54 protein-coding genes, 1 other RNA gene and 5 pseudogenes (2 of these 60 cut by a window edge) are annotated in these 57,671 nt (G+C 35.0%); 31 read left to right on the top strand and 29 right to left on the bottom strand.

Annotation, left to right across the window (positions count from 1 at the left end; translation table 11 throughout):
* Together lepA and AAGD79_RS04855 are read left to right on the top strand one after the other, a co-directional pair.
* Window positions 1-1,008 carry the 3' portion of a translation elongation factor 4 gene (gene lepA / locus AAGD79_RS04860; RefSeq protein WP_265030206.1) on the top strand. The gene continues 789 nt to the left of window position 1, outside the view, so only the last 1,008 of its 1,797 coding nucleotides appear in the window; the start codon falls outside the window, past its left edge; it ends in the stop codon at window positions 1,006-1,008.
* Window positions 1,009-1,707: 699 nt separating this feature from the next.
* The gene (locus AAGD79_RS04855) at window positions 1,708-2,082 is read left to right on the top strand and encodes a TrbC/VirB2 family protein (protein ID WP_006279664.1); all 375 of its coding nucleotides are present in this window, start codon (window positions 1,708-1,710) and stop codon (window positions 2,080-2,082) included.
* Here the strand turns inward: AAGD79_RS04855 and AAGD79_RS04850 are convergent.
* Window positions 2,058-3,056: a pyruvate dehydrogenase complex E1 component subunit beta gene (locus tag AAGD79_RS04850; protein ID WP_341811211.1), complete on the bottom strand. Its 999-nt coding sequence runs from the start codon at window positions 3,054-3,056 to the stop codon at window positions 2,058-2,060. The genes AAGD79_RS04855 and AAGD79_RS04850 overlap by 25 nt on opposite strands.
* A gap of 546 nt (window positions 3,057-3,602) precedes the next feature.
* Complete coding sequence (locus AAGD79_RS04845) at window positions 3,603-4,703, bottom strand: ATP-binding protein (protein ID WP_341811210.1); 1,101 nt, start codon at window positions 4,701-4,703, stop codon at window positions 3,603-3,605.
* A 718-nt stretch (window positions 4,704-5,421) separates the two neighbouring features.
* On the opposite strand from AAGD79_RS04845, the gene AAGD79_RS04840 reads away from it, so the two are divergent.
* The 3 genes and pseudogenes from AAGD79_RS04840 to AAGD79_RS04830 all read left to right on the top strand — a co-directional run bounded on the left by AAGD79_RS04840 (window position 5,422) and on the right by AAGD79_RS04830 (window position 8,043).
* Window positions 5,422-5,598 carry a hypothetical protein gene (locus AAGD79_RS04840; RefSeq protein WP_174930852.1) on the top strand — a complete coding sequence of 59 codons (177 nt, stop codon included), beginning with the start codon at window positions 5,422-5,424 and terminating at the stop codon, window positions 5,596-5,598.
* A gap of 266 nt (window positions 5,599-5,864) precedes the next feature.
* Window positions 5,865-7,070: an MFS transporter gene (locus tag AAGD79_RS04835; RefSeq protein ID WP_244663081.1), complete on the top strand. Its 1,206-nt coding sequence runs from the start codon at window positions 5,865-5,867 to the stop codon at window positions 7,068-7,070.
* A gap of 108 nt (window positions 7,071-7,178) precedes the next feature.
* Window positions 7,179-8,043 (top strand): annotated as a pseudogene (locus AAGD79_RS04830) (IS982 family transposase).
* 12 nt (window positions 8,044-8,055) lie between these two features.
* Here the strand turns inward: AAGD79_RS04830 and AAGD79_RS04825 are convergent.
* The 3 genes and pseudogenes from AAGD79_RS04825 to mutL all read right to left on the bottom strand — a co-directional run.
* Window positions 8,056-8,157: pseudogene (locus AAGD79_RS04825) on the bottom strand (DNA repair protein RadC); the annotation flags it as partial.
* Between the two features lie 171 nt (window positions 8,158-8,328).
* Window positions 8,329-9,267, bottom strand: coding sequence for a helix-turn-helix transcriptional regulator (locus AAGD79_RS04820; RefSeq protein ID WP_341811209.1), 939 nt, complete (start codon window positions 9,265-9,267; stop codon window positions 8,329-8,331).
* 67 nt (window positions 9,268-9,334) lie between these two features.
* Complete coding sequence (mutL, locus tag AAGD79_RS04815; RefSeq protein ID WP_341811208.1) at window positions 9,335-11,134, bottom strand: DNA mismatch repair endonuclease MutL; 1,800 nt, start codon at window positions 11,132-11,134, stop codon at window positions 9,335-9,337.
* A 428-nt stretch (window positions 11,135-11,562) separates the two neighbouring features.
* On the opposite strand from mutL, the gene AAGD79_RS04810 reads away from it, so the two are divergent.
* Window positions 11,563-12,759: an ankyrin repeat domain-containing protein gene (locus tag AAGD79_RS04810; protein ID WP_341811207.1), complete on the top strand. Its 1,197-nt coding sequence runs from the start codon at window positions 11,563-11,565 to the stop codon at window positions 12,757-12,759.
* 482 nt (window positions 12,760-13,241) lie between these two features.
* On the opposite strand, the gene AAGD79_RS04805 is transcribed toward AAGD79_RS04810, so the two are convergent.
* Window positions 13,242-13,439, bottom strand: a complete 198-nt coding sequence (locus AAGD79_RS04805; RefSeq protein ID WP_155968442.1) for a hypothetical protein — start codon at window positions 13,437-13,439, stop codon at window positions 13,242-13,244.
* Window positions 13,440-13,922: 483 nt separating this feature from the next.
* On the opposite strand from AAGD79_RS04805, the gene AAGD79_RS04800 reads away from it, so the two are divergent.
* On the top strand, window positions 13,923-14,543 hold the full coding sequence (locus AAGD79_RS04800; protein WP_010082437.1) for a superoxide dismutase: 621 nt from the start codon (window positions 13,923-13,925) through the stop codon (window positions 14,541-14,543).
* Window positions 14,540-15,811, top strand: a complete 1,272-nt coding sequence (locus tag AAGD79_RS04795) for a pitrilysin family protein (protein WP_341811206.1) — start codon at window positions 14,540-14,542, stop codon at window positions 15,809-15,811. The genes AAGD79_RS04800 and AAGD79_RS04795 overlap by 4 nt, the downstream gene beginning before the upstream one ends.
* Before the next feature lie 6 nt (window positions 15,812-15,817).
* Here the strand turns inward: AAGD79_RS04795 and AAGD79_RS04790 are convergent, their stop codons facing one another.
* From AAGD79_RS04790 to nuoE, 3 genes are all read right to left on the bottom strand, one after another.
* Entirely contained in the window at window positions 15,818-16,135 is a 318-nt protein-coding gene (locus AAGD79_RS04790) for a hypothetical protein (protein WP_010082444.1), read from the bottom strand.
* A 191-nt stretch (window positions 16,136-16,326) separates the two neighbouring features.
* A complete protein-coding gene (tgt, locus tag AAGD79_RS04785) occupies window positions 16,327-17,541 on the bottom strand; it encodes a tRNA guanosine(34) transglycosylase Tgt (protein WP_151807958.1) in 1,215 nt (404 codons plus the stop codon).
* On the bottom strand, window positions 17,542-18,042 hold the full coding sequence (gene nuoE / locus AAGD79_RS04780; protein WP_341811205.1) for an NADH-quinone oxidoreductase subunit NuoE: 501 nt from the start codon (window positions 18,040-18,042) through the stop codon (window positions 17,542-17,544).
* 673 nt (window positions 18,043-18,715) lie between these two features.
* Between nuoE and AAGD79_RS04775 the strand changes: the two genes are divergently transcribed.
* Window positions 18,716-20,368 (top strand): hypothetical protein, encoded by a 1,653-nt coding sequence (locus AAGD79_RS04775; protein WP_341811204.1) that lies wholly within the window; start codon window positions 18,716-18,718, stop codon window positions 20,366-20,368.
* A gap of 157 nt (window positions 20,369-20,525) precedes the next feature.
* Window positions 20,526-20,875, top strand: an RNA gene (gene rnpB, locus AAGD79_RS04770) — RNase P RNA component class A.
* Between the two features lie 51 nt (window positions 20,876-20,926).
* Here rnpB and AAGD79_RS04765 read toward each other — a convergent pair.
* Window positions 20,927-21,694, bottom strand: a complete 768-nt coding sequence (locus AAGD79_RS04765; RefSeq protein ID WP_182282637.1) for a response regulator transcription factor — start codon at window positions 21,692-21,694, stop codon at window positions 20,927-20,929.
* Window positions 21,695-22,019: 325 nt separating this feature from the next.
* Between AAGD79_RS04765 and AAGD79_RS04760 the strand changes: the two genes are divergently transcribed.
* From AAGD79_RS04760 to AAGD79_RS04745, 4 genes are read left to right on the top strand one after another with little or no spacing between them, the layout of a single operon-like run.
* Window positions 22,020-23,003 (top strand): NAD(P)H-dependent glycerol-3-phosphate dehydrogenase, encoded by a 984-nt coding sequence (locus AAGD79_RS04760; RefSeq protein WP_010962796.1) that lies wholly within the window; start codon window positions 22,020-22,022, stop codon window positions 23,001-23,003.
* A gap of 19 nt (window positions 23,004-23,022) precedes the next feature.
* The gene (locus AAGD79_RS04755) at window positions 23,023-23,505 is read left to right on the top strand and encodes a phosphatidylglycerophosphatase A (RefSeq protein ID WP_006279290.1); all 483 of its coding nucleotides are present in this window, start codon (window positions 23,023-23,025) and stop codon (window positions 23,503-23,505) included.
* Entirely contained in the window at window positions 23,495-24,274 is a 780-nt protein-coding gene (locus tag AAGD79_RS04750; protein WP_341811203.1) for a GNAT family N-acetyltransferase, read from the top strand. The genes AAGD79_RS04755 and AAGD79_RS04750 overlap by 11 nt, the downstream gene beginning before the upstream one ends.
* 42 nt (window positions 24,275-24,316) lie before the next feature.
* On the top strand, window positions 24,317-25,453 hold the full coding sequence (locus AAGD79_RS04745) for a hypothetical protein (RefSeq protein WP_010962793.1): 1,137 nt from the start codon (window positions 24,317-24,319) through the stop codon (window positions 25,451-25,453).
* Window positions 25,454-25,456: 3 nt separating this feature from the next.
* Here the strand turns inward: AAGD79_RS04745 and AAGD79_RS04740 are convergent, their stop codons facing one another.
* Window positions 25,457-26,245 carry a succinate dehydrogenase iron-sulfur subunit gene (locus AAGD79_RS04740; protein WP_010082472.1) on the bottom strand — a complete coding sequence of 263 codons (789 nt, stop codon included), beginning with the start codon at window positions 26,243-26,245 and terminating at the stop codon, window positions 25,457-25,459.
* Between the two features lie 86 nt (window positions 26,246-26,331).
* Window positions 26,332-26,784: an rRNA maturation RNase YbeY gene (ybeY, locus tag AAGD79_RS04735; RefSeq protein ID WP_010082473.1), complete on the bottom strand. Its 453-nt coding sequence runs from the start codon at window positions 26,782-26,784 to the stop codon at window positions 26,332-26,334.
* A 24-nt stretch (window positions 26,785-26,808) separates the two neighbouring features.
* On the opposite strand from ybeY, the gene AAGD79_RS04730 reads away from it, so the two are divergent.
* Window positions 26,809-26,940: a hypothetical protein gene (locus AAGD79_RS04730; protein WP_255322244.1), complete on the top strand. Its 132-nt coding sequence runs from the start codon at window positions 26,809-26,811 to the stop codon at window positions 26,938-26,940.
* A 228-nt stretch (window positions 26,941-27,168) separates the two neighbouring features.
* On the opposite strand, the gene AAGD79_RS04725 is transcribed toward AAGD79_RS04730, so the two are convergent.
* From AAGD79_RS04725 to AAGD79_RS04705, 5 genes are all read right to left on the bottom strand, one after another.
* Window positions 27,169-27,567 carry an EVE domain-containing protein gene (locus AAGD79_RS04725; RefSeq protein WP_007549395.1) on the bottom strand — a complete coding sequence of 133 codons (399 nt, stop codon included), beginning with the start codon at window positions 27,565-27,567 and terminating at the stop codon, window positions 27,169-27,171.
* Window positions 27,567-28,763 carry a cell division protein FtsZ gene (gene ftsZ / locus AAGD79_RS04720; RefSeq protein ID WP_010962790.1) on the bottom strand — a complete coding sequence of 399 codons (1,197 nt, stop codon included), beginning with the start codon at window positions 28,761-28,763 and terminating at the stop codon, window positions 27,567-27,569. Before ftsZ ends, AAGD79_RS04725 begins: the two co-directional genes overlap by 1 nt.
* Before the next feature lie 248 nt (window positions 28,764-29,011).
* On the bottom strand, window positions 29,012-29,461 hold the full coding sequence (locus AAGD79_RS04715) for a hypothetical protein (RefSeq protein WP_341811202.1): 450 nt from the start codon (window positions 29,459-29,461) through the stop codon (window positions 29,012-29,014).
* An 83-nt stretch (window positions 29,462-29,544) separates the two neighbouring features.
* Window positions 29,545-31,008, bottom strand: coding sequence for a YifB family Mg chelatase-like AAA ATPase (locus AAGD79_RS04710; protein WP_341811201.1), 1,464 nt, complete (start codon window positions 31,006-31,008; stop codon window positions 29,545-29,547).
* Window positions 30,938-32,569: a recombinase family protein gene (locus AAGD79_RS04705; RefSeq protein ID WP_341811200.1), complete on the bottom strand. Its 1,632-nt coding sequence runs from the start codon at window positions 32,567-32,569 to the stop codon at window positions 30,938-30,940. The genes AAGD79_RS04710 and AAGD79_RS04705 overlap by 71 nt, the downstream gene beginning before the upstream one ends.
* A 313-nt stretch (window positions 32,570-32,882) precedes the next feature.
* Between AAGD79_RS04705 and AAGD79_RS04700 the strand changes: the two genes are divergently transcribed.
* Both AAGD79_RS04700 and AAGD79_RS04695 read left to right on the top strand, forming a co-directional pair.
* The gene (locus tag AAGD79_RS04700; RefSeq protein WP_264376327.1) at window positions 32,883-34,079 is read left to right on the top strand and encodes a hypothetical protein; all 1,197 of its coding nucleotides are present in this window, start codon (window positions 32,883-32,885) and stop codon (window positions 34,077-34,079) included.
* Window positions 34,045-35,154 carry a hypothetical protein gene (locus tag AAGD79_RS04695; protein ID WP_264376326.1) on the top strand — a complete coding sequence of 370 codons (1,110 nt, stop codon included), beginning with the start codon at window positions 34,045-34,047 and terminating at the stop codon, window positions 35,152-35,154. The genes AAGD79_RS04700 and AAGD79_RS04695 overlap by 35 nt, the downstream gene beginning before the upstream one ends.
* Before the next feature lie 12 nt (window positions 35,155-35,166).
* On the opposite strand, the gene AAGD79_RS04690 is transcribed toward AAGD79_RS04695, so the two are convergent.
* Genes AAGD79_RS04690 through AAGD79_RS04670 form a run of 5 tightly spaced genes read right to left on the bottom strand, consistent with a single transcriptional unit; the run spans window position 35,167 to window position 40,279 of the window.
* Window positions 35,167-37,182, bottom strand: a complete 2,016-nt coding sequence (locus AAGD79_RS04690; RefSeq protein ID WP_341811199.1) for an AAA family ATPase — start codon at window positions 37,180-37,182, stop codon at window positions 35,167-35,169.
* A gap of 23 nt (window positions 37,183-37,205) precedes the next feature.
* The gene (locus AAGD79_RS04685; protein WP_341811198.1) at window positions 37,206-38,432 is read right to left on the bottom strand and encodes an AAA family ATPase; all 1,227 of its coding nucleotides are present in this window, start codon (window positions 38,430-38,432) and stop codon (window positions 37,206-37,208) included.
* Window positions 38,429-38,917 carry a hypothetical protein gene (locus AAGD79_RS04680; RefSeq protein ID WP_006012339.1) on the bottom strand — a complete coding sequence of 163 codons (489 nt, stop codon included), beginning with the start codon at window positions 38,915-38,917 and terminating at the stop codon, window positions 38,429-38,431. Before AAGD79_RS04680 ends, AAGD79_RS04685 begins: the two co-directional genes overlap by 4 nt.
* A 23-nt stretch (window positions 38,918-38,940) precedes the next feature.
* Window positions 38,941-39,738 carry an ATP-binding protein gene (locus AAGD79_RS04675; RefSeq protein ID WP_174516721.1) on the bottom strand — a complete coding sequence of 266 codons (798 nt, stop codon included), beginning with the start codon at window positions 39,736-39,738 and terminating at the stop codon, window positions 38,941-38,943.
* A gap of 49 nt (window positions 39,739-39,787) precedes the next feature.
* Window positions 39,788-40,279, bottom strand: coding sequence for a sigma-70 family RNA polymerase sigma factor (locus AAGD79_RS04670; RefSeq protein ID WP_264376794.1), 492 nt, complete (start codon window positions 40,277-40,279; stop codon window positions 39,788-39,790).
* Window positions 40,280-41,183: 904 nt separating this feature from the next.
* On the opposite strand from AAGD79_RS04670, the gene AAGD79_RS04665 reads away from it, so the two are divergent.
* The 7 genes and pseudogenes from AAGD79_RS04665 (at window position 41,184) to AAGD79_RS04635 (ending at window position 47,346) form a co-directional block, all read left to right on the top strand.
* A complete protein-coding gene (locus AAGD79_RS04665; RefSeq protein ID WP_264376320.1) occupies window positions 41,184-41,654 on the top strand; it encodes a Holliday junction resolvase in 471 nt (156 codons plus the stop codon).
* A gap of 132 nt (window positions 41,655-41,786) precedes the next feature.
* Entirely contained in the window at window positions 41,787-42,257 is a 471-nt protein-coding gene (locus AAGD79_RS04660; protein WP_007549853.1) for a hypothetical protein, read from the top strand.
* Between the two features lie 19 nt (window positions 42,258-42,276).
* A pseudogene (locus AAGD79_RS04655) lies at window positions 42,277-42,795 on the top strand (ankyrin repeat domain-containing protein); the annotation flags it as partial.
* A 104-nt stretch (window positions 42,796-42,899) separates the two neighbouring features.
* A pseudogene (locus AAGD79_RS04650) lies at window positions 42,900-43,868 on the top strand (ankyrin repeat domain-containing protein); the annotation flags it as partial.
* Window positions 43,868-45,691: a phage terminase large subunit family protein gene (locus AAGD79_RS04645; RefSeq protein ID WP_341811642.1), complete on the top strand. Its 1,824-nt coding sequence runs from the start codon at window positions 43,868-43,870 to the stop codon at window positions 45,689-45,691. The pseudogene AAGD79_RS04650 and the gene AAGD79_RS04645, both read left to right, overlap by 1 nt.
* Window positions 45,692-45,694: 3 nt before the next feature.
* Window positions 45,695-45,919, top strand: a complete 225-nt coding sequence (locus AAGD79_RS04640; protein ID WP_187297528.1) for a gpW family head-tail joining protein — start codon at window positions 45,695-45,697, stop codon at window positions 45,917-45,919.
* Window positions 45,919-47,346 carry a phage portal protein gene (locus AAGD79_RS04635; RefSeq protein ID WP_341811197.1) on the top strand — a complete coding sequence of 476 codons (1,428 nt, stop codon included), beginning with the start codon at window positions 45,919-45,921 and terminating at the stop codon, window positions 47,344-47,346. Before AAGD79_RS04640 ends, AAGD79_RS04635 begins: the two co-directional genes overlap by 1 nt.
* 110 nt (window positions 47,347-47,456) lie before the next feature.
* On the opposite strand, the pseudogene AAGD79_RS04630 reads toward AAGD79_RS04635, so the two are convergent.
* Window positions 47,457-48,321: pseudogene (locus AAGD79_RS04630) on the bottom strand (IS982 family transposase).
* Between the two features lie 288 nt (window positions 48,322-48,609).
* Here AAGD79_RS04630 and AAGD79_RS04625 point away from each other — a divergent pair.
* Window positions 48,610-48,768, top strand: coding sequence for a hypothetical protein (locus AAGD79_RS04625; protein ID WP_338481659.1), 159 nt, complete (start codon window positions 48,610-48,612; stop codon window positions 48,766-48,768).
* A 74-nt stretch (window positions 48,769-48,842) separates the two neighbouring features.
* Complete coding sequence (locus AAGD79_RS07005) at window positions 48,843-49,067, top strand: methylated-DNA--[protein]-cysteine S-methyltransferase (protein WP_410541827.1); 225 nt, start codon at window positions 48,843-48,845, stop codon at window positions 49,065-49,067.
* Window positions 49,068-49,108: 41 nt separating this feature from the next.
* On the opposite strand, the gene AAGD79_RS04620 is transcribed toward AAGD79_RS07005, so the two are convergent.
* The 4 genes from AAGD79_RS04620 to AAGD79_RS04605 all read right to left on the bottom strand — a co-directional run bounded on the left by AAGD79_RS04620 (window position 49,109) and on the right by AAGD79_RS04605 (window position 50,788).
* Window positions 49,109-49,465: a helix-turn-helix transcriptional regulator gene (locus tag AAGD79_RS04620; protein ID WP_341811196.1), complete on the bottom strand. Its 357-nt coding sequence runs from the start codon at window positions 49,463-49,465 to the stop codon at window positions 49,109-49,111.
* A 20-nt stretch (window positions 49,466-49,485) separates the two neighbouring features.
* Window positions 49,486-49,818, bottom strand: a complete 333-nt coding sequence (locus AAGD79_RS04615; RefSeq protein ID WP_182309485.1) for a helix-turn-helix domain-containing protein — start codon at window positions 49,816-49,818, stop codon at window positions 49,486-49,488.
* A gap of 103 nt (window positions 49,819-49,921) precedes the next feature.
* Window positions 49,922-50,581, bottom strand: a complete 660-nt coding sequence (locus AAGD79_RS04610; protein ID WP_341811195.1) for a RadC family protein — start codon at window positions 50,579-50,581, stop codon at window positions 49,922-49,924.
* Between the two features lie 84 nt (window positions 50,582-50,665).
* Entirely contained in the window at window positions 50,666-50,788 is a 123-nt protein-coding gene (locus tag AAGD79_RS04605; RefSeq protein ID WP_341811194.1) for a hypothetical protein, read from the bottom strand.
* A gap of 122 nt (window positions 50,789-50,910) precedes the next feature.
* Between AAGD79_RS04605 and AAGD79_RS04600 the strand changes: the two genes are divergently transcribed.
* The 3 genes from AAGD79_RS04600 to terL all read left to right on the top strand — a co-directional run bounded on the left by AAGD79_RS04600 (window position 50,911) and on the right by terL (window position 55,311).
* Window positions 50,911-51,750, top strand: a complete 840-nt coding sequence (locus AAGD79_RS04600; protein WP_010962787.1) for a polysaccharide deacetylase family protein — start codon at window positions 50,911-50,913, stop codon at window positions 51,748-51,750.
* Entirely contained in the window at window positions 51,705-53,279 is a 1,575-nt protein-coding gene (locus AAGD79_RS04595) for a penicillin-binding transpeptidase domain-containing protein (protein WP_006280388.1), read from the top strand. The genes AAGD79_RS04600 and AAGD79_RS04595 overlap by 46 nt, the downstream gene beginning before the upstream one ends.
* A 580-nt stretch (window positions 53,280-53,859) precedes the next feature.
* Window positions 53,860-55,311: a phage terminase large subunit gene (terL, locus tag AAGD79_RS04590; protein WP_341811193.1), complete on the top strand. Its 1,452-nt coding sequence runs from the start codon at window positions 53,860-53,862 to the stop codon at window positions 55,309-55,311.
* Window positions 55,312-55,760: 449 nt separating this feature from the next.
* Here terL and AAGD79_RS04585 read toward each other — a convergent pair whose 3' ends face one another.
* Complete coding sequence (locus tag AAGD79_RS04585; RefSeq protein WP_182320464.1) at window positions 55,761-56,810, bottom strand: class I SAM-dependent methyltransferase; 1,050 nt, start codon at window positions 56,808-56,810, stop codon at window positions 55,761-55,763.
* A 99-nt stretch (window positions 56,811-56,909) separates the two neighbouring features.
* On the opposite strand from AAGD79_RS04585, the gene AAGD79_RS04580 reads away from it, so the two are divergent.
* On the top strand, window positions 56,910-57,281 hold the full coding sequence (locus tag AAGD79_RS04580; RefSeq protein ID WP_077188297.1) for a hypothetical protein: 372 nt from the start codon (window positions 56,910-56,912) through the stop codon (window positions 57,279-57,281).
* Window positions 57,282-57,566 carry a DUF2610 domain-containing protein gene (locus tag AAGD79_RS04575; RefSeq protein WP_010962783.1) on the top strand — a complete coding sequence of 95 codons (285 nt, stop codon included), beginning with the start codon at window positions 57,282-57,284 and terminating at the stop codon, window positions 57,564-57,566. It begins immediately after the preceding gene.
* Window positions 57,567-57,572: 6 nt separating this feature from the next.
* On the opposite strand, the gene dapD is transcribed toward AAGD79_RS04575, so the two are convergent.
* Window positions 57,573-57,671 carry the end of a 2,3,4,5-tetrahydropyridine-2,6-dicarboxylate N-succinyltransferase gene (gene dapD, locus AAGD79_RS04570; RefSeq protein WP_265043120.1) on the bottom strand. Its footprint extends 732 nt past the window's final position, so only the last 99 of its 831 coding nucleotides appear in the window; its start codon lies off the right edge, out of view — the gene reads right to left on this strand; its stop codon occupies window positions 57,573-57,575.

Below are 57,671 nucleotides of genomic sequence, written 5' to 3'. Positions count from 1 at the left end.
GAAGTAGCAGACTGCAAGGTAGGAGACACTATCACTGAGGAAAAGAGACCTTGTAGTGAAGCACTTCCTGGATTTAAAGAAGTGCATCCTGTGGTATTTTGTAGCATTTTTCCTCATAAAACGGATGATTTTAAATATCTAAGAGAAGCTCTAGAAAAGTTACATTTAAATGATGCAAGTTTTACCTTCGAAGCTGAAACTTCAAATGCACTAGGCTATGGATTTCGTTGTGGTTTTTTGGGAATGTTGCATCTTGAAGTTATTCAAGAAAGGCTCGAGAGAGAATTTGATTTAGACCTAACAGCAACTGCACCGAGTGTTATATATAGGGTTACAACACGAAGTGGTGAAGTTTTGAATATTCATAACCCAAGTGATATGCCAGATCCAACGAAAATTGAAATTGTGGAAGAACCATGGATTACCGCAACCATAATGGTCCCTGACCAATACTTGGGAGAGATTCTATCTCTATGTGAAGAAAGGAGGGGAGAACAGGAGGATTTATCTTACATTGGTAACACAACAACAGCATTGTTAAGATATAAATTACCACTGTCTGAAGTTGTTTTTGACTTTTATGATCGATTAAAATCAATTTCCAAAGGATATGCAAGTTTGGATTGGGAAATTTCCAGCTATCTGGTAAGCCAAATAGATAAATTAAGCTTTTTAATTAATGGAGAGCCCGTAGATGCACTGGCTTGTATCGTTCACAAAAGTAGGGCAGAAAAAAGGGGGCGTGAAATATGTGCACGCTTGAAGGATTTAATACCACGTCAGCAATATAAAATCGCGATTCAAGCGGCAGTGGGCGGAAAAATTATTGCCAGAGAAACGATTAACCCATACAGAAAAGATGTAACAGCTAAACTCTATGGTGGGGATGTAACGCGAAGAATGAAACTACTTGAAAAGCAAAAGAAGGGTAAAAAAAGGTTACATTCTATAGGGAACGTAAATATTCCACAGAATGCTTTTATTCAAGCCTTGAAGATAAGTGATTGATCTTAAAAGACTTCTTGTATAGTTTTTGGCAACAACCGTTAGAAACGAAAAAACTTACTTGACAAACTCTGCCAGCCCCCTTATCATGAAAGTGAAGCTATTTATTTATCTTCTCTGTACAGATTAAATGACAAAAAAACTCACGTATCTGGCGTCTCATGTTTAATTTTTTGCACTATGTGCACCTTATGTCTTTATCAAACTTCTACCTACATAAGCTGAAACGCGCTTATAAAGCGTTTAAAACATAAAAAAACGCCAACTTAAAAAATGGATAGTGAATAACTAGCTACCCTAGGGTTTCTTTTGCCTTTTTTTTTATTTGGTAAATTTCTTAATGTTTATGGCTAAACGACAACCGTCATCCCGCTACTTGTTAGCGGCTGAGATACCGCGGCGGTATGACGTAGGACTGCTGTCATCCCAGTGCTTGACACTGGGATCCAGTTGAGCTATTTCAACAAAAATACTGCATTTGAGATGAACGTTCCAGACTTATTTATAAATATAACAATTAAAGTCTGGATTCCAGCGTCAAGCACTGGAATAATATCGTTTACTATGTCTATATTACAATATTTGTGCAGTTGTGTGTCAACTACTTTTGTGGCACCGTTTGTTATTCAATCTTTATGCTAGTTTTACTAAAAATTATAGTATTTTAGGTATAATTGCAATATCTAAATTTAAGGTATAGAGATGAACCCTAGGAAAGTTTTTAATATTCTTTTTATAGTATTATTTATTTCTTTTTCTCATGTTGGGAGTGCTGCCGCTGACACTAATACTGATACAACTGCTCAAGTAATATGTAACATTATTGGCTACGTTTGGGGAATAGGCGGACCGCTTATGACCGTAGTGATAATAGGTGCAGCTTTGCTTGCGATATTTGGTAGAATGCCATGGCCAGCTCTTTTTGCACTCGGTATATTTTGTGCTGTATTTTTCGGTGCTAAAACTATCGTCATAAAAGTAATGGGTGGTATAGGCGGCACTGGAAATACTTCTTTGATGGACCAATGCGGAACAGGAGACACAAAAAAGAACTATTTTTTTCTAAAACAGACCTGATGCACGGCTTCAACTATATCTTCCACTTGCGGTAATGCTTTTTTTTCTAGATTTGCAGCGTAAGGTAAGGGGATGTCCTTGCCAGTTACACGTACAACTGGAGCATCAAGGTAGTCAAATCCTTGTTCCATAACAACGGCTGACAGCTCTGCTCCTATTCCTGCAAATGGCCATCCTTCTTCTACACTAACTAACCTATTAGTCTTCTGAATAGAGTTAATAACAGTTTGAGTGTCAAGTGGTCTTAAGGTTCTGAGGTCAATAACTTCAGCTTCTATACCTTTACTCGAAAGTAAATCTGCTGCATTTAAGGCATCCATTAATTTTAATGAAAAAGCAGTGATAGTTACATCCTTTCCTTCCCGTATAACAGCAGCTTTGCCTATCTCAAGTAGATAATCTTTGTTTGATAGCTCAGAGTCAGAAACTTCATGCTCATGTCCATAAGCTATTTCGTTTTCTAGAAATATTACCGGATTAGGGTCACGAATTGCAGCTTTAAGCAGACCTCTGCAATCGGAGGCAAAATAGGGTGCTATTACTTTTAACCCCGGTATATGCGAATACCAAGCTGCAAAGCATTGAGAATGTTGTGCAGCAACTCTTGCTGCAGCGCCATTTGGTCCACGAAATACTATAGGGCATCCAAGTTGTCCGCCTGAAATATAATTTGTTTTTGCTGCGGAATTCACAATTTGGTCAATAGCTTGCATAGAAAAATTAAAAGTCATAAACTCGACTATTGGCTTTAATCCAGCAAATGCCGCTCCAACAGCAAGGCCAGCAAATCCATGTTCGGTAATAGGCGTATCAACTACTCTGTTTTCTCCAAACTCTTTCAGTAATCCTTTCGTTACTTTATAAGCACCATCATACTCTGCAACTTCTTCACCCATGATAAGCACATCAGAGTCGTTTTGCATTTCTTCTCTAATTGCTGTGCATAAAGCTTCTCTTACACTTAAGGTTGCCATTTATAAACTTTTATAGACTTTAACTAAAGTAACTATATCAGAATTACTGGGGGTAAGTAAAGTGTACAAATTAAGTTTTACAAACATCATGACCAACTCATTCCAAAAAAAATCTTCTCACGCTTGCTGGTTTTGGTTGCTAAAAATGATTGTATTGCTTGTGTTTTTAATAATATATACTGCTAAGTTAATAATAATTCACTTGGGAATAACAGAAAAATACATGATAATTTTATATTTCAAATAGAATAAAATCCTTTTTATTGATACTGTCTTTTTTTGTAAAAAACATTCCTAACTTTTCCACCACTTTTTCTGGCTAAGGTCAGTATAACTTTTGCTTGAAATAACTGTTTATATGGTGCAATTTACAGCTTTTAGTTGCTAAAATTATAACTCTTAATTTAATAATTTTAATCCAATAAGCTTTCAGGTTAATAAAATTAAATTATTTGAGTAAATGCAATACCATGTCTTTATTTGTGGGTAATAATAAGAATAACGAAGGTTGGCTCAGCTACACTTCTATAATTTCAATTTTTATGTTTACCGTATAAAAGAAGTTTCTTCTGTCTGTGTCTCCCTGTTTGAAACCAACCTTATTCTCTCTCTTTCTTGTTCTGAACTTAACCCGCGAAGCGCGTGATCGAAATCTTTCTCACTAATCTTAGACCGTCTTTCCTCAACAGCACACATTTTTGCCTCATTTACTAATTGCTCTAACTTAGCCCCAGAATAGTCTTCAGTCTTTTCTGCAATGTTTCTAAGGTTTAACTCTTTATCGGCTTTTGTACCTCGCATATAAAGTTCCAATATCTTTTGTCTCGCTTTCATGCTTGGATTAGGGATAAGAACCTTCTGACCTAAACGTCCAGGTCTAATAAGTGCTGGATCTATATCATCGATACGGTTAGTTGCACCAATTACTATTATATCTTTTCTGCTCTTAAATCCATCTATTTCAGTTAATAACTGTGTTAAACTCTCTCGACAATGGTCAGCTGAGGTATTAGCGGTACTTCTTTTTTGAGCAACTACATCTATTTCATCTATAAAGACTATACAAGGAGCATGTTTTTTTGCTACTTTAAAAAGCTCGCGTACAGCATGTGCACCATGACCAACATATACTCCAATAAGATCAGGGCCTGAGATGCTTATGAAATTCATATTTGATTCACCTGCAATTGCACGAGCGATAAGTGTTTTACCATTTCCAGGAGGGCCATGTAATATGTAACCTCTTAGTGAATTAATACTTTTATTTCCAAACAGCTTGTGCATTTCTTCTGTCATTTGGTCACGGCAAATCATCTGCAACCTTTGTTTTAAGGGGTCATCAATTATAGCATCAGCAAATGTTGTTCTTTTATCATCTGAATTAGCTAATTCTATTGATATAGGCAGCTCTACTTCCTTTAGTTTGCTGAATATTTGATCATATATAAACCAAGCAATAAAAAAGAAAACGACAAGTAACACACAAGGCATAGCTTCACTAACATAATGTGCAGCTAACTCATACCCTTTACTGAGCAACATTGTATGCATATAGGCAAACAAAAAAGCGATAGAGACAATAGTTGCCACGCATAGTAAACAGATTGCAATTCTTTTTAGTAATTCTGAAATTTCAATTTTTTTCATCTTAATACCCTATACCAACTTCAAACTAAGAATAATTTTATCTAGCTTACCTATTTTAGCTTGATTAGAGCGTTCAGAAAAATTATCAAGTACGTACTTTAACTTATTAAATACTAAAAACAATATATCCCCATATTTTCACATACATCTTTAAAGTTTACCAAATTCATTTTCAAAAAACAAGATTTTATTATTAACCCGAATTCTGGATTAGATTTTAGGTAAATTATTGAAAGTCTTGAATTTTACTAAATTAGTAACTAATCTTAAAATGCTTACTGCTTTATCGTAAATGCTAAAACAATAAGCTATTGATATTCTTGTTTTTTTAATCTCCAATCCAGAATTCGGGTTAAAAACGCTAACTTGTATCTTCAAGAAGTAAGACATAATAGCTCTAAAATGTCTTGCAAGGAAAGGTAAAGCTGAATGCTAACTTATGCCAGAAAGATACCGTCTTGTTTGCCTTTTTGAGTAGTATCATCTTATTTTTCCTGTAAATTTTGTTTATAACGCCTAAGATTTACGATATTTTAATCCCGGTAGAATATCTTATAAAATCAGATTATATGTTATACCTATGGAAATAGATAACTTTCAGCAATATTACAACCAAGAAGAAATGAAGACAGTAACATTAGCTCAAATTTATAAAGACTTGGTAATAAAGATATTCGATATAGCCACAAGCAAAATGTAAGCTACTATTAATGGTATTATGGAAATAGCACCAACGATACCACCTACTATACCTACTACCAGAGGTGACGGAGTAGTAAGGCTTAATATAATAAGTGGGAGAGATATAATTGATAGTATTATAGAAATTACACCTACTGTTTTCAGAAGAGATAGAAATCCTTTTGAATCTAAGTGTTCTTTTTCCCTTAAATAATATAAAGAAAATGCTTATACACATTATAGCACAAAGTATTACTGCTGCTATTTTTATTATAGCTGCTGCTATAAGTGCTGCTAAATAAGCTATATTCATTGCAATTATCACACACCATAATAAAAAAGTCAACTCCATATGTTTAGGTTGTAAAATCCCAAAAAGCAGCCAGAATAGAATAAGCAAACATTTACGAATTGAATTTAGTGCAAACAAGGGTGTTGATATCAACCATACTCTGCAGAATCGCAATATGGTATGACTACATGCTTTTTATTGATTTGATTAACATAATCAGCAGAGAGTTTTGTTTTGCAAAAGATGTCTACAGTAACATACTGCAATTATTTGGAATTGTAGGGCTAGGTGCAATTGTAAGGCCACTTGGTGCATTCATATTTGGTCACGTTGGTGACAGGTATGGAAGGAGGATAGCATTAATAATTACTATCTTGCTAATATCGATACCATCAAGTCTCATTGCATTTATTCCAAGTCACAATCAAGTAGGTATAATTTCTACTATATTGCTTCTTGCAATCCATATAACACAAGGAATTGCACTTGGTGGTGAACAAGGAAGTTCTGTTTATCTTATAGAGCATTTATCCAGTAGGAAAGAGAACTTAGGGATGTATTTTGGAATGATGGGTTTTGGTCGCTCCATTGGCGTCTTGCTTTCTGCGGTGATAGTGATTATCTGCAAAAAAACTACTGATTTTTGTACCTGGGGTTGGAGATTGCCATTTATTTTCTCAGCTATTTTAGGATTAATTAGCGCGTATAGCATATACACATTGGGAGAAACTCCAGCATATGAAAAAAATCGAAAACAAAGAAATTTACCTGATTTGCCAATAATAGAGCTTATAAAACGCCACAAGAGAGCTCTTATACTTGCTATTTTAATATCTGTACCTGTTAATGTTGCTGTTGGATTTACCATATTTCTTCGAACTCTCGCAAAGGAAATAGCATCAGTGGATGTTTATGTAACAACATATATCAACGAAATTGTATTGATTATAACCAGTGTATTAATGCCGATATCTTCAATAGCGTTTGGAATGTTGGCTGATAAAGTTGGAAAAGAGCGCACTGCAATCTTATTTATAGCAATTACAATGGCACTGTGTTGTCCTGCGTTATCTATTGCATATTACTATAAAAATTATCTTGTGATTGCGTTGAGCGTAATGGTTCTCTCTATAATAGAAAGGGGTATAGTTCCCATAGGAATAGTTGCATCTGAACTCTTTCCTACCAATGTTAGATTTAGTGGTGTGAGCTTATCACGCAATATCTCTTATGCGTTACATGGAGGATTTACTCCTATGGTTTGTATTTGGTTGACTGTAACATTTCCTCAAACAAACCTTGCTGCTGGGCTTTATATAGTCTTCTGCTTGTTGATCAGTGTGGTAGCAATATTGCAAATAAAACCGCAAGATAAGAAATTTGATTGGTCTTAGTTTTCTCTTAAACCCCAGTTATGGATTAGAAAACAGATAAAAGTAGAATTAATAAAGAGGGAAATAGGGTAAACTCAAGTATTTTAACAATAATTTAAGAGGTTACCCATGAAGAAAGATATTACAGAACTTTACTGCTGCGTCGAGGATTTTTGTCGTGTAGTAGATGAAAATTTTGCAAATAAGTTCTTATCAAATGGCAAAAAACCAACCAGAGTACCAGAAATAGCGCACTCAGAAATGCTAACCATAATCCTGTTATACCACCAATCGCCATGTAAAAACTTCAAGGCTTTTTATCTTTGTTACCTTAAGTTACTCTATAGATCAGAATTTTCAAAGATGCCTTCATATCACAGATTTATTGCCTTAAAGCCGAGAGTTTTACGGTATTTAGCATTACTTCTTCAATGGTTCTGCGAACAAGCGAAAATGACAGGTACTTCCTACATTGACACTTCTACGATTGCCATTTGCCACAAGAAAAGGATCTCTAGGAACAAAGTTTTTGATGGTTTAGCAGAAATTGGTAAGAGCACGTATGGTTGGTTTTTTGGCTTTAAATTGCACTTGGTGATTAACGAAATTGGAGAAATTCAATCACTTACTCTAACCAAAGGTAACGTTGATACCTGTGCCAACTATAACTAAAAGACTGACAGGACTTTTGTTCGGAGATAAAGGCTATATCAAGAAGGAGCTCTTTGAGGAACTCTTCGATAGAGGTTTAAAGCTTGTCACTAAAGTGAAAAAAGGCATGAAAAACGCACTAATCTCACTAAAAGAGAAGGCTTTATTGAGAAAAAGGTCGATTATTGAGACAGTCTTTTGTTGTTTAAAAAATAAATTTGAGCTTGAACATACACGGCACAGATCGCCAATAAATTTTCTGGTACATATTTTTTCTACATTAATTTCATATTCCATGCAGTCAAAAAAGCCTTCTATTTCTAAGCCTTACTGTGTTGGTTAATCCATAACTGGGGTTTAGAAACGTTTCTATTACTTCACGATCAAGTAGAGCTTTACCGTTGCTTTCTAATGCTCTGAATTCTATTTCTTCTCTACGATCTTTCTTATTATTCATAAAAATTACCCTTCACTAATAACAAAATGTTTTTATATATTTACTGCTGTTTTTTTGTCAGCATTGGCATAAGGCCATAGCTTTTGAGTGAAGTCAAATCAATTTTTAAATCTTTTTTGCTTATTTTTTTATGAATAGGTAAAGATATTAATATATGGCGATTTCTTTATTTTAAACTTGTTGAATTTCGTCCAAAGAGATGTCTACTGTTTTTAAAATAATATTGATAGAAATTCCTTCCTTAACTAAATTCTTTGTAATTTTCATCTTTTCTACTCTCTTCACTTTCTCTTTGCAAACTTGTATGCTTTCAAACAGAGATTTTATTAGTACATTACGTAGTTCTTGGCTTTTAATCTTTTTGTATTCTTCTATTAACCTTGATAGTTCCACTTCACTATTCTCATTTTCTGTTGTTTCTGGAAGTAGGTCTGTAATACTAATTAATAGTACCTTTGCTATTTCATCTAACATTTCAAGTGAAACACCAGCTCGTCCTTGTTCATATTCATATATTCTTTGATTTATTATACCCACTTTACTTGCTAAATCTTCTTGAGTGTATCCTCTTCTCAACCTCCATTCTTTTATTCTTTGACCTACTTTATACGGAATGGAAATTTTTTTCTCATCATTATCATATTCATCAATAGATAAACTGGTCGTTTGAGAGATAACATGAGCAGAAACTCCTTCCTTAACCAAACCCTTTGCTACTTCTATTTTTACCGCCTTTCCACTTTCTTCCTCACTAATACGGATGAATTTAGTTAATAAATAAAACGTTTCACGTAATTCTTGATCCTTAATCTCTCTATGTCTTCTTACTAGATTTAATACCTCTTCTCCCTCATACCTTCCCTCATTTGATACTTCTTGTACGCAAGCTAGATCTCTAGCAGTTGTTGATAATGCTTCTGCTAATTCATATAACTTCTTAATTGAAATTCTGCGTGTTCCTTTTTCATATTGCAGTATTACCTGATATGTTGTATCGATTTTTTTTGCTAAATCTTTTTGAGTATATCCCTTTGCTAACCTACGATTTCTTACTTCCTGTCCTATTACTTTGTAATCTAAAAAATTAGAGCATTTATTCTCTTTTTTCACATTTTATACTCATAATCAGAAGAGCCGTTACGTATACTTAATTGGGAACCTTTTTGACAAACTGAACTCATCTCCTTTCAAACAATTTTTCTATATCACTTAGTTTCATTTCTATATACGTTGGTCTTCCGTGATTGCATTGCCCAGCATACGGTGTTTCCTCCATTTGTCTCATCAACTCATTCATCTCCTCCAACTTCATTTCCCTTCCAGCTCCATGGCACGCAATGGTAGCTAACACTTTTTCTTCTATAGGTAGCGTATCTCCTATCTCCATTAATCTATCAACTATATTCATCACCATCTCTTTCACATTTATTGTTCCTAAAATTGCAGGTATTTCTTTCACCCTTACTTTATCTTCTGATTCTATTTCAATACCAAAACCCATTTCAAAAAGCTTATCTTTATAAGTTTCAACCATCTCCATCCCTGCTTGGTTTTTAATCTCAACTATTTCAGGAAGAAGAAGTTTTTGTCTTTTTATGCTTGATTTTTGCTTTAAGCACTCGTATATCAATCTCTCATAAGCTGCGTGCTGATCTACTATAATTAATTTGCCTTTAGCCTCAGCAATAATGTAAGTATTGTAGACCTGACAGCGTGCATATCCCAGAGGATAATCCTCTATTAAATCAATTTGCTTCCTTTCTAAAACCATCGTTCCCTTTTGGGGTGGAGATTCTCCATATTTAAACGTTTCTGGTAAGCTTTGCCTTCTTTCATCTGGTGCATTGAATTCTTTCATTAGACGATTTTCTAAAAGACTTGGTCTCTTTTCATAAAACTCTTTTTGATCTTTTTTCTCTTGACTATCAACCTGCTCTTGGCTTTTACTATCATTAAAAATTAGCTCCTCTTCAATACCTTGATCACCCGCTGCAAATCTCGTTGATAGTGTTTTTATTATCCCTCTTCTCACTATTTCATATATTAGCCTTTTATTCTGAAATCTTACTTCCGATTTATTTGGATGCACATTTACATCTACTTGGTCATATGGTACTTCTAAATGCAACACTGCAAAAGGATACCTATTGTTTGGAATAAAATCGTGATACGCATATCTAATTGCACCAACAAGTAGATTGTCTTTTATTGGCCTTCCATTAACAAACGTATAAATCTGAGTTGAGTTGCCACGATTGACATTAGGTTTACAGATGTGTCCCTTAAGTTTGATGCCTTCTTCTTCCTCTTTAACTTCCAGTGAATTGCTTTGAAATTCTTCTTCTATTTCACATAATCTGTTGAACAGCGAAGTTTGCTTAACATATTTTAAGAGCTTTTTATTACCAGAAGTGAGAGTAAACCCAATACTATAATTAATCATCGCTAAGTTATTCACAATATCAACAATACTTTGTGTTTCTGCCCTTTCGGTTTTTAGAAACTTTAGTCTATTTGGTGTAGCAAAAAATAAGTCACGAACTTCAATATATGTACCTTGCAACAAAGAACAAGGGGTAATCTCTCTTATTTTTTCTCCTCCCTCATACCTTATAGACCATGATTCCTTTGCTCCACTTGCCTTAGACGATAATTTCATTCTGCTTACTGCTGCAATTGAAGGTAAAGCTTCTCCCCTAAACCCAAGGTGCTTGATTTCTATTAACTCACTATCGCTTAATTTTGAAGTGGCATGCCTCATAAATGCTAGTTCTAAGTCGTCCTTTTCTATTCCATTTCCATCATCTGTCACAGTTATAAGGTTACGTCCACCACTTTCTATTTTGATCTCTATCTCTGAACTTCCAGCATCTATTGCATTTTCTACTAATTCCTTTACTACACTCGCTGGCCTTTCTATTACCTCTCCCGCTGCTATACGATTTATAGTTTTTGTGTCTAAAAGAATTATTGCCATATTTTCAACTCTCAGTCTGATCAGTTTAATATCAATTAAAATCAGATTGTCTATTAAATTCTATTCTAAGCCCTTTCATGAAGATCATTAGAATTATGTATAATTATTAATGCTTTTTAAGTGGATTTCCTATTGTTCTTTCTAAGTTCCTTGGTGCACGTAACGATTATTCTTTAAAAAGAATATTGGCTACTGAGAAGAATGAAGACATCTTCATCAGAAAAAAAGGGGCAAAAACAGAGAAAATTGACGTAGCTACTTAAGGCAGGTGTCTCTATTGCAGCTGAGACAACTGATCTACTCATGATCAAATGAAAAAGTTATAAGCATACAGATTGGATTACAGTATCTTTTTTAAGAAGAAGATTTATCTTGCTTAAAAACTTGTAGATACTATATTTTACATAAATTCTTCATGCGAGGCCTTTATGTTTACTAATAGAATATCTAATAATCTGGATCAGCTGCAATTTTTTGTAGAGTTTTTAAATGAAAATTATGAAATTCAGAAACATCTTAGTCTTACACCACTACATTTAGCAGCAGGAAATGGTCAGTTGGATTTAGTCAACACTTTATTAGGAGAAGGTTTAGATATTAATTCAGAGATTAAGTACGATGGCTTTACGCCACTGTATTTTTCAATTGCAAAAAATCGCTTAGAGATGGTTAACTTTCTTATTGCTCATGGAGCAGATGTAAACCATAAGACCATTCTAGGCTTTACACCTTTAAGTTTTGCATCCCAGCAAGGATATTTAGATATAGTCAACACCTTGATTGCAAATGGAGCAGATCTTAGTACTAAAACAGATAAACTTAATACACCTTTACACCTAGCAGCAGAGAATGGTCATCTAGATATAGTAAATGTTTTTATTGAAAAGGGATTAGATGTTAATGCTGTAAATAATGATCGAGCAAGACCTTTGCATTCTGCAGTACAAAATGGTAACCTCGAAGTAGTTAAAGCTCTTATTTCACAAGGGTCTAATATTAACGCTGGATCTTCAGGCATAGGTAATCATAAAGTTGATGCAAACATTACACCCTTACATCTGGGAACACAAACTGGTAGGTTAGATATAGTTAAAGTTCTGCTTGAAGCGGGAGCAAACGTTAATGCAAAAACAGATGATAAGATTACACCTCTACATTTAGCGTCTCAAAATGGCTTTTTAGAGTTAGTAGACATTTTACTAAAAGCAAAATCTAATGTTAATGCTAAGGATTATGAGAATCTTACACCTCTACATTTAGCAGCAGAACGTAATCACTTTGGAGTAGTTAAGTCTCTTCTTCTCGTAAGGGGAATTGATGTTAATGCTAAGGACCACGATAATTCCACAGCTTTACATATAGGATCTCAGAATGGTCACTTAGAAGTAGTGAAGCTACTAATAGAGAAAAAAGCCAATGTTAATGCTAAAAAAAACGAAGGTTTTACACCTTTGCATCTAGCAATTCAGCAAAGTCATTTCGAGGTGAGTGATTTTTTAATTAAAAATGGAGCAAACATTAACACCGTGGATGATCAGAATTGGACTCCTTTACATAATGCAGCATATAATGGTTTTTCTTTAAAAATAGTAGAGAGCTTAATTGCAAAAGGAGCAAATATATAGCCTTTCTTATAATAGTCCGAATGCGATAAGATATGTGTTTATGGCTATAGCAGGCCAGTAGCATATTACGGTCTGTTCGGATTATTGTAAAAAGAGCTATATCATTAGCTACACTACTAAGTAAGCTAAGTATAAACCAGATAACCCCAAACAAATAAGCTCTCAATCTGTAATCCATAAAGCTTCTGATTTAATAGATACGATGTACTCATATAATTTTACTACAAAACTAATAATATAAAAGTTTTCTGATGTACGTCCCCAGAATGTGATCGTAAGGGTCCATTATAAATAATTCGGGAAATTTCGTCTCTGTAGACATATTAAGAGCTATGTAACGAACGTTTGTATTTGTGAGTAATAGTAAGGCTCAAGGTAAGGAAAATGCTAGTGAGGTAAAGTAGAATAACGTTGATTTGATAATTTAAGCTCATTCCCTCTTGCTACATCTCTCTTTAAATATCTCCTCTTTTGCAGCAGGTCTATAGAATTATACAGAGTATTTTATCTTCCAATACAGGCAATCTTGACGTTCTTCCATGGCATTTCTTCTGTTCTTGAACTTTTTCCCACTCTGGGCGCACTTTTTCTACAACCTTTTCGAATTCTTCTATTTTCAAACCTGTTACATCTCGAAAATTTCTCGGATGTTCTTTTAGATTATGGTAGTTTAAGCTCATCTTCCCTCTCTATTCTCTTGCTATACCTCCCTATTTTATAACCATTCCTACTCTTTTGCAGCAGGTTTAAAGAAATACTAAAGGCAAAAGATACGCTTGCGTAGTTCGAAAGCTTTCTATAGGATAAGTCTCACCTGATTTACAAATAGAATTGTTATGTTAGATGTTTGCTATTTATTCTTAAGCTCATTTTAACAGCATTTTGCTTTTTTTAGTATGTAGGGGTTTTCTAGGAATTATCCTATTGAATTCTATGATATTATTTTTTGTAACATTGTTATACATATCATGATAAGGGGGTTGGCGAAGGGTGTCAAGTAACTTTTGCATTTAATCCATTTCTATGGCTTATATAATAATCGTTATTGTAGTATAATTTAGAATAATGCAATAGATACCTAAATGTTTTAGCTATTAATTATATGTTGCACAAAAGCATATATTGCCCTACCATCCAAGTAGGTTAGAAATAAAGAGGTTTTTATGAGTTTTACTTTACCTGAATTACCATACGATAAAACAGCTTTGGAGCCTTATATATCTGCAAAAACCTTAGATTTTCATTATGATAAGCACCATAAAGGATATTTAAATAAACTCAACGAGCTAGTTGAAAATACGGATTATCAACATGTAAAAATTGAGGAATTAATAACAAAAGTGCATGGTAATAGCGGCAACTTGCCTATATTTAATAATGCAGCACAAGTTTGGAACCATACTTTTTATTGGAATTCAATGAAAAAAAATGGTGGTGGTAAGCCTAAAGATGGTAGTCTTCTAGCAAAAAAAATTCAAGACGATATCGGTGGCTTTGATAAATTTTATGAAGAATTTTCGAGTCATGGAGTAAGCCAGTTTGGCAGTGGATGGGTATGGTTAGTGCTCGAAAAAGGTAGGTTAGGAAAGCTCAAAATCACCAAGACTCCAAATGCAGATTTGCCAATAATTTATGGCCAAGTGCCACTACTCACTATGGATGTGTGGGAGCACGCCTATTATTTAGATTGTCAAAACCGTAGAATTGACTACATAAAAGTTTTCCTTGATCATTTGATTAATTGGGATTTTGCAGAAGAGAACTTAGAAGAATATATGAGATGAATATACCCCGGGTAACAAAATTAGATAATGGTCTGCGCATAATAACTGAGCAGGTGCGTGGTATTGATTCCGTAGCTTTAAGCATACGAGTTGGTGTTGGCAGTAGAGCAGAAAGTGCAAAGCAAAATGGAATATCCCATTTTTTAGAACACATGGCTTTCAAAGGGACGAAGACAAGAACTGCCTTTGAAATTGCAAAAGCTTTTGATGACATAGGTGGAGTTTTCAACGCTAGCACCAGTAGGGAAAGCACCACCTATTATGCAAAAGTCCTCAAGAAAGACATAAAAACTGGTATTGATATATTAATAGATATATTGATGAATTCCACGTTTCCAGAAGATGAATTGGAACGTGAGAAGGGTGTTGTAATACAAGAGATTTTTCAAACTAATGATTCACCAAGTGACATTATTTTCGACAAATATTTTGAGGCAGCTTATAAAGACCAACCATTTGGTAGGTCAATCTTAGGCACGCAAAATACTGTAAAATCTTTTACTCGAGGAGATCTAGATAATTACATAAATGAGCATTACTTTGGTGAGAATATGCTATTTGCCGTTGCAGGAAATGTTGAACATGAAGAAGTTGTTGCATTAACCAAAGATTTTCTCTCAAAGATTCATTCTAAAAAGCTGAAAAAAAGCCAAAATGCGAGCTGTACTGGTGGTGAGTATTTAGAACATCGTAAATTAGATCAGGTACACTTGCTAATTGGTCTACCTAGTGTTTCTCGCCATGACGATAAATATCACACGTTTCAAGTGCTTGATTCTATATTAGGGAGCGGAATGTCATCACGTTTATTCCAGGAAGTAAGGGAAAAGCAGGGATTAGCTTACTCTGTTTATTCATTTAATTCCAGCTGTACTAATACAGGAATGTTTTCCATTTTTGCTGGTACAGACAGTAGTAACTTAGATAAGCTTTTAAAATCTATAACGACAGAGTTGAAGAAGTTGTCTACAGATGATCTGAAGGAAGAAGAAGTAAATAGAGTGAAAGAGCGAGTAAAATCCCAAATTTTAATGTCACGCGAAAGTGTTAGCTCACGTGCTGAAACATTGGGACACTACTACGGTAACTATAATAGGTACATCAGTAAAAATGAATTAATAGAAAAAATTAGTGCAGTTACCACTGCTAACGTAAAAAAAGCAGCAGAAGAATTGTTATCTCAGCATGAAAAAACCACTCTAGCTGCAATTGGAGAAATTGAATCATTGCCAAGTTACGATAAAGTGGTTTCTATGCTTAAAGCTTAGTGTACTTTAATTATGTTGCTTAAGCTCACTAAAAAGTTCAATGAACGGTTGCAAAATCCTTTCTATAAAAAGTTTGCTTTCTGGTTCATCGCGTATATTACTTATCAGTTTATTCAAAGTTTTCTCGCTGTTTCGTAAAAATAAATAGCTTTCTACTGCTTGCACACCAGACAAGACAGTCAAAATTCCTCCTATCACTAGACAAGCAGCTATAGCAGGTACGGTACCCACTGCAATTGCAGTTGCGATTAATGATAACCCAGCTAAGAATGTAACGGCTGAAACGCAAAACGCTATTTGATGTTTTTCTTTATTGTTAACCATAAATACCTCACAAAAACTATATTTTTAACATACCAGTGTTGTCATGTATTGTCAAGTTTTTAAAGAAGATTAAAAAATGCAACGCACATGTGCAAAAGACGCTAACTATGGATTAGCCAAGGAAGAAAGAGTAGGAAGAGGAAGGCTTTTTCTGTTTTAGGGAATATAAAATAAGCGTAGAAAAATATGAACTAGGTGTATAATTCACAGTGTAGTGGTATCTCACTAATCCAATTATTTTTCTCCCGATCTAGCCTATCATCTAATATAGCCTGCCTTATTGATGCCATTAACTTATTCATAAAGAAAATATTATGAATGGTAACGAGCGTGTAAGCCAGGAGCTCTTTAGCTTTCAGTAAATGGTGTATATAAGCTCTTGAATGTTTTCTGCAGGTAAAACATAAACAGTCACTTTCAATTGGGTTGTTGTCCAGCTCAAATCGTTGATTCCGCAAATTAATATGCTCTTTGCACTTTGAAGAAATAGAATTTCTGTTTTTTACTTTAACAAGTGCGCCACCATGCCTTGCTAAGCGGGTTGGATGCACGCAATCAAACGTGTCAATTCCAAGCTCTACTCCGCGAAAGATGTCCACAATTCCACCAATACCAAGCAAATGAGTAGGCCTGTCTTTTTTCAGGTGGTCCATAGTGAAAGAAACTACATCATGCATCTGCTCTTTACTTTGACCAAGTGATCCACCTATTGCTTGACCAAAAAATGGCAAATCGTTGATAAAATCACAACTTTCTCTACGTAAATCTTGATACACTCCGCCTTGACTAATTCCATACAGTGCCTGCTTGCCATTATTGTTTTTTTCAAATTCATTTAAAGAACGTTCAGCCCATCTGTGGCTCATGAGCATTGATTTTGCTGTGTATTCTTTGCTTACGTGAAATGGAGTGCATTCATCTAAAACTAGGATTAAATCTGCACCTAATTTCTGTTGAATTTGTACAGATTTTTCAGGAGTTAAGCAATAAATTTTACCATTAATGTAAGAACGAAAAATTGCCCCATCCTCATTAATTTTGATCAAAGTTTTTTGTTTTTTTCTTATTCCTTTTATCTCTTCCGAAACTGATCCGTGGCCTAAGCTAAATATCTGATATCCACCTGAGTCAGTTAGCATTGGCCCATTCCATCCTATCATCTTGCGCAAACCACCAAGTTTTGCAACAGTATTCTCTCCTGGTTGAAGCATTAGGTGATAGGTGTTGGAAAGTATGATTTGGGTACCAGCTTCACTTATTCTTTCAATATCTGCAGCTTTAATTGCAGCTTTTGTTGCGCAGAATATAAAAGCGGGGGTTTCTACGCTTCCATTTGGAGTTTTAATTGTTCCAACTCTTGCAGAACCTGATTGCTTGATTCTCTTGAATGAAAATTCTTCTTTCATCTATTTGCCTGAAAGTTCTGTTATGATGTTTTCTACTTTCTCAGGAGTAAGATTTTCATAGAAGTCATTATTGATCTGCACAACGGGAGCATTAACGCATGCACCTAGGCATTCAACTTCTTTTAAAGTGAACAAATTATCTTTAGTAGTCTCACCGATATTGATTCCAAGTTTTTTTTTAAAGGTATTTAAAACTTCTTCACTATTGCACAACCAGCAAGGAGTTGTTCTACAAATTTGTATTAGATATTTGCCTACTGGTTTTAAATTATACATGGTGTAAAAATTTGCCACTTCATATACACGAATATGTGGAATATGCAGCATATCAGCAACATAACGCATAGCAGATTCAGAAACCAATCCGCATTGCTCTTGAACCAGATATAGTAAAGGCATAACAGCACTACCTTCTCTACCTTTGGGATACATCTCTATAAACTTTCCCGCTTTCTTGAGGTTTTCTGATGTAAAACTAAACTGCTCTTCTTTTTCTATCATTCATGAGACTCGTGTAAACTTTAACAGATTATACCTGTAGAACCAATGATTGCAATTGTTGGTTTTTTGAGAAATAGCATAAAGCTTCTTAGCCCTCTTCAAGCTTATATTTACCTTTTAGTATAAAATATTATATTAATTTTTTAATTTTAGTTAAAATTTTCATTGACATTAACACACAGGAGTAATCATAATAGCATTTTATTAATATTTTAAATAAAATTATGTCTATATTAAGAAGATTGCTCGGATCAACTCAAATACACCGGAAATTAAAGAAGCGATAGGTTTTAATCCAACAAACGTAGAATTAATTGAGGGGAATGGAGTTGCTTACGGACTCAGCTATCAAGATAATGGTAATGGGAGCAGTAAAGTAAAATTACTTATTAGTCCATTATATCAATCAAAAACATACGAATGTGGTACAAATATCAGCGTAGCAAATGAATTCAAAGATCAATTATCTCTCACATTAATAGAAGATTCAGCTGAAATAGATAAAGTTGGAGTTATCTTTCCTGAAGAAGGAATTAGCGAAGAAGGAGAAAAATGCGTTAAAGGCTTATCTTTTAACACTTACGGAATTAAACAATCAGTTAATACTCCTTCAGTTGAACATTTAGATAAAAGAAAATTACAAAAGAATATTGATAATAATAGTCTTGCAAATGTGGGCAATAGTTACTTTCAACCAAGAGCAGTGAAAGTTGGTAATGGTGACGTAATTGTAATCGCCCATAACTTAAAGGATCAAACTTTAGTTTCTTGGTACTTAAAGTCAAGCGAGAGCGGAAAATTTAAGGTATTGACTGGAGAAAAAGGTGTTACAGAAAGAAAATTGTTCAATTTTGATAATCAGGGGCAATTGGCATTAAATGGAAACACGATGCTTTATTCGCAAGTGAGCAAAAGGATTACTAAGGAAAATCAAGAGGTGAGAAAAACACGTATTTTTAAATTTGATATGGCTAAAGTGATTCAGGGTCTGAAGGATGGAGTTAATGGCTTTTTACTTGGTAATCGAAAAGGTCAAATAGATAATAAAGCACTATCTCTTTCTAGAGAACATGAAATAAGCTTTTTGCAGTATGTTGAACAAACGGAAGGAAATGATCTAGTTGCTTTTCTTGAAAATGACCAATCAGCTAATGAGCAGAGGTTACATATAGCAACTCTACTTAAAAATGGATCAGTGTCAGATTTTCCTATCTATCAATTTACAGATCCTATAGAGCAATTATATATTAAAGGCAACGGTCAGGGTGGTTTTATCGTAACTGCGGTAAGTGGAGAAAATATTGTAACTTTTAATCAAAACGGCTCTGGAAAATCTTCTGAAGCAACAATAATACCGGCAAATAGCATCAAAACTCTCAGTGATTTTGTTAATATCATTAACGGTCGATTAACGCCAGATATTATTTCTAGTAGTACCGTGGCTCCTATAACTGTTGCAGAAACGGTTGTGACTTCTAAGAAAACGCCGACTGCTGCAATTACTAGCACAGCAGAAACCGACGCTGTGAAGACTACTAAATTGACAACGGAAGCCGTTGCACCTACTTCTACAATAAGTAAACCTTCAACGGAGTCAACGACAGTAGCAAAAACAACTACTACTTCACAAGCGACCACGGTTGCTACAACGTCAACTAGTGTGCCGATAGTAACTTCAGGAACTGAGACAAGTACTGTAAAACCTACAGCAGCGACTGGTGCGTCGACTTCTACGATGAGTAAACCTTCAACAGAGTCAACGACTCAAACAAGTACAGTAACAGTGAAGCCAACAACAGAAGCCGTTGCACCTACTTCTATAACGAATAAACCTTCAACAGAGTCAACGACTCAAACAAGTACAGTAACAGTGGAACCAACTGCGCCAACAACAAGCTCAGAGAAAACTACACAAACAGTATTTAGTATACCAAGTACTAGAACAAAAGAGTCAACAACTCCTATATTCACCACGACTTTACTTCCTCAGTCTACTTCTTCACCACAACCTACTCAACTTGCTATAGGGTCTAATAAGGCAGGAATGATAGGGGGATCTTTGGTTGGAGCAATAGGTATTGTTGGAATTATAGGATTCATAGCATATAGATATGTTAAGGGTCGTAATGCTGCTCCTGTATTAGAACTAACTGATTTGGGTTATAGAAGGCGATCATCTTCAAGTAGCGATGAAGAAATTTTTACCACTGGTAACAGAATGCGAACTATATATCAATCTGAAACAGTGCTAAATAGTATATCAGTAGAAAGTAGTAGTCGATCAAGAAGTAGCTCATCGTCTTCAAGCGGTGGACCAGGCTCTTGACTAACTGAAGCGGAGTCTAAAAGTGAAAAAAGCTTATCTTGGGATAGTGATGATGTGCCGGAATATCACCTTTAGCTATTTGTCTAAATGTTTTTAATATGTAGACTGTTAGGAAATTGTCTTTTGCTTTTGTGATTTTCATGTTAAAGTATAATTCCTAGGTGAAATAAGTAGCTGCTGTTGTGTGATAAACATAGCAGAGGAAAGTCCGGGCTCCAAGGAAAAATAGTGACGGGTAATGCCCGCCGGAGGTAACTCCAGTTATAGGGCTACAGAAAATTACCGCCTAAAATATTTTTAGGTAAGGGTGAAAAGGTGTGGTAAGAGCACACCATGGCAATGGCAACATTGGTAGTCGAGTAACCAACACTAGGAGCAAGATTAAATAGAAGTAGATTTTATGTTTTCCTCATATCTACTCGGGTAAATCGCATGCGGTAAATGGTAACATTTACTCCAGATAAATAGCTACATAAACAGAACTCGGCTTATATTTCACCTAGGCGTTCACATGATACGTGCGATATAAGCCATGCTATATTTAAATGTGTAGGCATTTCATGCGTTGTCCTTCACTTGTTCTGCTTGATAGCCATCACTACTTTCGCCTACATTAACATTAGAATATTCATCATCAATATACTCTTTCAGAACATACCCTCTGCCCCAAACGGTTTCTATGTGGCTTTTTCCATCATTTGCACTTTCAAGTTTCTTACGTAATTTGCACATAAAAACATCAACTATCTTGTTATCTGAAGGTTCATCCAAGCCATTGTAAAGATGATTTAAGAACATTTCTTTTGTTAGTACTGTTCCTTTACGCAGTGCTAGCAATTCTATCATAGAATACTCTTTATTAGTAAGGTGAACCGTTTTACCTTTCACCTCAACAACCCTGTGATCAAAATTGATATTTATATTACCAATCTTTATCACCGATTCAGGATGGCCTTTAGTACGACGCACTATGGCCTTAATTCGAGCTAATAACTCGCTTTTATGAAATGGCTTGGTTAAGTAATCATCGGCACCATACCCGAGTCCTTTAGCTTTGTGATTGACAGCGGATATGCATGAAAGTATTAAGACAGGAACTTTGATTTTTGCACTTCTTAGTCTTAACAATATATCATATCCGTCAATATCACCAGGTAAGTGTATATCTAAAATAACTAGGTCATAGTAATCTCCGTTTGAGGAAACCATATTATTGTTATAATCTTGTGCAGAAGTAACAACGTCACAGAAGTGTCCATCAGAAGTTAAGGCGTTAACTACAGTCTTTGCACTTACTTGATCATCTTCAATTAATAATATACGCATATTTTACACCCCATAAATAATTTATAATTTTAGTAATATATATAACTAAGGAAAGTAATAAATCAAATTTTTATTAACAAATGATCAAAATTACACTTATTAATTAATAGTAAATATATTGTTCCAAAGTTATATAAATAGATCTAAAATATAATAGACATACCATGATAGTAATAATATTTTTAGTAAATATTGAATTAAAGTTACTATTATTAAAAGAATACTTCGGTTAATAAATATTTAACTATTCTATATGTCTGTGTTATATTTTTAATTTACTTATCCTACTATTTTAAAGTATAAGTAATATTTTCAGGAATATTGTGTGGCAATATCAATTTTAGGTGCTGGTGCATGGGGTACAGCAATCGCAATTTCATTAGGTAGTAAGAAAGATGTGATTTTGTGGACTCACAATGAAACTACATTTGAATCAATCAACGGGAAAAGAGAAAGTGACAAGCTACCCGGTTGTCGAATTTCTGATAATGTGTCAGTAAAATTGGCTATTGAAGACATAATTAATGCTTCAGTAACAATCCTCGCTGTTCCCACTCAGTCTCTGAGGAAGGTATGTCAGCAATTGCATAATTGTAATCTGAAAAAAGATGTAGCAATAATTTTAGCTTGTAAGGGAATAGAAAAGTCTACATTAAAATTACCTAGTGAAATAGTAAATGAAATTTTACCTAACAATCCTATTGCTATTTTTTCAGGTCCTAGCTTTGCTGTAGAAGTTGCAAGAAAATTACCCTATTCAATGGTTCTTGCATGCCAAAATAACACATTAGGTTCAAAGCTAGTATCAGAGCTGCAACAAGAAAATGTTAAATTGGAGTTTAGTAACGACATTATAGGAGTACAGATTTGTGCAGCGTTAAAGAACGTTTTTGCTATAGCGTGTGGGATTGTTCTAGGTAGTAAACTTGGGTTTAATGCTCATGCAGCATTGATTACGAAAAGTATGAGCGAAATTAAGGCTTTATACTCAGCAAAAATTGGTGACGGTAGTGTGGATATAAATACACTACTTGGGCCAGCATGTCTGGGTGACCTAATTATGACATGCACATCCTTGAATTCAAGAAACTTATCTTTTGGGTTTAAAATAGGTAATAGTGACAATGGCTTTAATGTTCAGCAGATTTTGTCAGAAGGCAAGTCAGTGATTGAAGGTTTTAGCACTGCTGAGTCCATATTTAATTTAGCAGGAAAGCTAAAGATAAAAATGCCTATATGTGAAGCGGTCTATAGATTATTGTATGAAAGCGCCTCTATAGAGGATACTCTTTCTGTTCTTATAAGTTAATTTTGTATTTGGATATATTGTGAAATTTTTATATAAATTAATATCAACGTGGTGGCTGTCTGGAACAGTAAAAAAAATGCCAGGTACTGTGGGTAGTTTGGCTTCTTTTCCGCTTGTTCCTGTAATCCTGAGCAACAAAATTTTAGGTGCAGCAATTATTTCTTTTTTATTCTTAATTGGATTATGGTCTACAGGTAATTATATAAAACATTACAAGACTTCATGTGATCCAAAAGAGGTAGTAATTGACGAAGTGGTTGGTCAATTGCTGACGATACTTTTAGTTTCGATATTGTTAAGCCAAGAGATGAATTGTTCTTCATTGTTGTTGTGCTTTTTTTCTTTTAGGTTTTTTGATATAATAAAAACGTGGCCTATAAATTTAATCGATAAAAATACCAAAGGTCCTTTAGGTATTATGCTAGATGACGTTATAGCTGCAATTTTAGCCTGTGTTCTTATAGGAGCCTTTTATTGTTTATTGTTGGTGTATGCAGGATAAAAAAATTTATTATTCAAGCTTAATTGTTCAAAATCTAAAGGATTATATACTGTACACAGCGAATTTATCTGAGTGGGAAGTACACGATGAATTTGATAACATCATATTTACAATAAATGGTACCAGGGAGTCATTATTTAATTTTGTGTTCTGTGGAGATCAATGTACCGAGCTTTCTATACAAAAAACTCTAGATTATCTCAGAACAAGAGATATAGAAGCAACATGGGTAATAAATTCACATATGAAAATAAGAGATATTTTAAAAAAGTGTGAAATAAAACACGTTAGCACACCAAAAAAAGCTTTACTTAATATGAAAAATTACTTTTTACCTGCTGATGTTATTCCAAACTTGAGGTTAAATGCTGTGAATGGTAGCAACCTCTTAGAACAGTTAGATCTACACACTTCTAAAATTTTTTATCATGGCGTTGGAATTGTCAGCACATTTTTTCGCGGATTATCAAATTATGATGATAAGAACTCAAGATTAAGATTTTTTCTTGTAACACTAAATAATGAAATTATTGGGACATGCGGTCTTTATGTTCAAGATAGCGTAGCTGGTTTTTATAGTGATGGAGTTTTACCAATTTACAGGAATCGTGGAATAGGTACCCAAATGGTTTTAGAAAGAATAAAGATAGCTAAACAGCTTGAATGCAAATATATAGTAGCACATTGTATGAAATCTTCTGTGAACCTTTATAAGAGATTGGGCTTTCAAATGTTAGGCAATCTTTACTTATATACCTCTTCAGCATAATTCTGAACGGTTACAAATTTTTACATTTGTTTTAAAAGTGCTATGTTTTTTTTGTATGAAGTGGTTTTAATATTGATTCTAATATTATTCTTTCTCTCTTATTCTAAATTAAAAATTAGTAATAAGATTAAGAACTTACAGCATCAAAATGTTATCATAAATAATTTAATTGATACTGTGAATGATGGGTTTTATATTTGGGATGCAAAAAAACGTATAGAAAAGTTCTCTCCCAATTTACTAATTTTGCTTAATACTGTTTTTTACTCATTTAATGAGTTTGTGAATTTTTTTGAGCAATCAGAAAGCTTAATCAAAAATTTTGTTGAGGCAAAGGAAATAAATAAATCTTTTACTCTAGATTTAAAGTCAAAAGACAGTGAGGTTTATTGCATATGTTACGGTAGAAGCATAATAGATGATTCTAACAATGTGATAGGTGTGCTGTTATGGATAAGGAATGTCTCAGACTGTAAGATAAAGGCTAACGGACTTGAGTTAGAAAATAGTAAGCTTACACAGGAAGTGGAGAGCTATAAAAACGTTTTCAACTCTTTACCATTTCCAATACTAAGATATAACAAGAGTAGAAAGGTGGAATTTTATAACTTGTTTTATGATAAATATGTAGATGGTTCTAAGAAATTTGCTATTACCGGTAGCGCTCATAGCACAAAACCAGGAAGACATGTCATAACTTATAAGAACGAACCTAAGGTTTTCGATTTTGTTAAAATTCCAATACAAGGTTCTGGTAGCATAGTAATGTATGGGAAAGATGTTAGTGATGCAGAGAAATTATATACTGAATTAAACAGTTATTTAGCTACACAGAAAAATTTGCTTGAGAGGTTACCGGTTGCTATAGTAATATATAGTAAGAATCAAAAGCTAAAATTTTATAATAATGCTTTTATAAAAACCTTTCAATTTGACCCAAAATTTTTGGCATCTTACCCAACTTATCACGAAGTTATGCTTTACCTCTTCGAATCTAAAAAGCTTTTAGAAAAAGAGGATTTTCAAACTATTAGTAACCAAAGACATGAGTTGTTCAAAAAATTATTTGAATCGTACGATGATACGATGCACTTCACAAACGGAAAAGCGTTCAGGGTATTAACAATACCCTACGCTTCGGAAGGTTTGCTGTTCTCTTACGAAGAATGCAAAAGATAATACTTAAACTCCTTCTCTCTCTACCATGAGCTGTTTTACTTTCGCTATTGCTCTTGCTGGATTAAGTCCTTTAGGACAAGTTTTTGTGCAATTCATTATTGTATGACAACGATACAACTTGAATGGGTCGTTTAAAACATCAAGTCTTTCACCTGTCTTATTATCACGGCTGTCAGCAATCCATCTGTAAGCTTGTAATAGTATTGCTGGTCCTAAAAATTTATCACTATTCCACCAGTAGCTTGGGCAACCAGTCGAACAGCAAGCACATAATATACAGTCGGACAAGCCATCTAATTTTTTTCTATCTTCAGAAGATTGAGAGTATTCTTTATTTGGTAGGGCAGGCTTATCTGCTTGTAACCAAGGTTTAATTGATTTGTATTGCTCATAAAATTGGCTCAAATCCGAGACTAGGTCCTTTATTACATACATGTGAGGTAATGGATATATTTTTACGTCACCTTTTATATCATGTATAGATCTAGTACATGCAAGAGTATTGGTTCCGTCAATATTCATGGCACAAGATCCACATATGCCTTCTCTACAAGAACGTCTGAAAGTTAAAGTCGAATCTATTTCATCCTTTATTTTTATTAATGCATCAAGTACCATAGGGCCACAACTATCCATATCAATAAAAAATGTGTCTATTCTAGGGTTTTTCTCGTCATCAGCAGACCAACGGTAAATTTGAAATCTTCTGATGTTTTTTGCTCTAGCAGGAATAGGATAAATTTTGCCCTTTTGATTAATTTTAGAATTCTTTGGCAAAGAAAACTGAACCATATCACTTACCTTTTATTGTTTATAGCTAAAACCCTTTGTAGATAACATATTTTATTATCATCTACTATATTTTTATTAAATTCCTTTTAAATCGCACACATATTGTAGCCAAGCGAAGCTAAAATCTCTCTTTCTAGATTTTTCATTATAATTTCTTCATCTTTTTTTTGGTGATCATAACCAAGTAAATGCAGTAATCCATGCACTAACATGTGTGCAATGTGAGCAAGAATGGGTATATAATACTCATGCGATTCTCTTTTTATTGTGTCTATTGAAATTGCTATGTCTCCTAAATCGCACTCATTAGACAATTGTTCATACGGAAATGATAGTACGTTAGTTGGCTTATCCATTTCTCTAAATTTTAAATTAAGTTGATGTAGCAAGTCATCATCAGCCAGAGCTATTGATATATTTGGTTTATAGTGGTCTATTTTTAATTCTTTTAGAGAAGCATTGATGACACCTAATACAAAATTTTTAGGATTTTCTATAATGCTGCACCATTTCTTGTCAAGAATATTTACTTCTAACATGAGTGACACATCAGTAAGGGTGTCATGCAAATAGCTGACACTGGAATCCAAAAAAGAAGAGTTATAGACCCTTGTGTCATGTACACAACTGTACGAATATTGTACACTAGAAGGATGTCATCCCAGTGTCTAGGAACTGGGATCCAGGAATTTTGATTAGACATCAAGTTAGTGAATATAAAAGTAGCTAATCTTATATTAAAACACAACGGCTTTAATGTGGTTGCATTAAGGCTGGATTCCAGTGTCAAGCACTGGAATGACACCTTTGTGTTTGATGCAAAATCGGCTATAACGTTTAATGCACTGCCTTCGAGACAAATATTCATACAGCTGTGCGTTGTGTGCTGAGATGACATCATTTAGGAACTGAAATGACAGGTATTACACATCACTCATCCTTATTATTTCATTCCATTCAATTTCCGAAACTGGGGCAATTGATAAACGTGGTTGTTTTAATATAGTCATATTTTTCAAAAGTGGGTTTTGTTTTATATTATTTAACGTTACTTGGTTATTTAAAGGTTTCAAAAACTTTACATTCACTAATCCGAACTTGGGATCATTAACATGATAATACTCTTTAAATACTTCAACGATTCCAAGTATTGCTTTCTCTTTACCTGTATGATAAAAAAACGCAAGATCGCTTGCTTTCATAATTTTCATGTAATTTTGAGCTTGATAATTGCGCACACCATCCCACTCAACTACCTGCTCCTTTTCCATTTTTTGCCATGAGTATTCACTTGGCTCTGACTTAAGTAGCCAAAATTGCATTATTTTTTTCTTCTTAAGTAAGCTGGTATATCATAGATATTGCTGCCCCACTTAGCTCCTTCGCTTACCTGTTCAGCTGGTTTTGTTTCCAGTGTTTTGTCTTGTGTACTTTCACTTTGACTATATGGCCACTTAAATTTCTCTTTCTCTGAGTCTTCGCTCTGACTTATAGGTGAAGTTTCTGATTTATTATTGCGACCATCAATGCCAGTTGCAAGAACAGAAACTCTAACTCTTCCCTCCATCGCTTGATCAAAAGTAGCACCAAATATTATATTTGCATTTTCATCTACTTCTTCACGCACTCTATTGGCTGCAGCATCAACTTCAAACAGAGTCATATCTCCGCCACCAGTAATGTTAATTAATATTCCTTGCGCACCTTTCATTGATACATTATCAAGCAATGGATTAGATATTGCAGCCTCTGCAGCACTAATTGCTCTATCTTCTCCTTCTGCCTCTCCGGTGCCGATCATCGCTTTGCCCATCTCGCTCATTACTGTTTCTATATCAGCGAAGTCAAGATTGATAAGCCCTGGCATGACCATCAAGTCAGTTACTCCTCTGATGCCAATGTGCAGAACATTATCAGCAAGTTTAAATGCATCAGAAAATGTAGTTTTTTCATTTGCAATTCTAAATAAATTCTGATTTGGAATGACAATAAGTGTATCCACGTATTTTTGCAGTTCTTCAAGTCCAAGCTCTGCAATGCGCATACGGCGCACACCTTCAAAACCGAACGGTTTAGTTACAACTCCAACAGTCAATATCTTTTTTTCTTTTGGCGCTCTATCCTTAACTGCGGCTCTTGCTTCTCTGGCTGCTTTTGCAATTACCGGTGCTGCACCAGTTCCAGTACCACCGCCCATTCCTGCTGTGATGAAAAGCATATGACTATCTTTTATATGCTCCATAATCTCATCAATTGACTCTTCTGCTGCACCTTTGCCAACATCAGGCAAAGCACCAGCACCAAGCCCCTTAGTTAAATTAATGCCAAGCTGAATTTTTTTATCACATAACGACTTTTCTAGTGCTTGAGCATCGGTATTTGCGACAACAAAATTCACTCCTTGCAAATTAGATTGGATCATGTTATTCACAGCATTTCCACCAGCACCACCCACTCCCACAACGGTAATCCTTGGGTGTAATATAGGCAACTCCGGCAGACTAAGATCAATAGACATTTAAATTACTCAAATTTAGCGAATTCACTTGATAATAAGTTACCGCTTTTTTAATAATATGCAAATACTTTTCACTTCTATAGGCGTAAATAGTAAACGGGATTTACTTATTCTTAACATTTATACTAATAAGTGCCGTTAATTATAATAACTAGATTCTTAGATGACATCACTTAACCGATGCAAAAAATAGAAAACGTTTATAAAAAGGGACAGAAACCTATCCCTTTTTATTTTGTTGAAGATTATTATACTGTCTGATCTTTCCCTTTCAATGCTTCAACTGCAACATCTTTTAATTTTGAGGCAACTTGATATGTTCCATAAACAGCAGCAACTGCAGCAATTGCCATTATGGCACCCGCAACTATCTGACCAGCAACACCTGTTCCGATAAATCCAGGTAATGAAGCAGCTATTGCTTGATTTGTTCCAACAAAGTAACTGGCAGTCTTAGCAAGAAACCCAGAAGCTTCTGCTGCACTAACAAAGCCTGCTTTCATATGCATTGCTGTAAAGACAACACTTGCAACTGCAAGCGGAAATAATGCTGTTCTCCCTTTATTATGCATAGCGTACTGACCAGCTCCACCAGCAGCACCAGGAATTCCCCAGTATTTTTCAGCTCGTATATATCCTTCTGAAATAGCATGAAAAATGCCATCCCCTTTTCCATACTCATAACTTGTTAATGCCATAACTCTACTCCTTAAATAGAATGTTAAAATTTCATTAAGGAAGCATATAGTAAAAAAAATTGCCTGTCAAGTAAACTAATTTTTTAATATACCTTTATTCTGTAATTGAGCGCTTCAGCAATGTGTGCTCTTTTTACTTCTTCACTTTTTGCAAGATCTGCAATAGTTCTTGCAACTTTTAATACGCGTGTGTAGCCTCGATTGGAAATGTAATTTTCTTTCAGTACGTATTTTAGCAATTCTAACCCTGCCTGATCTGGTTCAGTAAATTTATTAAATGCTTCACCGCTTACTTCTGAATTGCAACGAATATTTAATTCACTATAGCGCTCAGTTTGAACTTTTCTTGCTGCTATCACTCTTTCTCTTATGATTTTAGTACTTTCTCCCTCCACAGAGATTTCAGGAGAGAGTATGCTAACGTTTGGCATTTCAATGCATATGTCTATTCTATCAAGCAATGGGCCTGATATTTTGTTTTTGTAATCTGTGCCACACTTTGGAGCTTTGTTGCACGATCTGCTTGCATCACCTAAATAACCGCACCTGCAAGGGTTCATTGCAGCAATCAGTTGAAAATTTGCAGGGTAGGTTATGTGAGCATTTGCCCTTGCAACGGTAACTTTTCTATCTTCAAGTGGTTGGCGCAGAGAATCAAGCACAAGTCTTGGAAATTCTGGCAACTCATCAAGGAATAACACGCCATTGTGAGCCATGGTAATTTCTCCAGGTTTTGCATTCTTTCCTCCCCCTATCATCGCTGGCATAGAGCATGAATGATGAGGTTCACGAAAGGGACGAGTTACTTTGAATATTTCATTACCAGTTTTTGTTATGCTGGAAATAATATTAACATCAATCATCTCCTGTTCGGTTAAATCAGGCAGCAACACTATAAAGCGTTTAGCAAGCATTGATTTTCCAGTACCAGGAGGGCCAACAAGAAGCATATTATGCCCACCTGCTGCTGCAATTTCAGCTGCTCTTTTTGCAACAACTTGGCCTTTGATATCCTTCATATCGGGAACCAATCTTTTTTCTTTGGGTGCATCACTATAATTAAAAATTACTGGCTGAATTAATTGCTCACCCTTAAAGTGTCTGATAATATCAGTTAATTTCTCTATAGCCAGAATTGAAACATTCTTCACCCATACAGCTTCTACACCATTTCCTCTCGGGCAAATTACTCCTTTATTGTCCTTTTTTGCATTAATTGCTGTTGGCAGCACACCTGAAACTGGAATAACTCTGCTATCAAGAGCCAGTTCACCCATGATTATATAAGACTGAACTTTTTCAACTGGTATCACATTCATTACAACAAGTAGTCCAATAGCAATAGCCAAGTCATAATGACTGCCTTCTTTCAGCAAATCCGCGGGGGAGAGATTAACTGTAATTCTTTTTGGAGGTAGTAGTAGATTGATTGAATTTAACGCTGCTCTGATGCGCTCTCTGGATTCTGCAACAGTTTTATCCGGCAAGCCAACAATATTGACTGCTAGTACAACATTGCATAATTCTATTATGCCTATTTTGATCAAAATTTGCAAGACTTTTTATGCGAAATACTATGTATAAGTGGTTGTGGTTGATTTCAATTTGATGAATTAACATTCTAATAATATTTTGTTTAGTCTGCCAATCTACCAGATCAAGTTTTGATTCAACACTTGAGGAAAAGTTTTTCAAGCTATCTGTAACAAGGCTCAATTCTTGTTGTAACTTCTTTTGATCGAGTGTTCTTTCTTTCTCTTCTTCAATTTCTTTCAAATGTTGTTTCATTGTTGTGATTCTTGGTTCAAATTCTTCTTGGCTTATAAACCCTTTGGCATAGCTATCAATAAATTTTTTGATACTTAATCTTAGCTTACTTTCTTGCTTTTCACGTGTTTGATTATGTAAAGGCTTTTTGTTCTCTGACAATCTACGTTGATATTCATTTGCAATCCTATCTGGCTCTTTCAGGATACTCTTGACTTCTTCCCATATAACTCCATCTAATACATCAGTGCGTATTGATTTATTATCGCAGATTTTATTGCCATTGAATTTGCTAGAGTTTGTACCAGAGCAACGATAGTAATAATATGTCGACTTTTTATGAACGTGGTTTGTACCGCAATAAGTATATTGACAACGTTGACATACCATTAAACCTTGCAATAAATATGTTTCTCTTCTTTGTCGTACTCTTGCTCTTTGCCTATTTTCAGTTAGTTGTGCCTGTACTGAATCAAATAAAGGCTCATTGATTATTTTTGGTACTGGAATATAAGTCCAGTTCTCTTTATCATTGTTAAAGCGACCACTTTTAAGTTTACCACAAGTTCCTTTTTTTGACTTTTTTACTTGTGGTTTTGAGCATGTCCTAGTTTTACCATAAGCTGCTTTTCCTATATAAGCAGGATTTCTTAACATGTTCCAAATAGTGCTCCTTTTCCAATACCTTTTTCCTGTTCGTGTTATTACCGGTATCTTATTCAGTTCATGTACAACTTCTCCTATACTTGCTCTTTCTTGGCCAACCCGACTAAATATTTTACGCACTATATTTGCCTCTTCTTCATCAACCTCAAATTGAGCACTTCCTTCACCTACATGTTTTGCTATGTAGCGATAACCGTAAGGCGCCCTACCCATCACACTTATACACCCAGCTTTGGCCGCATGAAGTTTACCTCTACGGTTTCGTTCCATAATCTTTGCACGTTCATACTCTGCTATTGCTCCCTGAATCTGTAGAAATAAATGGGAATCCTGATTATCATCAAACTTATGATTCAAAAATACTATTTCAGATCCAGCCTTTTTAAACTCTTCGAGTAAGATCATTTGATATGAAAATTTACGTGATAGCCGATCAGGTGAATGAATGTATATCTTATCAATCTTACCTTCTGCTACTCTATCACGTAAACTCTCTAAGCCAGGACGTTCTAAATTTGATCCACTGTAACCATTATCGATGAACCTATGCTCATCTAACAATTCATGTCCATCACTACTAATGCGACGCTCCAATTCTACAATCTGACTCTCTATTGTATTCTCCTGTGCCTGTTGTCTTGATGAAACTCTTGCATACAAGCTTACCGTTGTCATTTTCTTCTACCTCCTTTGTTTTACATTTCAATAATTGTTCATAAGCATTTGCCAAATATGTACCCGCCAACCTGTGAGGTTCATAACGGCAATTAATAGTTAATTCCCCTTTTTGCATGTTTTTCTTCCTGTGAATTTTTTTATAGGTTAGGAGACTTCTATTAAACTAAACCAATGCACACCTTATTGTAAGAAAGCTATCTAGTTTACACAAATTCTCCCTAATTAAATATACAAGATTTGAAAAAATTATGTCCAAAAAATCTTTGCTTGAATTGTCATATTATGTATAATATAGCTTATTTTATGTAATATGAATGTTCATCCGAGCCATGAATTTTGGGAAAGCGATTTAGAAGTTCCTGTTAACCTTTTATTAGATCGTTTTCAGGATTCTAATATACGTCAGTCTTGGTTAGATTCCCTTTCTGGTAAACAACTGAGCATTATTTTTCAGCATTGCTTTAAAAATCATTTAAATGGACAACTTTTTCAAGACGGAGACTACGATGATAGATCCACTCAACAAAAACGTAAGATACTTGCCAGTTACTCTGACTCTCTTTTTAACTATTATCTCATTAGCCACTTTGATCGTACAAAACTTGAGGCTACAGTCAGTGAAGTAGCAAGATTTGCTCTGACTGAGAAGTTAATGAGATCGTATCTGATAAAAAATAATACCAAGTATGATAAAAGATCCTTGTTGTTTTTACTATTTCACATAAATTGTGAATTTCTAAAATCTGTCTATCATTTTGATAAAGTACAAAAGAAAGGTTTCATATCATTTGCTCTACAGAAATCACCAAGACAAATAAACACTTCATTTAAAGAGTTTATGTCACAAGAAGCTGTAGAGCAGATACTTAAGGATGATGACCAGTTGCAGGGTTTTTTCCATCATCAAGATCGAATATATATGTTTGTACGTCGAGGAAGTGACATGGATTTACTGCTTAATTCAAACAAAGTTGTTCATGGTCATAAACCTGAGTGGATGATTTTAGATTTCTCTCTTGATGGCACTCAGGTTAATCTCTGTGCTAAAAATACTAATAAAGCTGTGGAAATAGCAAATAGCATTGTAAGTGGGTATTTTGACTGCGAATGTACTTTTGTAAATATACAAGATAAGAACTTTCCACTACAAGTGCACAAATTTCTTCAAGCATGTATAGATGGTTCTGACTCTGACATTTGTATATTTGAGTTAAATTTTAAGTCAGATTATTTTAAAAATAGTAATACATATCTTACTTTAAGTGTAAAACCGTATGATCCTATTGCACCAGAGTTACATATTTTAAAGCCAGCTATTGGCAACATACTACAATCTATTCAATCAGCTAAAGTAATGTTCCAAAACAAAAAGGTAACATTTTCTTTCAAAATAAGTGGGGAAGTTTATTATTCAGAGCATCCACTCAATAAAAAAGAAAGAGAGGACCTGAAGAAACATATGGAACAATCTTATGGTCTTAAAATTCTTTCACGAGCAAATTGCTGATCTTTTAAGTTCAAATGGTTCCTGGATTAATCCAAGCCAAAATCATATTAAAGCAGCAAGATACTTATTCGATCTTGGATTGATAAAAATGCAAGAAAGGTATTATATTGTTTGCTCTCGTGAAGAAGATCATCTTGATTGGCCAAATGTAATTGATTCAAGTTGTAGCAATGAGATTTTTATCGATTCAGACTTTGATGAAGCATGTGATGACGCTATTTGTGAAAACTGTTCTCGTCATATTCTGCCTAATACTTATCAAAAACAGAGATTTCATCTCTTATCCATATACTTAAATACAGAAAAGGTCATAGACTGGTTTGAAACAAAGTTGAATGATTCAAAACTTATGTGGGAAAAAGTGGAAAAAGGAGTTTATTATATTTGTAATCAAGGTCGTATTGTAAATCTAATAATCCTTGATTTTTGTACTGATGCGATATTTTTAACTATAGATAAACTTAGAGTCCACCCTACAGTTCTCATCACTCTAAAAAAAGATATACCAAATCTATTACTGAATCTATATGTAGTGCCAATGGTGAAACTGTTTTGTCAGCTTAAGACTGTAACTGAGATATTCCGAGAGGCAGCTAAAAGAGGAGTAGCAAAGGTAGTAGAAAATACTTCTTTGCAAGTTTTACCAGCTTCATATATTTCGCTTAAACGTGTTGAACCAATTATACCAACAAAGCTTTTGGAGTTACAGGTAGTTAAAGGTATGGTATATGTTAATAGTATTGAAGTTATAAATAAAAAAGCTGCATCATGTCTTAATATTTTTCGAATATTATTTAGGCAATTTTTACATGACTGTGAGAAAGAATTACCACCTGAAAAACATACACTTCTCAATATTAATCAGTTAGAAAAACTCTTGGGACTTAGTTTAGAAGCAGATTTAGAACAACAAATCAGAAAGCCATTAAATAAGATGCAAAGAACAATCAAATCTACACTTGCTGAGAAATTAGGATTAAGTATTGAACGTGATGATGTAATACAAACCCTTGGTTGGCAAAGATCATCATATGGTTATCGTATTAACCCTTTTACTTTGACTATAAAAAAATAGAATTTCCTGATTTTAAAAATTTTCAGCTCCATGAGTAAATTTTCCAACTCCACGTGCAAATGGTCCTGTTTTTACATCAAGCCATTTATCTTCTTTTGAACCATTAGCCATTCCTTTAACTATTTGCTTTGCTTGTAAAAGCTCTTGCACTATACGCTCTAGTCTATCCCTTCCCATACTATGAAAAACTTCAGGCAATCTATGTCGTTGTTTATGTATTCCTGCACTTCCTGTATGAGTAAATGGATGTCCTGAAATAGCAGCTCGCGCAATTGAATCAATAAGATATATTTTAAGATCTTTATCGCTAATATTTTGAGCTTTTAATTGTTCAGTAATGTCTTCCAATAGCCCTGTTTCTTCATTTCTTAGGTAAGTGCGTATGGTACGATCAGCCAGGCCATTTGCCTTAACAACAGCTCCATAAAATAGTGCATTTTGTCTTGGGATTTTTCCAATTGACCTAAAAATCATTGGTTTAGTCATATCTTCAACAGGCAAAAAAGCAAAAGAACACCTGACTCCATTTACGAGAGCAGAAGTACCTCGAATAGCATCTCGTGCTTGCTCTACTGTTGATATAGGCTTTTCTCCCTTCAGCTTTCTCATATGATGTGCAGTAATTATTGAAGCTCCAGTGCTACATGCTAAATCAGATAATAAACACATGAGATAATCCCCTACTGCTGGGTCAGCATTTAAATCTGCATGAATGAAAGAAGCAAGGGGATCAAATATAATGAGCTTTAAATCCTTTATTCTGCTCAGCTGCTTCATTACCAACTCAAATTCTGGAGATATTTCTACAACTTTACCGCGAACATTCTTAAGTATGGTAAATGATCCTCCTATATTTGGCAATGGTACAATAAATAGCCTATCTTTATATTTTAATCTCTCACATTTTGGATCAAGTCGTTCTAAGCGACGATGTATTTCATTTGTATCATCCTCTGCGGAAAATACCACCACAGACCCATGTTCAGTAACAGGTGGGCCAAATCCACACACCTGGTCTATGCTACTTGCAACCTTGAGGGCTAGGTCAAGAAGAAGCATACCTTTGCCTGTATCTCCCATTGCAGCCAAAATGGAGGTTACACCCAAAGGAAATAATCCTTCAACCAAGAATCTTTGCTTTGGTACTGGACCTACAAAACGCTCTACACTCCAGCTGAAAATATCAAGTGGTGGTTTAATAATTATTTTTCTTGAGTTTTTTTCAATAAATTCCGAAACATTTATTCCCTCTAACAGACAATCAGCAGCATCCCAACTCCTTGGTTTATTCGGTGGAATCTTAAGCGTAGCAAGTGATGCAACACCAAGTTCTAAAAGCTTCTTTTCAGCGTTTTTGGCATATTTATTACCTGCTTCATCATTGTCCGGCCAAATGATAATATGTTTACCTTTTAGCGGAGTCCAATCTGTTTTATCAAGGGTAGCATTTGCTCCAAACATTGCTGTTGTTGCAGTTATTCCTTTCTCTATAAGTGCTTCTGCGCATTTTTCTCCTTCAACCAGAATAACCTTATCGGACTTTAAAATACCTAGAATATTATAGAGAGGTCTTATCTCTGGCTCTTTGAATCTTTGTTTTTTAACATCAAATGGTTTAAACTGTTTTTTCTCTAAAGGAGGATCATAACGATAGACTATTACAATCAATTGGTTATTTTCATCGTAGTAATTCCAACTACAAGTCAGATATTGTTCTAGATTTCTGATATTGTTTTGTTTCTTAAGACCAAGCCATTCACTTATTGAAGCCATTACTTCAGGAAATTCTATTTTGGCATTTTTCCCATGTACCGTTGCCCAAAGGTCAATAATGTCACCGCCTTCTCCTGTTGCAAAATCTTTCCATAATCCAGCTCTTTCGCCTGTTAATTCTATTACAGTACTTTTGCCTTTGTTACCCTGTACATCACCTACATAAAACTTATCACCACGAAATGTCCCTCTTGGTAGTAGATGAAAAAGACAAGATCTGATATTTTGCAAAAGCTGAGTCTTTAGCTCTACCATAGTATCCGTTTTTTGCGGACAAGTTAAGCCGTAGCTATAATTTTAGAATTCTGCCAACGCCCATTTACCCTGCTAATGAATTTTGCTGGTATTGATTTACCGTTTCTTAGTTCATATACTACTTGCAAGACATTTGCACGTTTACTTGGTTGAAACATTACAATACCAGATGTATAAAAGCTTCTTAAAGCATTAGCACCAATTAAAGCTTGAAAAGGGCTTTTTGCGAGTGTAGCTGTCGATACTTTTCTGGTGTGACGTGTAATAATGATTCCAGCCATAGGATTAATTATAGAACGTAGTTTTTCTACTCTGCTTTGCAGGCCAGAAAACATATTTTCATAGTCAAGAGAATCCAAGACGATAAGGTCTATTGTTTTAAATTTTTCTCCTATGATCTCTTTTATTCTCTCTATACCTTCATCGTTTAAAGTTAATCTCATCTTTGTAGTAACAATCAAGTTTTCTTCTGCTAGATTTGGCAGCCTTTGATTGGTTATGATTTGTTGTATTCGTTCCCTGATGTAATTGTACTCCATCTCATTTTGCAGATAGATTATTTTTAGTGGCCTTGCTGATTTCATCTTAAGAAACGACACTCCTGCTGCAAGATGTGCAAGCAAAGAGAGAAGAAAATAACTTTTGCCAACCTTTGGCGTACCACCAATGACTAAAAGACCACCTGGAGTGAGAATTCGTGGAGCTATTATGTCTTCTGGTATTGGTGATTGATCACTTAAGTACTGCTTTACAGAAAATATTTTTTCTTCTCTTTTTCCCCCCTTTTTTTCTCCACTCTTTGATTTTTTATTGAGCCATTTCCTAGCAGAATATATATCACCTTTAATTAAAACCCAAAGATCAATAATATCACCGCTAGTACCTTCAGTAAAATTACGCCAATCACCAGCTTCCTTACCTACTATTTTAACTGTAATTGTATTTCCATTTAAGTCTCCAATATAAGTTTTATCTCGGTAAAACTCACCATTTGGAAGTAGGTAAGAAACACACTCCTTGATATTATCAATCAATAACATCTTTAACTCTTTTTGCTTTTTAGACATAAAATTCCCATACATATTTTTTATACGTTTAAAGTTGAGATTAGCTAGCTCGCAAACAGTTTCAAAAGATTTTGAATTCAGCCAATGAATTGCTTCTTCTCTTAGCTTTGGGTTTTTTCCTACTGCGTCCTGAATACCTCTAGTAACGACAGCAGACCAAAGCTTTTCCTCGTCGTACTTCAAAATGGTACTCTGTCAATTTCATAATTTTTACGGTATTCCGGAGTAACTATTGAAGCAATTTTGTTCTTTTCTCCATATTCATCAGTTATAACACCTACCTTTACTGTAAACTCTAACCCATTTAATTCTGCAACTGAATTTAGCTTACGAGCAAGGATTGCACCTTCTGAGTTATCATGTGGATGAATGTCACGTGCTGATTCCAAGATACTGCGAAGCATAGAGCGACCCATTTCTCCCCAAGTATCTTCTGCTTTATTACTTTTAATACCAATTATTTGGTAAATCTTGTGCTTTTCATATAGACCTTCAATAACGGTAAATTCTGTATTTAAATAAATGCTACCGGTAGTGGGGCTTTTAGTAAACCAATGCTCATAACCTCCAGGCTTGATTGTCATTTTTACCTTTACTATTGTACCTTTTGGTATCAGTCTACTTTGCGGTTTTACAGTGTTAAAATCAGTTAATAGGTTTTGTAACATATATCACTCTCCATGTTTAAATTTTAAAACTTGCTTTTAATCTTTGTAAGCAGCTTGCCTAAATGCGGTTCTTCAACCATACTCAGGCGTCCACTGCGGTCTTTAGCTGGGTATCCCCAAGGGTTTAAAGTGTGGCAAACAAAAGAGCGCTTCTCCGTTCCATCATCTTTCTTGATTCCAACCATACTGATTACTTCGTCAACTATCCCAGGAATTTCACTAGCAGTTTTAGTTCCTTCGCATTGAGGTAACCAAATTGGACGATTGAAGTCATCGAGATATTGACCTAAAGTGCCAACTATGATGATGTCTTTGTCTCTGATGTGTTGAAATTGATTGAGCCAAGCCATCATTTCTTGAGCAAGTAATCCATACGCAGCTCTCATATCCTGCTTTCCCGATCTCTCAGAAAAAGCTTCAGGTTGCATTTTTGCCCATAATAGACATAAACGTGAAGCAACGGTTATACTATCTACAAAGATGCATCGGTATTTAGAAAACTCAGAGAAAAGATCTTTGTACTTACCAGATACATGTTCATGGTGTCTTTGGCTATATGCTTGATCAGACTTCAGCGCAGGATTAGACCCCCCTATAAGACAAGCAATATCTCTAGCTTCATTCCAAGTGCGAAGACTAATTGAATCTCCTTGCCAGTCTTGAACGGCAAGAAGCCCTGCTTCAAAATCAAGGCAAAGTGTTGGTTCATCTATAGTCTTTAGTAGACTTGTTTTACCAATACCATAAGGACCAAAGATGACCATCTTTACACTTGATATTGTTTGCAATCTTTCATTATTATTCAAAATTTTAAGAATCATTATTTATCCATGCTGCAATGTATATATACAAGAAAGGCAAAAATTTTGTTCAATTTTTCTTTTTGCCTTCGTAGTAAATAGGAGAAAGTTTGGCACGTATCTTCTTGATAATATTGTTTAAAGTGGTTCTTGAAACGTTGTTCATTTTGGCAACTTCATGTAAGTTGAAAAACTTAAGTTGCTCACATATATTTTGCCATTCCTTTGGTAAAACCGAGATCATATAGTCTACATCAATGCGTTTTGTTATTTCACTCTCAAGTAGCTCTGTTACATCGATACTAATATAGTTATTGATATCGCGTTTTGCACATCGCTGTTTCTTTAGCAAGTTAATAGCTTTGTTTTCAGTTAGTCTTGCTACAAAAGTGTTAAAGCTACTTTTATCTTCATTATACTGATCAAGACATGGCCAAATTTCACAGAAGAGTTCTTGCTCAAGATCTTCGTGAGCTTCATTAATAAAGCACTTAGCAAGTTTCAGTCTATAAGCTTGATATTTTACATTTTTAATAACTATATGGTAGTTTTGTAATTTCATAACTTTCCTTAAAAACAAATTGATGCTTTTAAGGATGAGAGTTATTAATGCTGTTATGTAGGACAGGAGCAAAAATAAATAATACTGATGCGATTTTTAATCTATTGATATTCTGTTATTTTTTTTTGAGAATAATACTTATACAATTTAAAATAATACAATTCAGGTTTTTGGAACCTATTTTGAATGGATTTCAATATTTTTAAGAATGGGTAGCTCAGGCTTCCTAAAGTTATATTAAAAATATATAAGAATTTCATATTTTGAAATTCAATATCACCTAAAGAGCTAAAAATGTGGATTTCGCTATTAAAAGAATAGCTTAAATTTTTAAGAGGAAAATAGTTGAAAAGTATGCTCTCTATAACCTTAAGTTCCGTTCCTAATTACTGGCTTCCTAAATCAGGAATTAGGAATCTAGAACTAGCCTGTATGGCGGGTTTTCACCATGCGTTCCTAAAACCGTTCCTAGGAACGGCATATCTGAAGTCCGCCAATATGGAGGATTCTAGCTTCCTGAAACCCTTATATATAATATATATGTATAATATATATATATTATACATATATAAAAATATACACATATATAAAAACATATAAAATATAAAAGTAGAATAATAAAAAACCTCTAGAAGTAGAAAAATCATGTTTAGGATAAGTAAGGTTTTCAAATTCAAGAATTATAAAAAATTTTTCAAAAATTGAAGATTTTTTGGACAAAAATTTTCCAAATCTTGTATATATACGTATACAACAATTGAAAGCTCATTGGATCTTGGCAAACAAACTGCTGTAAAAGAGTTTTCATGTTAGTTTTTAGTTGTTAAATTTCGAAAATTAAAGATTTTTTGGACGTAATTTTTTCAAATCTTGTATATATATGTACCTGACGATTGAAAGGGGAATGCTTACACTAGATCTTGGTAAACAAACTGGTTGGACTATTTTACATGATGGAATAGTACAAAGTGGAAGTAAGAGTTTTCATGTTAGCAGGTTTAGTGGTGGTGGAGTGCAGTTTTTAAACTTTCGTAATTGGCTTAATGCACTTAAGTATAAATTTCCAGGTATTGAAGTTGTGTACTTTGAAGAAGTGAGAAGACATCTAGGAACTGATGCTGCACATATCTATGGAGGGTTTTTAGCACACCTTTCTGCTTGGTGTGAGGAAAGCAATATTTCCTATCAAGGTGTTTCGGTTAAGACTATTAAACGTTTTATAACTGGCAAGGGTAATGCAAGTAAAGCTGATGTCATTGAGGCAGTACAGGAAAAGGGTTTTTGTCCAATGGATGATAATGAAGCGGACTCTTTAGCTTTAATGTTCTATGTTATGAATTTTAGCAAAGATTTTAATATATTAAAAACACCATAGAAAGTGGGTCCTTCCGGCCATGCTGGCGGGTTTGGTGGTCCTGACCCCAGGCCTTCTTTAGCGTCAGAGATATTTCAAATGTTAACTACTTACGAAATTATAGCTGAGCAGTGCTAAAAAGGAGAAAAAAAGGTGAGAATTACGCAAGCAGAGTGGGCAAGGGAAAAAGGATTTTCGAGGCAATATGTCTGTTCTTTAGTAAAAAAAGGAATAGTTGAGCTGGAAGATGGACTTATTGACCGAGAACAAGCAAATGAAGCGGTAGCAGCAATAAGAGATCCAAGTCAACCACTGAGGAGAAAAGAGCGCGGAGAAACACTTTCAACGATATTGCTAAAAACGCGAATAAAAAATGAAACCGAGCGTGGTAAACTTTTGGAAGCTAAAGTGAAAGCTGAAATAGGCAAATTTGTGTCAATTGAAGAGGTAAAAACTGAAGCATTTAACGTAGCAAGAGTTGTTCGTAATAATTTACTTAATATTCCAAATAGAGTTTCAGCGCTGCTTGCATCACTGAGTGACACTGAAAAGATTCATATGGTACTAACTGAAGAGATTACAAACTCACTCCAAGAATTATCTAATACTAAATTTCAAATATAAAAAAGATTTTGAATATAAAATGGCTGATAACTTAAGTTTGGAGTTAATAAAGTGTCTCATTAATCAACCTGGATTAGATGTTAATGTTAGAGGATTAAATGGAAAAACCCCACTACATTGCGCTATAGAATTTGACGAATTAAGCATGGTAGATCTGCTACTCACGAAGAAGAACATTAATCCTTTCGTAGAAGATAATGATGGTAAAACATCTCTTGACTATGCTAAAGAAGGGAAAAAAGCAGAAATATTACAAGCGCTAATTAATAACAAATACGGGTCAGAACAAGATAGCTTACTTCATTTGGCCGCAATGATAGGTGAAGTTAATGCAGTTAGATATTTGATCAGAAAAGGTATTGACGTTAATGCACGAAATGCTCTGCATCATACTCCATTACATCTAGCAGCAGGCATAGGACATGGAAATGTTGTCAAAATTTTAGTAGAAGAAGGAAATGCTGAAATTGATGTCTTTGATGCACGGAATCAGACACCAATGCACTATGCAGTTAATAACAAAAAATTGGAGATAGTATAGCTCTTTTTACAATAATCCGAACAGACCGTAATATGCTACTGGCCTGCTATAGCCATAAACACATATCTTATCGCATTCGGACTATTATAAGAAAGGCTATAAAGTTACTGCTGAAGCTTGGAGCAGATGTAAATAGCGCGCGCATAGGACAAAACTCAATGAAATTGTCACCTGTTCATATAGCTGTAAGTAATACTAATTACGATGAAAGAGACTTATGTCTTGATATTCTCAAATGCTTAATAAAGGAGCCTAATGCTCAAGTCAATTTGCAAGACTACGAAAATAAAACACCACTACATTACGCTGAAAGACTTAAAACAATAGAAGTTTTACTAACGCGAGAAGATATAGACCCTCTGGTAAAAGACGATAGCGGCAAGACACCATTTGATTACGCTAAAAATAGACCTGAGATAAAAAAGGCTTTGATAAGTAATAAATACGGTTCTGAAAAGAATAGTCTACTACATTTAGCTGCACAAAAAGGAGAAATTGAGCTTGTAGAGTCTATCTTAAAAGAAGAAATTGATATTGATATTTCAAATAATAAAGGTCTATCACCGATTTACCTTGCTGCAGAAAAAGGGCATTTACATGTAGTAAAGTTATTGCTGAAAAAAGGAGCAAATTATACACCTGTTTTACATTTAGCAATCAAATCAAACAATTTAGAGTTATTTAAAGTTTTGTTTACTGAAAAAAATGGGTCATTGCTCTGCAAAGATACCGTTGTTAATTTTCCAACCCTTCATAATAAATATGTAGCACAGAGAGAAATAGCAGATAAAAGGATGAAAAAACATAATAATATTATCTGCATCTATACTACAGTCAGCGCAATAGCAGTAGCAGTATATATAGGGTTGATAACAACAACAATAAGCAGTGCAATCATTTTTGCAACAATAACAGGGGTATTTGCGCTTGTTATAGCAATAATGATAAGTGAGATGAGCAAAAGATATATAGAAAAGGAGTTTCAGAAAAAGATGTTTATGGAATTGGAAGAGTGTAGTTCTACTGTTAATGATGTTGAGATAGAACCAGTTATGAGTAGATGCAGATAATGATATACGCTAGAGCTTTTTCTGAAGGTTTAAGACCAGACCCGCAACTTAAAGTATCAGAGTGGGCGAATGAGTATCGAGTTTTAGCGCCAACTGCAGCATCAGAGCCAGGTAAATGGAGAACAGAAAGAACTCCTTATTTAAAAGAAATCATGGATTCACTATCTCCTTCTTCACCTGCAGAAAAAGTAGTATTCATGAAAGGGGCGCAGATTGGAGGAACAGAAGCTGGTAACAATTGGATTGGCTATATCATAGACCAGACACCAGGTCCAATGCTGGTAGTACAGCCAACAGTTGAAATGGGAAAACGTTGGTCGAAGGGAAGATTTGCACCGTTAATAGAGAGTACACCATGTTTAAAAAGTAAAGTAAAAGACCCAAGATCAAGAGATTCAGGGAATACTGTACAAAGTAAGGAATTTCCAGGTGGAATAGTAGTAATAACTGGAGCAAACAGCAGTGTAGGCCTCCGATCTATGCCAGTAAAGTATCTCTTTCTTGATGAGATTGATGCGTATCCAGGAGATTCAGGAGGAGAAGGAGATCCAGTACTGCTTAGTATTGCTCGAACTAATACATTTGCACGGCGAAAGATTTTTTTAGTGTCAACACCAACGATTCATGGAATAAGCAGAATTGAGAAGGAATTTGAAGCAACAGATGAGAGATATTTTTTTGTTCCATGTCCGTATTGTAATTATTACCAAATATTAAAATGGTCACAAATAAAATGGGAAGATAAAAATCCAAATACAGCACACTATATATGTATAGAATGTGGTAAAAAGATAGAAAATCATCAAAAGACAGAGATGCTTGAACGTGGAGAATGGAGGCCTACTAATAGAGTAAAAGGTGAGAAAAAAGGATTTCATCTTTCAAGTCTTTATAGTCCAGTTGGCTGGTATAGTTGGCAACAAGCAGTAGAAGATTTTCTGCATGCAAAAGAAAGTGAACAATTACTGAAAGTTTGGATAAATACCACACTTGGAGAAACTTGGGTAGATAAAGGAGAAGTACCAGACTGGAAGCAATTATTTAACCGAAGAGAATTTTTTCAGATTGGCACAGTACCAAGGAGAGAAGTGGTACTTACTGCAGGAGTAGATGTCCAAAAAGATCGTTTAGAAGTAGAAGTTGTAGCATGGGGAAAAAGTCGTGAAAATTGGTCAATAGACTACCGAGTATTTGAAGGAGATACAGGAGGTGGAGAAGTATGGAAAAAGCTTTCGGAGCTCCTCAATCATCATTTTATCGGTGAAAATGGGCTTGAATATATGATAAGTATGATGGCAGTAGATGCTGGATATGCAACGCAAGAAGTATACAATTGGGTAAGAGGTCATCAAGGCTGTGGAAGAGTAATGGCAGTCAAAGGTGTAAATAAAGCTCTAGTACCACTTAGCAGTCCAAGCAGAGTAGATATAACAGTTGGTGGGCAAAAGCTGAAAAGAGGAATAAAGCTATGGCCAGTAGGAGTATCGATATTAAAGTCAGAACTTTTTCAATTACTTAATGTTTTAAAAGAAGAAGAGAAAGTGCCAGCAGGGTATTGTCATTTTCCCGAGTATGTACCTGAGTATTTTAAGCAGCTAACGGCAGAGCAATTAGTCAGCAAGGTAGTAAAAGGATACACCAAACAAGAGTGGCAAAAAGTAAGAGAAAGAAATGAAGTATTAGATTGCCGAATTTACGCAAGAGCAGCATCAATAGCACTGGGAGTAGACAGATGGCCAGAGAGTAAATGGAATAGTTTAAGTGAAAAACCAGAAAGTAAAAAATCAAAGAAAATAGTGAAAAGTAAGTGGATCAGCAAGTAGTAAATGTATAACGAAGAGTATTTAGTTCAAATTGAAGAAGCGATAAAGAAGCTGCAAAACGGAGAGCGAGTGGTATCAATTGCATATGGTGACCATGTGGTAAGATATGCAGAAGTAGATATAAATGATTTACTAAGCTTAAGACAACGTATTAAGGCTGAACTAAAGATTGTTGGAATGAAGCCGAAGAGGAAAATTATTTTTGCTACTAACAAGGGAGTTTTGTAATGTTACTAAAATCATTCAAACAACTATTTAGCAAGCCAAAAATCAAAAGCTCAGCCTGGGATGCATCTGGCTCAGGAAGAAGGGTAATGTATTGGCAAGGAGAAACGGGAAGCATAAATAATTTACTCTCTCAAAGCCTTGAGCACTTGCGTAGCCGCTCTCGTGATATGGTAAGAAAAAATCCATATGCAGCAAATATCATTGATACAATAGTAAGTAACTCGATTGGAACAGGAATAAAACCGCAATCAAAAGCTAAAGATCCAGAGTTTCGGAAAAGAGTGCAAGAGTTATGGCTGAGATGGACAGATGAAGCAGACAGTAGTGGAGTAAATGATTTTTATGGACTGCAAGCACTGGTTTGTAGGAGCATGATAGAAGGCGGGGAATGTTTCATACGGTTAAGAACAAGAAAACCTGGAGATGGTCTGTGTGTACCGTTGCAATTACAAGTGCTTGAATCTGAACACTTAGATAATAAAACAAATCAAACTTTAGCAAATGGTAATGTAATAAGAAACGGGATTGAGTTCAATAGACTTGGGCAAAGGGAAGCATACTACCTATTTAAAGAACACCCTGGTGAAAGTACGTTTGGAGAATCAGTAAGAGTACCAGCAAACGATGTTTTACATATCTATAGACCACTAAGACCTGGGCAAATTAGGGGAGAGCCATGGCTTTCTAATATACTGCTAAAGCTCTATGAGCTTGATCAATACGATGATGCAGAGCTAGTGAGAAAAAAGACAGCGGCGATGTTTGCAGGATTTATTACGAGACTCGATCCAGAAGCAAATATTTTAGGAGAAGGTGAAAGTAATGAGCAAGGAGTAGCACTATCTGGTTTAGAGCCTGGAACAATGCAGCTTTTAGACCCAGGAGAAGATATAAAATTTTCAGAACCATCGGATGTTGGAGGAAGTTATGAAGCATTCATGAGACAGCAGCTGAGAGCAATAGCAATAGGTACAGGGATAACATATGAGCAACTAACTGGGGATCTAAGTGGCGTTAATTATTCATCAATCAGAGCAGGATTAATAGAGTTTCGTAGGAGATGTACAATGTTACAGCATAACATAATGGTATTTCAGTTTTGCCCTCCTGTATGGGATAGATGGTTAGAGTTAGCACTACTTTCTGGAGAACTAGACATAGGTGAAGAATGGACAAAGGGAAAAGAAGGAGCAAAAAAAGAAGTAAAATGGATACCACAGGGATTTGATTGGGTCGATCCGCTAAAAGATCAGCAAGCACAGCAAATGGCAGTAAGAAATGGATTTAAGAGTCGATCAGAAGTAGTATCAGAAATGGGTTACGATGTAGAAGAAATTGAGCAGGAAATTGCTGAAGATCAAAGACGTGCAAGTGAACTGGGCTTAAGTTTTGATTCTGACGTTACGGCCAATCAAGAGGTGATATGAAACAACAAACAATATGGCTAAACAGATGTGTAATGGTAGAACCAAGGAGTTTTGAATTACTGTCACTACAAACAGGAAAGCAGCCTATCTTTAAAAACCCCAGTTATGGATTAACCAACACAGTAAGGCTTAGAAATAGAAGGCTTTTTTGACTGCATGGAATATGAAATTAATGTAGAAAAAATATGTACCAGAAAATTTATTGGCGATCTGTGCCGTGTATGTTCAAGCTCAAATTTATTTTTTAAACAACCAAAGACTGTCTCAATAATCGACCTTTTTCTCAATAAAGCCTTCTCTTTTAGTGAGATTAGTGCGTTTTTCATGCCTTTTTTCACTTTAGTGACAAGCTTTAAACCTCTATCGAAGAGTTCCTCAAAGAGCTCCTTCTTGATATAGCCTTTATCTCCGAACAAAAGTCCTGTCAGTCTTTTAGTTATAGTTGGCACAGGTATCAACGTTACCTTTGGTTAGAGTAAGTGATTGAATTTCTCCAATTTCGTTAATCACCAAGTGCAATTTAAAGCCAAAAAACCAACCATACGTGCTCTTACCAATTTCTGCTAAACCATCAAAAACTTTGTTCCTAGAGATCCTTTTCTTGTGGCAAATGGCAATCGTAGAAGTGTCAATGTAGGAAGTACCTGTCATTTTCGCTTGTTCGCAGAACCATTGAAGAAGTAATGCTAAATACCGTAAAACTCTCGGCTTTAAGGCAATAAATCTGTGATATGAAGGCATCTTTGAAAATTCTGATCTATAGAGTAACTTAAGGTAACAAAGATAAAAAGCCTTGAAGTTTTTACATGGCGATTGGTGGTATAACAGGATTATGGTTAGCATTTCTGAGTGCGCTATTTCTGGTACTCTGGTTGGTTTTTTGCCATTTGATAAGAACTTATTTGCAAAATTTTCATCTACTACACGACAAAAATCCTCGACGCAGCAGTAAAGTTCTGTAATATCTTTCTTCATGGGTAACCTCTTAAATTATTGTTAAAATACTTGAGTTTACCCTATTTCCCTCTTTATTAATTCTACTTTTATCTGTTTTCTAATCCATAACTGGGGTCTTTAATTTTAATATAAATCAATTTAAACTGTATCAGTACTGATTTCTTAAGTATGGCTAAATATCAGGTTATAACACCTGGAAAAAATAAAGAATCTATCGATATTTTATATGGTTACCACTCTACTATTTTTGGAAAAGCACTTATTGGAGTTATAGCTCTTTTTACAATAATCCGAACAGACCGTAATATGCTACTGGCCTGCTATAGCCATAAACACATATCTTATCGCATTCGGACTATTATAAGAAAGGCTATACAACACAAAGCATCTGTCACCTTTCTTTTTGTGATTTTGAAACTTCAGCTATTAAGATACTTGAAAAAGAGTGGCCACAAGCCTACCTGAAAGAAGATAGGCTAACAACGGCAAAAATTGTACGCAATATTTTTGACACACAAATACCTGAGAGATCATTTTCTTTGCTTGTTAGAGGAACAGACTTTCAAATTAAAGTCTGGCAAGCATTGATTTCGATTTCCACAGCTACAACAACAAGCTATGCCAATATTGCTCATATAATTGGTAAGCCAAAGGCCATACGTGCTGCCGCAAATGCAATTGCTAACAATCCAATTTCCTACTTAATACCATGCCATCGTGTTATTCGTAAGTCTGGAAAAATTCATAAGTACCGCGGGGAGTAGAACGCAAGAAGGCTATTCTTGCTTATGAAGCACTACTATACCTATCTATTAGTAAGAGCCTTTATCACTGAATGAATAATATCACGCAACGTCTCATCCTTAATTTTCCTGTATTCCCTTACTAGCCTCGATATTTCTTCGCTACCTACACCACTATGAAAGGCCTTATCATGTAAATCCTCAGAGGCTTTTGTAAAAAAATATGACATATCAACTGACAAAGCTTCTGCCAAATTATACAACCTATCAACTATAAGCCTTACTTCTCCAGTTTCATATCCTTGTATATGCTGAAATGAAATTCCAAGCTTTTTTCCTAAGTCTCTTTGGCTAAAACCACACATTAGCCTTTTTTTCCTTATCCTTTCACCTATTTGTTTATCAATAGGATGTTGCATACCCATTTTTTAAAGCAATACTAACTCTTATTGTAACTTTGAGAAAAAGATTTTACTAACATATAAACTACACTACGCAACCTTTTGCTCTTAATTTCATTATATCCTTTGACTAACTTTAACACCTCTTCATCGTAAGCTTCATGTGAGTCAGCGTGCATATCAGTAAAAAAGTTAGCAACATCTATCGATAGGGCTTTTGCTAAGTCATATAGTCTACTGGCTAAAATGTAATTCGAACCATTTTCGTACCTTTGTATCTGTCTATATGAAACACCTATTCTTTTTCCTAATTCAGTTTGTGTCAAACCACAGTATAACCTAAGTTCCTTTATTTTTTTGCCTAATTCCACCTTTCATTGCTAATTTTATTTGTTTAAGCTTACAGCGAATTTCTTAATTCATAAAGTGGAAAAAAAGAAGGAAAGCTAGAGAACTTTCCTTCCGGGTTACAGATTACAATAAGCCACTGTCATAAAAACTAAAGTGGCTCTTCTGTGTTACGATTATATGATCTATCAATTTCATTTCTACATTTTCGCAGGTTGCAGCTAATGTGAGTGTGTTATCCTCATCCTCCTTTGATGGTTCTATATCTCCGCTTGGATGATTATGTGAAATTGCAACAGATGCTGCATCAATCAGTAATCCCTGTTTTATTATTTCCCTCACATACAGAGGTACTCTGTCTATAGTTCCACAGTCTTGAATATACTCATATATTAAATGACCACCTCGATCTAAGTATACCACTCGTAAGCTTTCCTTTCGTGACTGCCCTATTGCTGCTTTAAAGTATTTTAGTAGCTCTTCTCTATTATCAAGAATCGACAGCTTTTTTAACTTGCCTTTCAATATCCTATCAAAAATCTCTTTCAGACAAAAGATACTTGCTATTGCTCCATCATTCATTCCTGTAACATTTTTTAGCTCATGAAAATCAGCATTAATTACCCTTCCTAAACTACTAAAGAGCTCCATTAGCCTTTTGGCAACTTCTCTTCCTTCTGCATATCCAGACAGAGTACGTTCTAGTAGCTCGTGATCCAATAAAGACCTGCCTCTGCTTGATAGAATACGAGTTTCCAATTTTTCTTTTCTCTCACTATTATTCATAAAAACCTCCAAGGTCAACATTATATACAAATTCAGCGCCAGCTTTCTGACGCAATAGTTCTCGAGGAATAACCCTTTTGAACTCTAAATTTGCAATGTTATCCTTGTTGCTTTAAAAGCTGGAATACCATTTGCCATATGAATTTGTGCATTGACATTTACTGTGCTAATTCCCTGAAGCGCAACGGTATTTATATTTGCAATCATAATATATTATATAAAATTGTTAATACAATATATTAAAGAAGCGATGAAGTAAAGGCTACAGCAATTAAAGATGGCTTAACTTAGCAAAAAAGTGTAGTATTCTATCACTTTGCTGATTACAAATGTTTATAAGGATAATCACTTTTTTCTTACTATATTCAAGTACGGCTTTTTGTAGTGATTGTAATTTTAATTTACCATACTGTGGGCTCAGTTGTAATCTAGATCTATCATATAGAAATTTAAGTAATATAAAAAAATTATTGAATAACGACGATAAGTTTGTTGCGCTTACGTTTGATGATGGACCGTCTAACAATAGAGTAAACGATATTATTAATGTTCTGGAAAGCTATGAAGCAAAAGCAACATTTTTTGTGCTTGGTGAACGTATAAATGAAAAAACGTCTGAAATAGTAAAGAAAATTCATGAATCAGGTCATGAGTTAGGCAATCACTCTTGGTCGCATAGGAAGTTGACATCACTTTCAAGTGAGGAACAATTGCAAGAATTGGAAAAGACAAATACAGCAATTAAAAATGCAATAAAACAAGATGTAAAATGGTTTCGTCCGCCATATGGATGTTATGACGATAATCTGATTGAAAATACTGATCAATTAAATATGTATTCAATATTATGGACAGTTGATTCGCTAGATTGGCAAGGTGATAAGCCAGAAACTTTAGTTGAAAGAGTTTTAAGTAATGTACATAATGGAGCAGTTATACTGTTTCATGATCACAATAACAGGTCAAACACAATTGAAGCTTTACCTCATATTATTAAAATACTAAAAAAATCAGGTTATAAGTTTGTGACCTTAAGTGAGTGGGAAAAAAGGGTTTGTAATACGGTAAAAGCCAGAAGTGTAACAATAAAAGAGGGGAAAAAAGTGTGTTTTGAAGGAATGTTATGTGGACAAAAAACAAAGTCTTTAACCGCAGAGCATTCATATTAGGTGGTATTCAGCTTACCATTTCTGCGGTTTTTAGTTGCAGGTTATATAATTTACAAATACGAAACAGACAAAAGTACGAAGCACTATCTAATAGTAATAGAATAAGAGTTGCTACTATTATGCCTAAGCGGGGCAAAATTTTAGATAGGAATAGCATTGAACTTGCGGTAAACAAAATTTCGTATGTTGTTTTGTTTGATGGTTCTGGTAAGGAAGTTGATTTGCAGACATTATCAGAAGTCGAGTCTAAGATAGCAAAATCGTCAGAAAAAATAACTGCTCTTTATAAACGTTATTACCCGTTTGGTTCAATGTGTTCTCATGTAATCGGATATACAAAAAGACAGCAAGGCATAAGCGAAGTAGGAATCAGCGGTATTGAATATACATATGATCATATATTGAAAGGCAAGTCAGGAAAATCTGAGCAGGAAATAAATTCTAAAAAACGCGTCATAAAAGAATTATCAAGCATACCACAACAAGACGGACAAGATGTACAACTGACAATTGATATTAATCTGCAAGAGAAAACCGCAGAGGTATTTAAAGATCACCAAGGCTCCGCAGTGGTAATTGATGTAAATAATGGAGAAATTTTAGCATTATATAATTCACCTTCTTACGATAATAATCTTTTTGCTAGCAGGCTATCAAATGAGACTTGGGAGAGCTTGAATGCTCCTTCATTGCCGCTCGTGAATCGTGCGTTATCATATCAAATTCCACCTGGTTCAATATTTAAAGTAATAGTTGCGCTTGCGGGTTTAAAAGACGGAATAATCACACCAGAAGAAAAATTCTCGTGTAAGGGCTATATGAAAATAGGTGAGCGGAAATTTCGTTGCCTGAAAAGCAAAGTCCATGGATATGTATCTTTAAATGAAGCAATGGCATTATCATGCAACACTTACTTTTATAATATAGGGAAAAAAATAAGTGTAGACTCTCTAGTAGAAATGGCCAGAAAATTTGGTATTGGAAGTGGGCCACTGATTGGAACGTTTAAAGAAGAAGCTCCAGGGTTGTTGCCAGATAGAGATTGGCGTACACGAAAGCTATATTCGCAGTGGTATTTAGGTGACACTATCAACTTAGTTATAGGACAAGGGTATATGCTTACAACACCACTACAGCTTGCAGTTCTTGCAGCGAGGATTGCAACAGGAAAAGAGGTAATTCCCCGCATTAAGATGAATGAAACGATACAAGATTTTCCCGATATTGATGTGGATTGTGAGCATCTTAGCATAGTTCGAAAAGCTATGTTTGATGTGGTGAATTCTAAAACTGGAACCTATAAGAAAGGGCTAAGCGGTATACAAATTGCCGGTAAAACCGGTACACCAGAGATAAACTCTAAGGGTGAAAGTCATAAGTTATTTATCGCTTATGGCCCTTACCATAACCCGCGCTATGCAATCTCTGTGTTTATAGAACACGGCAAAGCCCCACGCCAAGATGTTGCTATAGCTAATGAAATATTTCAGTATATGCTTGAAACTATGAGTATTAAACTTCTTGCATAACCATATAACGAACTTTTATTGGGAATAGAAACGAAAAAACTTACTTGACACCCTTCGCCAGCGCCCTTATCATGATAGTGAAGCTATTGTATTTGCTTTCGCCAATCTGCAGATTAAAAGGTAAGGATTACTTAATGTATCGGCGTCTTATGTTCAATTTTTTGCAGTATATAGATACTGTATGTCTTTACAAAACTTCATCTACATCTAGATTTTTATCTAAATAAGCTGAACGCGCTTATAAAGCGTTACAAGACATCAAAAAATGCCAATACTCGACAGAGATAGTAAAAGACTAGCTAACTCGGGGATTCTTTGTCTTTTTTTCTGCTTAGTAAATTTCTTAAACATTTGCAGCGTAAGTTAGTTGCAATTAAAAGCGGCTGAATCTCGCTTGTCAAGCGTTTAAAACATAAAAAACGCCAATATTTTAAAGCGGATAATAACCCCAGGGCTTCTTTTGCCTTTTTTTTATTTGGTAAATTTCTTAACATTTGTAATTGCAATTTAAGAGACCATAAAGGGTCAGTGCTCCTTTTTCTGTCATCCCAGCGTTACGCGCTGGTTTCAACATTATATCATGAACTTTCTAAAATTCATTGAACTGTGCTTTCAAACGGTAGTGCCGGGGTGTGAGTATAACGATTATCAGTATGTAAAAGTCATAGCAGACAGGCTGGAAGCAGCGAGCGCTGGTGAAGTGAAACGAATAACATTCAATATGCCTCCGCGCTCGATGAAGTCCATGTGCATAAGCGTTGCGTGGCCCGCATGGATACTGGGAAACCAACCAACTGCGAGAATAATAGTTGCAAGTTATTCTCAGCGGCTCAGCGAAAAGCACTCGCTCGACACCAGGTGCGTGATGCAGTCTAGTTGGTATAGAGCGCTATTTCCAGAGATAGAACTATCCAAAGACCAGAATACAAAATATAAATTTCAAACAGTGCAGAGAGGATACAGAATCGCAACATCAGTTGGTGGAACACTAACTGGTGAAGGTGGTGATTTTATCATTGTGGACGATCCGCTCAGTTCTGCTCAAGCTTTGAGTGAAACGCTTAGAAAGCGTGCCACAAACTGGTTTGATCAGACTTTAGTAACCAGGCTGAACGATAGAAAAAAAGGAGTCATCGTTCTTGTAATGCACAGGCTACACCAGGAGGACTTAACTGGACACCTTCTCTCCAAGCCAAAAAACATATGGCATCATATTTGTTTGCCAATGATTTCTGAAAATAAGCAGGTTATTTATTCAATCAAAAAGCCAATACCTCCCGTTCCTATCATCCGAGTAGCTCAGCACTGTGCGACCAGGCGATTATATAATAAACCAGCGTCACCTGTAAGGATATTATATTCAAGAGAAGAAGGTCAGTTGTTATATCCCCTCGATGGAGGAAAAGAAGAAGTTGAGATAATAAAAGCTGAACTTGGGAGTTACGCTTTTGCTGCTCAATATCAACAAAACCCTCTGCCGCTTTCAAGTGGTATAATTAAACCAGAGTGGTTGAAACGCTATAAAAAATTTCCTGATAATCTCTCGCATATAACACAAAGTTGGGATACTGCGGTTTCAACAAGTAACATGAGCAACTTTAGTGTCTGCACCACCTGGGCAAAAATAGATAATAAATTCTATTTACTCGACGTATATCGCGCAAAGCTTGAGTATCCAAAGCTTAAAGAACAGGTTTTGTCACTAGCTGCAAGATGGACGCCACACGCAATTTTAATCGAAGCAAAAACAAGTGGTCAACAATTGGTGCAAGAGCTAAAGACAAACAGTGATTTACCGATTATTGAAATAGTGCCACATGATGACAAGCTCACTCGATTCCACCGGATTGCTCCGATGATAGAGTCTGGCAAGGTTTTTCTGCCACATCAAGCAGTATGGCTGAACGATTTTGAGTATGAGATTTTAATGTTTCCTGAAACTCGACACGATGATCAAGTAGATAGTACCGTGCAATATCTCCAGTGGGTGAGAAACAGTACCTCCAGGGTTGCAGCTATACGAGCATTGTGATTTGAGTCTACCAGTACTGGGATGACAGCTAGGAGACAACCGTCATCCCGCTGCTTGTTAGCGGGATCTAGAGATACCGCGGCGGTATGACGTAGGACTGCTGTTATTCCAGTGTCTGGGCACTGCCGTCTTGGATGGAAAGGCTGGATCCAAGTAGTCAGCTACTCGTATGACATCTTTGTGTTTGAGGCAAAACCAGCTATAACATTTCTTCGCAAACAAATGTTCGTACAGTTGTGGGTCGTGCACAACTCTATTCCTATAGTGAGTAGCTCCCTCCTATCTTATTTATATCATATTTTTAACTTACCCAATAACATAAATTACTTTAGCTATGCTATAGCTAAAGTGGCTTAGGTTTACTTACAATTTGAAAAACAACAAATTCGTCATTCCGCTACTCGTTAGCGCTGCGGCGGTATGATGTAGGGAAACCTTTCTTGGGTTAGCTATATCAATAGCATTGCTTTAAAAAGAGTGCCCATATTTTCAGTCAACCTTAAGAATTCACTAAAGATCCTATTCTTTTGTTCATCACTTGCGCTTTTCATTAAAGCCAGGGTTCTTTCTTTTATGCCAAAAAGATATAAAAATTCTCTTTGAGTTAAAATCTCGCAATCTACGTGTTTTAATGAATCTTTTAATGCTTGAAAGTTTACAAGTGCGGTAATATCACTATTACCAACATTCTCAAGAAAATTAGCATACTTATGTTGTTTTATCGATTGCAAAGTGCTCTTATATGCGGGGTATACATAACCGTAATCTACAATCAAAGCAGCTCCTTTATTATTATATATCTTCTTCTCAAGTTTTTTTAATATTTCAACCCCAACTGAACATATTTCCACCACTGCACCATTAAAAAATTTTCCATTTGTCATCTGAGTAGCTGACACTGGAATCCATGATTCTTTTTTTCTGGATTCCAGTGTCACGCACTGGCATGACACCAAGAGACTGCCATCATCTTGTTTTGTCACCATATTTTCATACCACCCCTCATCATGATATACAAACTGATCTATCGGAAGAGCGTCAAAGAACTCATTTGCTAAAAAAATGGTTGGTTGTTCTGGTAGGTTGTCAATATTTTTGTGCCAATTAACATCTAAGCTTTTTAATTTTTCCTTTTGTATCTTCCGTAAAGTAGGGCTTATTTCAACTAAGTGGATCAACATTGAATTAAAAAAGCTGCTGTATTTTTTAGTGACTCTTATTATATCGTGAATGAGTGTTCCTTTGCCTGGCCCAAGTTCAACTAGAGAAAATTTTGATGGCTTTCCTAATTTTTCCCATGTATGCATTATCCAAACTGCAATTACTTCACCAAATAATTGGCTGATCTCAGGTGCGGTAGTAAAATCACCATCCTTACCAAGCGGTAATTTACTTGTATAATAGCCGTATTTTTCATGGTACAAAACGGCATTCATGAAATCACTGATGGATATTGATCCTTGACTTTTGTCAATTAATTCGTGTATATAAGTGAGCATGTTATTAATAAATGTTTAACTATAGCGTGCTATAATATAAAATAGTAGAGTATTTATATATAGTATACACTTAAGTTTGTGAGTAATAGTGCTTCAGTTATGGACGACAAAAACACCGATTATGTTGCCCTTATAGCTCAAGATGATAGTATTGAATACAAATTTGAAGAAGCTGTCAATTTTATAGAAAACAAGGTTATAAATGCTGATGGGCTAACTTTAGCGGAAGTGTTTCAAGTGCTAGTTCAAATGCTAGATGGTGATCTAGCATTGGTAAAAAAAGTACTAGCATATGCTAATATTATGGCAAAGCATGGAATGAAGGTAGCAAAAGAGTCGCAATTAAGCAGAGCTGATGTTCGCCGAGCTTTGGAAGGTAGAGAAAGTGTTGTCAATAGACAAGATTTTATAAAGAAACCACCTCTTCCACCTGCTATAAAATCGACCAAAAAGAAAAGTAGAGGTCTTTAGATGGCTGAATCTATAAAAAAATTTACTGTACAATGTGACTTCAAAGGACAAAGTTCACCTTTTGCAATATACATAGGAAATCCAAAAAGTGATGCTCATCCAATTCATCATCAAGATTCCTGGCTTGTAAAAGAACGTGGAGGGAATATTCCTAATAAAGTAAAAGAAAGTCTACAAAAATTATATAAACTATCTCAAGAAAATGGAGTCTCTTTCTCAGAGTTATGCGCGTATGCCATTACTGTGGTTAGTAATAATGATAAAAAAAGTGACGACAAGGAGTAAGATAGTTTAATCCCTCAATATTTCATTTATAGAGATTTTCGATCTCGTCTTTTCATCCACTTTTTTTACTATGACTGCACAATAGGTTGAAATATTATTTTTAGA

The organism is Wolbachia endosymbiont (group A) of Oxytorus armatus (genome assembly GCF_964027005.1).
Classification (GTDB): domain Bacteria; phylum Pseudomonadota; class Alphaproteobacteria; order Rickettsiales; family Anaplasmataceae; genus Wolbachia; species Wolbachia pipientis.
Note: the sequence above shows the minus strand (reverse complement) of the source record. Positions and strands in the feature narration are given on the sequence as shown.

Bases quoted from the DNA above. Each gene is read 5' to 3' on its own strand.
- AAGD79_RS04855 (WP_006279664.1), top strand. From the start codon at position 1,708: ATGAACCCTAGGAAAGTTTTTAATATTCTTTTTATAGTATTATTTATT.
- AAGD79_RS04850 (WP_341811211.1), bottom strand. From the start codon at position 3,056: ATGGCAACCTTAAGTGTAAGAGAAGCTTTATGCACAGCAATTAGAGAA.
- AAGD79_RS04845 (WP_341811210.1), bottom strand. From the start codon at position 4,703: ATGAAAAAAATTGAAATTTCAGAATTACTAAAAAGAATTGCAATCTGT.
- AAGD79_RS04840 (WP_174930852.1), top strand. From the start codon at position 5,422: ATGGAAATAGCACCAACGATACCACCTACTATACCTACTACCAGAGGT.
- AAGD79_RS04835 (WP_244663081.1), top strand. From the start codon at position 5,865: ATGCTTTTTATTGATTTGATTAACATAATCAGCAGAGAGTTTTGTTTT.
- mutL (WP_341811208.1), bottom strand. From the start codon at position 11,134: ATGGCAATAATTCTTTTAGACACAAAAACTATAAATCGTATAGCAGCG.
- AAGD79_RS04810 (WP_341811207.1), top strand. From the start codon at position 11,563: ATGTTTACTAATAGAATATCTAATAATCTGGATCAGCTGCAATTTTTT.
- AAGD79_RS04805 (WP_155968442.1), bottom strand. From the start codon at position 13,439: ATGAGCTTAAACTACCATAATCTAAAAGAACATCCGAGAAATTTTCGA.
- AAGD79_RS04800 (WP_010082437.1), top strand. From the start codon at position 13,923: ATGAGTTTTACTTTACCTGAATTACCATACGATAAAACAGCTTTGGAG.
- AAGD79_RS04795 (WP_341811206.1), top strand. From the start codon at position 14,540: ATGAATATACCCCGGGTAACAAAATTAGATAATGGTCTGCGCATAATA.
- AAGD79_RS04790 (WP_010082444.1), bottom strand. From the start codon at position 16,135: ATGGTTAACAATAAAGAAAAACATCAAATAGCGTTTTGCGTTTCAGCC.
- tgt (WP_151807958.1), bottom strand. From the start codon at position 17,541: ATGAAAGAAGAATTTTCATTCAAGAGAATCAAGCAATCAGGTTCTGCA.
- nuoE (WP_341811205.1), bottom strand. From the start codon at position 18,042: ATGATAGAAAAAGAAGAGCAGTTTAGTTTTACATCAGAAAACCTCAAG.
- AAGD79_RS04765 (WP_182282637.1), bottom strand. From the start codon at position 21,694: ATGCGTATATTATTAATTGAAGATGATCAAGTAAGTGCAAAGACTGTA.
- AAGD79_RS04750 (WP_341811203.1), top strand. From the start codon at position 23,495: ATGCAGGATAAAAAAATTTATTATTCAAGCTTAATTGTTCAAAATCTA.
- AAGD79_RS04745 (WP_010962793.1), top strand. From the start codon at position 24,317: ATGTTTTTTTTGTATGAAGTGGTTTTAATATTGATTCTAATATTATTC.
- AAGD79_RS04740 (WP_010082472.1), bottom strand. From the start codon at position 26,245: ATGGTTCAGTTTTCTTTGCCAAAGAATTCTAAAATTAATCAAAAGGGC.
- ybeY (WP_010082473.1), bottom strand. From the start codon at position 26,784: ATGTTAGAAGTAAATATTCTTGACAAGAAATGGTGCAGCATTATAGAA.
- AAGD79_RS04730 (WP_255322244.1), top strand. From the start codon at position 26,809: ATGCAAATAGCTGACACTGGAATCCAAAAAAGAAGAGTTATAGACCCT.
- AAGD79_RS04725 (WP_007549395.1), bottom strand. From the start codon at position 27,567: ATGCAATTTTGGCTACTTAAGTCAGAGCCAAGTGAATACTCATGGCAA.
- ftsZ (WP_010962790.1), bottom strand. From the start codon at position 28,763: ATGTCTATTGATCTTAGTCTGCCGGAGTTGCCTATATTACACCCAAGG.
- AAGD79_RS04715 (WP_341811202.1), bottom strand. From the start codon at position 29,461: ATGGCATTAACAAGTTATGAGTATGGAAAAGGGGATGGCATTTTTCAT.
- AAGD79_RS04705 (WP_341811200.1), bottom strand. From the start codon at position 32,569: ATGACAACGGTAAGCTTGTATGCAAGAGTTTCATCAAGACAACAGGCA.
- AAGD79_RS04700 (WP_264376327.1), top strand. From the start codon at position 32,883: ATGAATGTTCATCCGAGCCATGAATTTTGGGAAAGCGATTTAGAAGTT.
- AAGD79_RS04695 (WP_264376326.1), top strand. From the start codon at position 34,045: ATGGTCTTAAAATTCTTTCACGAGCAAATTGCTGATCTTTTAAGTTCA.
- AAGD79_RS04690 (WP_341811199.1), bottom strand. From the start codon at position 37,182: ATGGTAGAGCTAAAGACTCAGCTTTTGCAAAATATCAGATCTTGTCTT.
- AAGD79_RS04680 (WP_006012339.1), bottom strand. From the start codon at position 38,917: ATGTTACAAAACCTATTAACTGATTTTAACACTGTAAAACCGCAAAGT.
- AAGD79_RS04675 (WP_174516721.1), bottom strand. From the start codon at position 39,738: ATGATTCTTAAAATTTTGAATAATAATGAAAGATTGCAAACAATATCA.
- AAGD79_RS04670 (WP_264376794.1), bottom strand. From the start codon at position 40,279: ATGAAATTACAAAACTACCATATAGTTATTAAAAATGTAAAATATCAA.
- AAGD79_RS04665 (WP_264376320.1), top strand. From the start codon at position 41,184: ATGCTTACACTAGATCTTGGTAAACAAACTGGTTGGACTATTTTACAT.
- AAGD79_RS04645 (WP_341811642.1), top strand. From the start codon at position 43,868: ATGATATACGCTAGAGCTTTTTCTGAAGGTTTAAGACCAGACCCGCAA.
- AAGD79_RS04640 (WP_187297528.1), top strand. From the start codon at position 45,695: ATGTATAACGAAGAGTATTTAGTTCAAATTGAAGAAGCGATAAAGAAG.
- AAGD79_RS04635 (WP_341811197.1), top strand. From the start codon at position 45,919: ATGTTACTAAAATCATTCAAACAACTATTTAGCAAGCCAAAAATCAAA.
- AAGD79_RS04625 (WP_338481659.1), top strand. From the start codon at position 48,610: ATGCTACTGGCCTGCTATAGCCATAAACACATATCTTATCGCATTCGG.
- AAGD79_RS04620 (WP_341811196.1), bottom strand. From the start codon at position 49,465: ATGCAACATCCTATTGATAAACAAATAGGTGAAAGGATAAGGAAAAAA.
- AAGD79_RS04610 (WP_341811195.1), bottom strand. From the start codon at position 50,581: ATGAATAATAGTGAGAGAAAAGAAAAATTGGAAACTCGTATTCTATCA.
- AAGD79_RS04605 (WP_341811194.1), bottom strand. From the start codon at position 50,788: ATGATTGCAAATATAAATACCGTTGCGCTTCAGGGAATTAGCACAGTA.
- AAGD79_RS04600 (WP_010962787.1), top strand. From the start codon at position 50,911: ATGTTTATAAGGATAATCACTTTTTTCTTACTATATTCAAGTACGGCT.
- AAGD79_RS04595 (WP_006280388.1), top strand. From the start codon at position 51,705: ATGTGGACAAAAAACAAAGTCTTTAACCGCAGAGCATTCATATTAGGT.
- terL (WP_341811193.1), top strand. From the start codon at position 53,860: ATGAACTTTCTAAAATTCATTGAACTGTGCTTTCAAACGGTAGTGCCG.
- AAGD79_RS04585 (WP_182320464.1), bottom strand. From the start codon at position 56,810: ATGCTCACTTATATACACGAATTAATTGACAAAAGTCAAGGATCAATA.
- AAGD79_RS04580 (WP_077188297.1), top strand. From the start codon at position 56,910: ATGGACGACAAAAACACCGATTATGTTGCCCTTATAGCTCAAGATGAT.
- AAGD79_RS04575 (WP_010962783.1), top strand. From the start codon at position 57,282: ATGGCTGAATCTATAAAAAAATTTACTGTACAATGTGACTTCAAAGGA.